Below are 47613 nucleotides of genomic sequence, written 5' to 3'. Positions count from 1 at the left end.
ACCATGACGGGCACGTCCAGCGCCTGCGGCCGATACAGCCGGTCCAGCGCCTCGGCGCTGGGGCCGGTTTGTGCGCTGCCGGTGGCGTCGCTGCTGGCCGGCCGCCGTGACCCGGCCAGCGGGTCGAGATCGGTCAGCACCACCGGGGTCTGTTCCACCGGCGCCATGCGCACCTGCTGCACCTCTTTCAGCACCGACCAGGCGCCGTAGCCGATGCCGCCGATCAGCGCCAGCAGCACGAAGGTCGAGCCGATGGCGCGCGGTTCGATCCGGCTGAACAGGCCGTCCGTTCCGGGGGAAAACGGCGTGTGCGGGGTGATGAACGGATCCCGCGCCGCGGCGGGCAGGCTCGGCATGTCGTGCAGGCCGGGCTTTTTCACCACCGAGGCTTCGGCCGACATGCCATGGGCGACGGCAAAGCCGCTTTCCTCGCAAAAGGCGGTGAAGGCGACATCGGGATCCATACCCAGGTAGCGGGCATAAGAGCGCACGTAACCGGCGATGAAACCCGGCGTGTCGAAGGCGGAGGGATCGGAATTTTCGATGGCGGCGATATAAGAGGCCTTGATCCGCAATTCGCGCTGGACGTCCAGCAGCGATTTGCCCATCGTGGCGCGTTCTCCCCGCATGGTATCGCCGAGGCGAAGTTCGAAATCGTCAAAGCCCTTGAGCTTGACGGAGTCGTCACCTTGTTCGGATACGCGCGGAAGTTTGCGCCCAATCATGCCTGCCGCCCCGTTTCGCCTGCAATGTCCCAACTGCAGCGTATTGGAATCGCCCCAACGATTCGTCCACGCTTTTCGTTAGGACAATCCTAACACAGCAGGGAGAATTTGCACACTCTGAGCAGTATTTACCCGGCAAGCTCGGCACGATTGAGCGCACAATGCGACCAAAGTGCGTCCATCGCCCGGATCAGCGCATCGATCTCGTCGGGGCCATGCACCGGCGACGGGGTAAAGCGCAGCCGCTCGGTGCCGCGCGGCACGGTGGGGAAATTGATCGGCTGGACGTAGATGCCGTAGCTGTCCAGCAGCATGTCGCTGAGGATCTTGGTGTGCACCGGATTGCCCACCATCACCGGCACGATATGGCTGCCGTGATCGATGATCGGCAGGCCCATGCCCTTGAGCCGGGTTTTCAGGATCTTCGCCTGGGTCTGGTGTTGCTCGCGCAGCTCGGGCGCGCGCTTGAGATAGGCCACCGAGGCGGCGGCGCCGGCGGCCACGCTGGGCGGCAGCGAGCTGGTGAAGATGAATCCCGGCGCATAAGACCTTATTGCATCGCACATTTTCGCGCTGGCGGCGATATAGCCGCCAAGCACGCCAAAGGCCTTGGCCAGGGTGCCATTGATGATGTCGAGCCGGTGCATCAGCCGGTCGCGTTCGGCCACGCCGCCGCCGCGCGGGCCGTACATGCCCACCGCATGCACCTCGTCGCAATAGGTCAGCGCGCCGAATTCGTCGGCGAGGTCGCAGAGCGCCTCGATCGGGCCGAAATCGCCATCCATCGAATAGATCGATTCAAAGGCGATCAGCTTGGGCGCCGCCGGATCGTCGGCTTCGAGCAATTCGCGCAGATGGTCCAGATCGTTATGGCGGAAGATCCGCTTGGCGCCGCCATTGCGGCGCACGCCCTCGATCATCGAGGCGTGGTTCAGCGCGTCGGAATAAATGATCAGGCCGGGGAACAGTTTGGGCAGCGTGCTTAACGTGGCGTCATTGGCGATATAGGCCGAGGTGAACAGCAGTGCCGCTTCCTTGCCATGCAAGTCGGCCAGTTCCGCCTCCAGCCGCTTGTGATAGACGGTGGTGCCAGAAATGTTGCGGGTGCCACCCGAGCCGGCGCCGGTGGCGTCCAGCGCCTCGTGCATTGCCTCCAGGACCACCGGGTGTTGGCCCATTCCCAGATAATCGTTGCTGCACCAGACGGTGATGTCGCGTTCGCTGCCATCCGGGGCGGTCCAGACCGCGTGCGGGAACATGCCCTTGCGCCGCTCGATATCGATAAACGTGCGATAGCGTCCTTCGTCATGCAGGCGTTGGAGGGCTTCGTCGAGTTTCGCGGTGTAGTCCACCGTCCATCTCCTTCACTTTATTGCCTGCACGGGCCAATCTGCACGGGCTTACCGGTACACGGGCCTTGCCGGCACGTCGAATGCGCTGGCAGAACCCCGTTTTTGCGTTTTGGAACGATTATAGATTCCGTTCGCCTCGATCAACTCCATATGGCAGGGCGTCATGTCGCAGCCTTGATCTAGATCAAGAATTTCGGGACCGGTCAAAGCTGTACCCCCTGCCTTCCGTCGGGTCAGGAATACCTGACTTGCCGCAAACCCCGCCTCGCGGCACCCTGATGTCACACGGCCTGCGAGAGTCCAGCTTACCAGTTATCGCCCTTCCGGCAAAGCGGTTGACGATTTCGTGTCAAGGACTTGCCCGCGCTTTTTCAGGACGCGCCCGCGCCTGTCCCCCGCGCCTTGCGGGCCATCCGCCGGCAACGGTCTGCCCGTCACGGCCGGCCCAGCCGAAGACCGTTGCCGGCGCCCGCAGACACCGTCTTTTTCCACCTCTGGACAAGGCGGGCGCGGCTGCTACGGTCGCGGCACCCCAAGCTGAAGGAGCCGCCCGCCCATGTCCCTTGACGCCATCCTCTCCCGTATCGACGCCGATCTGCCGCAGGCCACCGAGCGGCTGCTGGATCTGCTGCGCATCCCGTCGATCTCGACCGATCCGGCCTACAAAGCCGAATGCGAACGCGCCGCCGACTGGCTGGTGGCGGATCTGCGGGCGCTGGGCGTGGCGGCCGAGAAACGCGCCACGCCGGGCCACCCGATGGTGGTTGGCCATGTCGACGGCGATGGGCCGCACCTGTTGTTATACGGTCATTACGACGTGCAACCGGTTGATCCAATTGAGCTTTGGGATCGCGACCCCTTCGATCCCGAGGTGCAGGACACCGCCAAGGGCACGGTGATCCGCGGCCGCGGCGCCGCCGATGACAAGGGCCAGCTGATGACCTTTGTCGAGGCCTGCCGCGCCTGGAAGGCCGAGACCGGCCGCCTGCCCTGCAAGCTGACCTTTTTCCTGGAGGGGGAAGAGGAATCCGGCTCGCCCTCGCTGGTGCCGTTCATGACGGAGAATGCCGACGAGCTGAAGGCCGACCTGGCGCTGATCTGCGACACCGGCCTGTTCGACAGCCGGGTGCCGGCGATCACCACCATGTTGCGCGGGCTGCTGGGCGAGGAACTGACGATCACCGCGCCGTCGCGCGACCTGCATTCCGGCATGTATGGCGGCATCGCGATGAACCCGGTCCGGGTGCTGTCGAAAATCATCGCCAGCCTGCATGACGAGACCGGCCGCGTCACCGTGCCGGGATTCTATGACGGCGTGCCCGAGCTGCCCGACGAGCTGCGCCAGCAATGGCAGGGCCTAGCCTTCGACCATGCCCGCTTTCTCGGCGATGTCGGGCTCAGCACCCCGGCCGGCGAACAGGACCGCACGCCGCTGGAAATGATCTGGGCGCGCCCCACCTGCGAGGTGAACGGCATCTGGGGCGGCTATACCGGCGCCGGGTTCAAGACGGTGCTGCCGTCGCAGGCCCATGCCAAGATCAGCTTCCGCCTGGTCGGCAGCCAGGATCCGCTGGCGATCCGCGAAAGCTTCCGCAAGATGGTGACCGAGATGCTGCCGCCCGATTGCGAGGTGGAGTTCAAGGGCCACGGCGCCTCGACCGCCGGCGCCTTCGACACCTCCGATCCGGCCTTCGAGGCGGCACGCCAGGCGCTGTCGCAGGAATGGCCGGACCCGGCCGCCTATATCGGCTGCGGCGGCTCGATCCCGATTGCCGGGCATTTTGCCAGGATCACCGAGACCACGCCGATGCTGATCGGCTTTGGCAAGGATGACGACCAGCTCCATTCGCCGAACGAGAAATACGACATGGAAAGCTTCCACAAGGGCATCCGCAGCTGGGCGCGGGTGCTGGACGCGCTGACCCGGGCGGCCTGAGCCGATGAGCGGCGCGATTCCCGGTTTCGAGGACGGTCTGGCCGAGGTCAACGGCCAGACCATCGCCTATTCCATCGCCGGATCCGGTCCGCCGCTGTTGTTGCTGCACGGCTTTCCGCAGACCCGTGCCATGTGGCACGGGATCGCGCCGCAGCTGACCGACCGCTTCACCGTGATCGCCGCCGACCTGCGCGGCTATGGCCAGAGTTCCAAACCCGAGGGGGTTGCCAATTACGCCTTTCGCGAAATGGCCGCCGATCAGCGGGCGCTGATGGCGCATCTGGGCCATGACCGGTTCCACCTGGTCGGACACGATCGCGGCGCGCGCACCGCGCATCGGCTGGCGCTGGACGCGCCCGAGGCGGTGGCCAGCCTGACGCTGATGGATATCGTGCCCACCCATCTGCTGGTGAGCGAGCTCAAATCCTCGGTGGCGCGGGCCTATTACCACTGGTTCTTCCTGGCCCAGCCGGCGCCGTTTCCTGAAACCATGATCGGCCAGGACCCGGATTATTTCTTCGAAACCTGCCTCACCGGATGGGGTGGCGCCGAGATCGAAGATTTCGACGCCGAGGCGCTGTTCGCCTACCGGCAAAGCTGGCGCTGGCCCGATTGCATCCAAGCCATGTGCAACGATTACCGCGCCGCGCTCGACCTCGACGTGATGCATGACGGCATCGACCTGGGTCGCCAACTCACCTGCCCCGCCCTGGTGCTCTATGGCAGCGATGGCGTCATGGCCCGGCTTTACGATGTGCCCGCCACCTGGGCCGACCGGCTGGCCGACATGCGCGCCCTGCCGATCCCCGGCGGCCATTTCTTCCCCGATCTCAACCCCGGCGATACCACCCGCGCGCTGAAGGGATTCCTTGCCGGCCTGACGTCCTGAACGTCTTCGCCTTTGCACCTATTCCGGGGGTTGGGGCAAAGCGCCCTCACCCGCAGGCAGCGCCAGAAAGACCGCGCCGGCAAGGCATGCAATTGACCCGCAGAGTCATACCAGCCCGCTGAACCGCTCGGGCAACAGGTACTGGCTGTCGTAATCGCTGCGGTCGAATTCCCAATAGCCGGTGTCGCCGCGCGCCTGCCAGCTGCGATGCATGCGGCGGCGCAGCGGGCCGGGTTCGAAGGCCGGCTGCAGTTTCAGCGCGGCGAACCCCTCGAACAGGGCGCGGTCCTCGCCGCGCGCCTCGGCGAACCAGTGCCGGCCGATGCCAACCTCGCGGATGTCGCCGCCGATCTCGGCGCTGACCGCGTTGCGGCGGTTCATCGCCGCGCTATAGGCGGCAAAATCGCAGAATTTCAGGTGCAGCAGGTACAGGTGTTCGGGCGTGTGCAGCTTGGGATATTGGGTGAAATGCCCACCGCGGGCGATCTTGGTGCCGGTCGAGACGATGCAGGGCTTGGAATAATGCGGCGCCGGGCGCACGTGGCGGCGCGGGCCAAGAATGGTGTCGCCGATTTCCTCGGTCTCGAGGTCGATGCGGTGGATCACCTCCAGCCCCAGCGGCGTCAGCACGCGGTTCGGCGGCATGTCGTCCAGGAAAGTTTTCAGGTCGCCGCCCGCCTCCGGGTCCAGCACCACCAGTTCGTCGACATCTCCGACGATGACATGCTGGTAATAACAGCGCAGCCCCATGACGAAATTGTTCAGCATACGCCAGCGTTTCTGGTCGAATTTCTGATGCGCGTCGCCGGGGATACCGATCACGTTGCAGCCGGTCGCCAGCGCCGCCACCTCGGCGCCACGGCCGTGATTGATCACGTAACAGTTTTCCCGTCCCAGCAGCCCGCCATAGTGGCGCAACCAGGCCTTCAGGAAAAAGGCATCATCCCGCACCATGGTAAGCGCACACGCCGTCTGCATCGCCGCCTCGTCCTTTGCCGGCGGCCTTCCGCCGCCTTTGGTGACAGCCTACAGTCTTGCAGGCAGGATGAGAATCGAAAAGGAGCAGGCATGCCGGCAGAGGTTTACGGCATTCCGCCGTCGTTCCGCGACAGCGGGCGGCACGCGGTGCGGGCGGGAGCGACGGTGCCGAATATGATGCAGGTGCTGGGCGAACGCGGCTCGGGCACCAACGTGGTGCGCAAGCTGATCGAAACCAATACCGACCTGTTCCGCACCGAGGGGCTGGGCTGGAAACATGCGCTGCCGCATATGGTGGCGATTCCCGACACCCTGCTGACCCTTTGCGTGATCCGCGATGCCCGCGCCTGGAGCCTGTCGATGCATGACCGGCCCTGGCATTGCGACCCGGCGTTGCAATCGCTGGACTATGCCCGGTTCATCCGCAGCCCCTGGCGCGGCATCGTCGACCGCACCTCCGATTTCGAGGAGATCCACCCCGAGATGCAGGTGCAGGGCTGCGAGTTGCAATATGACCGCCACCCGCTGACCGGGCTGCCCTTTGCCGACCTGTTCGAGCTGCGGCGGGTCAAGCTTGAGGGCTTGTTGTCGATGCTCAATCGCGGCGGCCATGTGGCGCTGCTGCGGATGGAAAGTTTCCTGGCCGATCCCGAGGGCAGCCTGGCCTGGCTGGCCGAGCAATTCGGTCTCGCCGCGCCCAGGAGTCCGCTGAAGACGGTGCGCCGCCGCCTGGGCACGCGCCACAGCTATTCGGTCAGCGACCATCCGGCGACGCCGAAAACCTTGTCGGACAGCGATCTAGCCTTCCTGCGCAGTCGGCTCGACCTCGAGTTGGAGGCGCAGCTGGGCTACGATTACGGTTCGGATTAGCGCCGTCCCGGAGCCCGCTCCGGCACCTCCCGGCAGCGCGCCCGACCCTCTGGGTCGGCGCGTCGCTTTGCATCGAAATGCCACTTCGGGAAGAAAGTGGCGCGGTTGACGGGGCTCGAACCCGCGACCCCCGGCGTGACAGGCCGGTACTCTAACCAACTGAGCTACAACCGCGCGTGGAGCCGTGGAATAGGCCAAGCCCCGCCCCCCGTCAATGGCAAAAGTGGCGATTTTTTACTCCGGCGAGCGGCTTTTTTTGCCACCGCCAAATTGCACCCACGGAACCGGCCCGCGCCCCCGCCACAGCGGCGCTCAGCGCTCGGGCAATGGGATGAAGTCCCGGTCATCCCCCACCGGCAGGCGAAAGCGGCCGTGGTCCCAATCGCCGGCGCGCCAGGCCTCCTTGGCGGCCTCGATCTTCTCGCGCGAGGAGGCGACGAAGTTCCACCAGATATAACGCGAGCCGCCCAGCGTATCGCCGCCCAGCAGCAGCAGCCGCGCCCCCTGCGCCCCGGCCCGCAGCGACACCCGGTCGCCGGGGCGGAACACCATCATGCGGCCGCCCTCGAAGCTCTGACCGGCGACTGTGACCGAGCCATCGAGCACGTAGACGCCGCGATCCTCGTGATCGTCGGGCAACGGCAACGCCGCCCCCGGATCGAGCCGGGCATCGGCATAGAACATCTGCGACGGCACGGACACCGGCGCGCGGTCGCCCCAGGCCTGGCCCAGGATCAGGCGCACGGTCTTGCCCTCGCCCTCCAGCATCGGCAGCTTTTCCCGCGCCACATGTTCGAACCCGGCGGCGCCGTCCTCCTGTGCCTCGGGCAGCGCCAGCCAGGTCTGGATGCCCAGCATCTTCATCGGCTGCTCGCGCGCCGCGCCATCGGTGCGTTCGGAATGGGTGATGCCGTGCCCGGCCACCATCAGATTCACCGCGCCGGGTTCGATCCACTGGTCGGTGCCCAGCGAGTCGCGATGGTGCAGCCGCCCGTCATAAAGATAAGTGACCGTGGCCAGCCCGATATGGGGATGCGGGCGCACGTCGATGCCCTGCCCGGTCAGGAACTCGACCGGCCCCATCTGGTCGAAGAAGATGAACGGGCCGACCATCTGCCGCCGGGCGGCCGGCAGGGCGCGGCGCACCTCGAACCCGCCCAGGTCGCGGGCGCGCGGCACGATAACGGTTTCGATGGCATCCACCGCATCGCCGGTTGGGCAATCGGGGTCCAGTGCCGGGTTCCAGCTCATGTTGCCGCTCCTCCATGTTTGGCCTGGACCACAACATAGCAGTGCCGCACCCCCGGCCAACTGCCGACACGCGCACAGGCGCGGTTCGGCGGCTCACATTGCGGGATGGCGCGCGCAGGGCTTGACTCTGCCCCGCCCAGCCTGACCCTTCCGCCATTCATTGAAGGAGCGCCGATGCCACGCCAATTCGACCGCGATCTTGAAGACCGCCTTGTCCGTTATACCGCGATCGACAGCCAGAGCGACGCGGACTCGCCCACCACGCCCAGCACCGCGATCCAGCTGGACCTGCTGCGCCTGCTGCAATCTGAACTGGAGGAAATCGGCGCGCAAGAGGTGCAGCTGACCGATTACGGCACCGTGCTGGCGACGATTCCCGGCACCGCCCCCGGCCCCACCATCGGCCTGCTGGCCCATGTCGACACCGCACCGCAGTTTGCCGCCCAGGGGGTGAAACCACGGGTGGTGCGCGGCTATAATGGCGGCGACATCACCTTTCCCGACGATCCGGCATTGGTCTTGTCGCCGGCCGAGTCGCCCTATCTGGCCGAGAAACAGGGCCATGACATCATCACCGCCTCGGGCACCACGCTGCTGGGCGCCGATGACAAGGCGGGGGTGGCGATTATCATGACCGCCGCGCGGCATCTGCTGGCGCATCCCGAGATCGCGCATGGGCCGATCCGCATCGCCTTTACCCCGGATGAAGAGATTGGCCGCGGCGTGGCCGAAGCGTTGCCCCGGGATCTGGCTGCCGATTTCGCCTATACTTTCGACGGCGGCCGGGTCGGCGAGATCGAATACGAGACTTTCTCGGCCGACGGGGCCGAGGTGACGGTGACCGGCGTGTCGATCCATCCCGGCTTTGCCAAAGGCAAGATGGTCAACGCCATCCACCTGGCCAGCAAGATCATCCAGACCCTGCCGCAGGCGACGATGACCCCGGAGGTGACCGACGGGGTCGAGGGGTTCATCCACGCCACCGATATGGTGGGCGGATCCTCGGAGATGAAGATCAAGCTGATCATCCGCGATTTCGAGCGCGAGGGGCTGGCCGAAAAGGGCGCCTTGCTGCGCCAGGTCTGCGCCGCGGTGGCGGCGACCGAACCGCGCGCGCGCATCACCTGCGAGATCAAGCCGCAATACCGCAACATGCGCTATTGGCTGGAACAGGACATGACCCCGGTCGACCTGGCCCGCGCCGCCTGCCGCAAGCTGGGGATCGAGCCCGTCTCGGTGCCGATCCGCGGCGGCACCGACGGGTCACGCCTGACCGAGATGGGGGTGCCGACGCCGAACCTGTTCACCGGCATGCAGAACATTCACGGGCCGAAGGAATGGATCTCGGTGCAGGACATGGCGCTGGCGACCGAGCTGTGCCTGGCGCTGGTGGCCGAGGCGGCGGCGGGCGACGCCGAGTGAAAGGGGCCGGCACGTTGCCGCCAGCCCCTTTTATGCGCGGTTCGGCGGACGCTTAGGCCGCCGCCGCCTCGCGGCTTGCGAGCCGGTCATAGATCGAGTCGGGCACGGCGAAACGCGCGCCATAGCTCGCGGCCAGTTGCCGGGCGCGGGCGGCGAAGGCCTCGACCCCCTCGCCCCGGATGAACTGGATCGCGCCGCCGGTATGGGCCGGGAAGCCGATGGCAAAGATGCCGCCCAAATTGGCCTCGATCTCGGTGTTCAGCACGCCCTCGTCGAGACAGCGCAGGGTCTCGATGGCCTGTCGGTACAGGATGCGGTCAATCGCGTCCTGGATCGGGATATCGGCAGTGCCGCGGGCGAACTGTTCCAGCCCGGACCACAGCACCCGCGTGCCCTGGGCGTCATAGTCGTAGAAGCCGCCGCCATATTGCCGCCCGCCCCGACCCATCGCGATCATCGGGTCGGTAACCTCGACGGTGGCGGTGTTGTGTTGGCCAAAGCCGCTGTCGACGCCCAGCCGCTGGTCCAGCGCCCGATGGGTATGGCGCACCTTCTGACCCAGGATCAGCGACACCTCGTCGAACACCTGCAAGGGGCCGACCGGCATTCCGGCCAGCCAGGCCGCGCGTTCGATGGCGGCGGGCGCCATGCCGTCGACCAGCAGCTGACAGCCTTCGTCCATGAAGGTGCCGAAGACCCGCGAGGTGAAAAAGCCGCGCGCGTCGTTGACGACAATCGGCATATAGCCGATCTGCTGCACGTAATCGTAGGCCTTGCGCAAAGTCTCCTGGCTGGTCTGTTCGCCCATGATGATCTCGACCACCTTCATCTTGTCGACCGGGCTGAAGAAATGCAGGCCGATGAAGCGGGACGGATCCGGGCAGGCCTGGGCCAGGATCGAGATCGGCAGCGTCGAGGTGTTGGAGCCGTAGATGCCCTCGGGCGACAGCATCGGCCAGGTCTCGGCGATCACCTTCTCTTTCAGCTCGATATCCTCGAACACCGCCTCGATCACGATATCGGTGCTGCCGGCGGCGGCATTGCCGGTGGCGGGGGTGATATGGGACAGCAGCGCGTCTTTGCCGGCGGCCTCCATGCGCCCGCGCGCAACCGCCTTGTCGCACAGCGCCTCGGAATAGGCCCGGCCCTGTTCGGCCCTTGCCAGTTCGGTGTCGTTCAGCCGGGTTGCCAGCCTGGCCTTGGCATGGGCATAGGCGATGCCGGACCCCATCATGCCCGCGCCCAGCACCGCCGCCGAGCCGGCCTGCCAGCGCGCACCTTCGGGGCGCAGCTTGCCCGATTTGATCGCCTGGGTGCCGAAGAAGAAGGTCGAGATTGCCGCCTTGGCCTCCTTGCTGGCCATCAGGCCGATAAAGCGGCGGGTTTCCACGCGCAGCGCGGCGTCGAAATTCATCCGCATCGAGTTCACCGCCACGTCGAGGATCTTTTCCGGCGCCGGCAGCAGCCCGCGGGTTTTCTTGAACAGCATCGCCGAGGAGACCTGAATCACCTGCCGCACCCGTGGATGCAGCGCATCGCCGCCGGGATAGCGAAAGCCTTTCTGGTCCCAGGGCTGGGTATGGGCGTCGGGATTGGCCCGGATCCAGGCCTTGGCGGCGGGGATCAAAGCCTCCGGCTCATCGACGATGGCATCGACCAGGCCGTCGGCCAGCGCCGCGTCCGGGCGGGCCTGCTTGCCTTCCAGAAGGTAGGTCAGCGCCTTTTCCAGCCCGAGCCGGGCGGTCAGGCGCACCACGCCGCCAGCGCCCGGCAGCAGGCCCAGCGTGACCTCGGGCAGGCCGACCACCGCCTTGGGTGAGTTCAGCACGATGCGATGGTTGCAGGCCAGGCACAGTTCGTACCCGCCCCCCAACGCGGCGCCGTTGATGGCGGCGACCACCGGGACCGGCAGCTTTTCCAACCGCCGGTAGACCGCCTTGTTGGCCTCGATAAAGGCGAAACTGGCGGCGTCGGCGGTTTCGGTTGCCAGGATGTCATGCAGGTCGCCACCGGCAAAAAACGTCGGTTTGGCCGAGGCGAAGACCACGCCGGTCAGGCCCGGTTCGGCCTCCAGTCGGTCGCAGACCGCGCGCATCCCCGGTTCGAACCGCTTGTTCATGGTATTGGCGTTCTGCCCGGCCATATCCATGGTCACGGTGACAATACCGTCGCTGTCCTTGTCATAGATGAAATCTTGCATCCGCCCCTCCCTCAGACGCGTTCGATGATCGAGGCGATGCCCATGCCGCCGCCGACGCACATGCAGATCAGCGCGCGTTTCAGCTGCCGCCGCTCCAGCTCGTCCAGCATGGTGGACACCAGGCAGCCGCCGGTCGCGCCCAGCGGATGGCCCATGGCGATGGCGCCGCCGACCACGTTCAGCTTTTCATCTGGAACATCAAGGTCGCGCTGCAAGCGCAGGGCGACGCTCGCAAACGCCTCGTTGATTTCGACAAGGTCGATATCGTCGATGGTCAGCCCCGCCTTGGCCAGCGCCTTTTTCGAGGCCGGGCCCGGCCCGGTCAGCATGATGGTCGGGTCGGTCGCGGTCAGCGCGATGGCCAGCACCCGACCACGCGGGTCCAGACCGATGTCGCGCCCGGCCTGTTCGTTGCCGACCATGATCAGCGAGGCGCCGTCGACGATGCCCGAGGAATTGCCCGGCGTGTGGACGTGGTTGATCCGTTCGACCTGCGGATATTTCGCCAGCGCCACCGCGTCGAAGCCCATATCGCCCGGCGCGGCAAAGCTGGGCCTGAGCGCGCCCAGCTTCTGCATGTCGGTGTCGGGCTTGATGAAATCGTCCTTGGCCAGCACCACGAAGCCATTCTCGTCGCGCACCGGCACCACCGAGCGATCGAACCAGCCCGAGTCGCGGGCATGGGCGGCGCGTTGCTGGCTGGCCAGCGCGAAGGCGTCGACATCGTCCCGCGACCAGCCCTCGATGGTGGCGATCAGGTCGGCGCCGATGCCCTGAGGCACGAACCCGGTGGCGATGGCGGTTTCCGGATCCTCGGCGAATGGCCCGCCATCGGCACCCATCGGCACCCGCGACATCGATTCGAAGCCGCCGGCGCAAACCAGGTCTTCCCAGCCCGAGGCGACCTTGGCCGCGGCGGTGTTGAAGGTGTCGAGACCCGAGGCGCAAAAGCGGTTGACCTGGGCGCCCGGCACGCTTTGATCCCAGCCGGCCTTTTGCAGCGCAATCTTGGGCAGCACCGCGCCCTGTTCCATCACCGGGGCGACGCAGCCCAGCATCACGTCATCGACCCGCGCGGTGTCGAGGTCGTGGCGCTGCTGCATCTCGGTCAGCAGGGTGGTGACAAGATGGATCGGCTTTACCTCGTGCAAGGTGCCGTCGGCCTTGCCCTTGGAACGGGGCGTGCGGATCGCGTCGTAGATATAGGCAGGCTCTGCCATTGTGGTCCTCCTCCTGATCGCCGACCGGTCAGGCCGGGTCGCAGAGCTCGATCCGTGGCAGCGGTTCGAGCTCTCTCTGGCTGATCTCGCGGGCCTCCTCCCGGGATATCCCGATGCCGCGCAAGACGAATTCCGCCGTGTCGCTGGCCGCCTGCCGCCAGGTGCGGCGCCCGTCCAGCACCAGCGAGACCGCCCCGAAGGTGGCGCCGCCGGCGGTGGCGGTGACCGAGGCGACCTGATCGCGGTGAAAGTGGAACCGCCCCGAGGCCAGGCCCCGGCGCAGTTCTTCGGCCGGCATCTGGCTCCAGAAATCGCCCAGCCGCGATTCGATCATCGCGTAGCGGGCGATGAAACGGCCCCAATGCGGTTCGTCATGCACCCGGCGGATGCTGAGCTGCATCGCCGCCGAGATCTTTTCGGCCGGATCGGCCATGTCGGCGCAGGCGCGCAGCATCGAACTGTGAAATTCGGCGGCGATGGTGTCGCAGACGGACGAGAACAGGTCCGACGGGTTGTCGAGATTGTTGTAGATGGTCCCGCGGGACAGCCCGGCTTCGCGCGCCAGATCGCTGATGGCGATGGTGGTGCCACCCTCGTCTGCAAAGATCCGCATTGCGGATTGATGAATGCGACACGTCGCCGTGTTCATGGGGGGTTCGTGGCTGGTTGAAAAATGAGTGTTGACTGAAATTGAACACCACTGTTTAAATTCAGTCAACCACGTTCATCGCCGAAGGGAGGAGCGGCATGAATAGCGTATCCGGCTGTCGGACTCTGTCTGGCCGGCAATGATGGAATTGCTTCAGCTTGTGATTGGCGGCCTGGCCAATGGCTGCATCTACGGCCTGGTCGCGCTGGGCTTTGTGCTGATCTACAAGGCCAGCGAAGGCGTGAACTTTGCCCAGGGCGACATGATGATGCTGGGCGCCTTCATCGCGCTGGGCTTTGGCAATGCCGAACAGATGGGCCTGGCCTTTGTTCCGGCGGTGCTGCTGGCGATGGTGGTGATGTTCGGCGTCGGCTGGGGGGTGGAACGGGTGGTGGTGCGCCGCCTGTTCGGCCAGCCGCAATATGCGCTGGTGATCCTGACCATCGCGCTGGGCTTTGTGTTCCGCTTTGTCGCCGGGTCGATCTGGGGCTATACGCCCCTGGTGCTGGAAACGCCCTTTGCCGGGCTAAACCTGCGCACCGGTGGCATCGTCATCAGCCTGGCCGATCTGGTGACCATCGCGGTTACCCTGCTGCTGACGCTGGCGCTGTGGGCGTTTTTCGCCTTCACCCGCATCGGGCTGGCGGCGCAGGCCTCCAGCCAGAACCAGATGGCGGCCTATATCGTCGGCGTGCCGGTGATGCGGATCAACTCGCTGATCTGGGGGCTGTCGGGCGCGGTGGCGACGGTGGCGGGCGTGCTTTATGCCACCCGCGGCGCCATCGACCCGAATATCGGGCTGCTGGGCATCAAGGCCTTTGCCGCCGCGGTGATCGGCGGACTGGGGTCGTTGCCCGGCGCGCTGCTGGGCGGCTTGCTGATTGGCGTGGTCGAGCCGGTGGCCGGCCGGTATGCGCCGGGCGAACTGGCCAAGATGTCGCCCTATATCATCATGCTGATCGTGCTGGTCACCCGCCCCGGCGGCCTGTTCAGCCAGATCCAGATGAAGAAGGTCTGACCCGATGCGCGTGGTGTTCAAGACCAGCTATGACCGCGATATAGACCTGCACGAACACGGGCGCAGCCGGGCAAAGATTGCCGTGCTGCTGGCGGTGATGGCCGCCCTGCCCTTCCTGGTCGGCGACTATTACCTGGCCGAGGCCGCCAACACGCTGATCTGGGCGCTGGCGGGCATGGGGCTGATGGTGGCGGTGGGCCATACCGGGCAGGTCAGCCTGGGCCACGCCGCGTTCCTTGCGGTGGGCGCCTATGCCGACACGGCGCTGATGAACCTGGGCCTGCCATTTCTGCTGAGCTTTCCGCTGGCCGGGCTGATTGCCGGGCTGTTCGGCGCGCTGCTGGCGGTGCCGGCGGTGCGGATGTCGGGCATCTATCTGGCGATTGCCACGCTGGCGATGTTCGTCATCGTCGAGGAACTGGTGATCCTGCTGGAACCGATCACCGGCGGGGTCGGCGGGCTGATGGCGCCGTCGATCGGCATTTTCGGGATCAGTTTCGACCGCTATGCCGCCTTGCCGAATTTCTACTGGCTGTGCCTGGCGGTCACCGCGCTGGTGACCTGGGGCTATGCCAACCTGATGCGCAGCCCGACCGGGCGGTCGTTCCTGGCGGTGCGCGACAGCGAGATCTCGGCGCGCGCGCTGGGCATCAATGTCACCCGCACCCGGTCGCTGGCCTTCGGCCTGTCCTCGGGGGTGACCGGGCTGGCCGGGGCGCTGATGGGCCATTACATCGGGTTCTTCAACTACGAGCTGTTTTCGATCTTCATCTCGATCAACCTGCTGCTGGTGGTCACCATCGGCGGGCTGGGCTTTATCCAGGGCGCGTTTTTGGGCGCCATCCTGATCACCGCGATGCCGCAGTTCATCGCCATCCTGCGCGACAATGTGAACGCCGCCACCGGCATCGACCTGTGGGGGATTCCGGGGCTGGACACGCTGGTTTTCTCGCTGATCCTGATCGGCTTTATCATCTACGAGCCCGCCGGCCTGTATGGCCGCTGGCTGAAGATGCGGTTCTGGCTGGAGGTGTTTCCGCTGGCCCGGCGCGACATGTTCCGCCGGCAGAAAACCTATCTGAAGACGGAGCGGATGCGATGAGCCTGTTGCAGGTCGAGGATCTGGCCATCCAGTTCGGCGGCGTCCGGGCGGTCGACGGCGTATCCTTCGCGGTCGAGCCGGGCGAGGTGTTTGCCATCATCGGCCCCAACGGCGCCGGCAAGTCGACCATCTTCAACCTGATCTCGCGGATCTACCAGCCCAGCCAGGGGCGCATCCGCTTTGACGGGCGCGACATCACCGGCCTGCGCGCGCATGAGATTGCCGGGCTGGGCATCGCCCGGACCTTCCAGAATATCGAGCTGTTCGACCATTCCACCGTACTGGACAACCTGCTGATGGGGCGACACAGCCACCGCAGCACCAATTTTGTCGAGGACATCCTGTTCCTGCCCAAGGTGCGCCGCGCCGAGCGGGCGCATCGCGAGCGGGTGGAACAGGTGATCGAATTCCTGGAGCTGGAAGCCTATCGCAACAAGATGATCGCCGGCCTGCCCTATGGCGTGCGCAAGGTGGTCGAGATCGGCCGCGCGCTGGCCATCGGGCCGCGGCTGATCCTGCTGGACGAACCGGCCTCGGGCCTGTCGGTCGAGGAGACCCGCGAGGTGGCGTTCTGGATCGAGGACATGCGCCGCGACATGGGGCTGACGGTGGTGATGGTGGAACATGACATGTCGCTGGTGACCCGCGTCTGCGACCGGGTGCTGGCCGTGGCCAATGGCCGGCCGCTGGCACTGGGCAGCCCGGCCGAGGTGCAGGCGAACCGCGACGTGAAAGCGGCCTATCTGGGCACGGAGACCGCCGCATGAGGGGCAAAGGGGCAGCGGCGCGCGGCGCGCCCCGGTTGGCCAAGGCGGCACCCGGGCCTGCGGCGGGAGGTCAGACATGAGCGTTCTGTCCGTCCGCAACCTCGAAACCTTCTACGGCGCGATCATGGCGCTGCGTGGCGTCTCGATCGACGTGGAGGAAGGCGAAATCGTCACCATCCTGGGTGCCAATGGCGCCGGCAAGACCACGTTGATGAAGACCATCGCCGGCCTGATGGATCCGGAAAAGGGCGTGATCAGCTTTCATGGCGAAAACACCGCCCATCTGGAACCGGATCGCATTGTCGCCAAGGGGATTTCGCTGGTGCCCGAGGGGCGCGAGGTGTTTCCCTATCTGACCATCGAGGAGAACCTGCGCCTGGGCGCCTTCACCCGCCGGGGCAGCGCCGCCGCCGACCTGGACCTGGTGTTCCAGTATTTCCCGATCCTGAAGGAACGCCGGCGCCAGCCCGCCGGCTTTCTGTCGGGGGGAGAACAGCAGATGTTGGCCATCGGGCGCGGCCTGATGGCCAGGCCCAAGCTGATGATGCTGGACGAGCCCAGCCTGGGCCTGTCGCCGCGGCTGACACAGGAGATATTCGCCATCATCGCCCGGCTCAATTCCGAGCAGGGCGTCACCATGCTGCTGGTCGAGCAGAACGCCCATATCGCGCTGGAGACCGCGCATAAGGGCTATGTGCTGGAAATGGGCCGGATCGTGATGGCCGGGCCGACCGAACGGCTGAAAGCCTCGGACGACATCCAGGAATTCTACCTCGGCCGCAGCCAGGAAAGCGAACGCGGGCAGAAACGATGGAAACGGCGCAAGACATGGAGATGACGCGCGTGCAGGCTGGCGAGGTCATCGCCTTCGAAGGGCACGACACCATCGTGTCGCTCTGGGCGGATCGCTGCGCCAGGTATGGCGACCGGGTCTGCCACCGCGAGAAAGAGCTGGGCATCTGGCAGGCCTATTCCTGGCGTGACTATTATCAGGCCGCCCGCCATATCGGCCTGGCGCTGATGGAGCTGGGCGTGCGCAAGGGCGAGCCGGTTCTGATCCTGTCCGAGGACCGGCGCGAATGGCTGTATTGCGACCTGGCCGCCGCCGCCATCGGGGCGATTCCGGCCGGGGTCTATACCACCGACAGCGCGGCGCAGCTGGCCTATCTGGCGCAGGACAGCGGCGCGCGGGTGCTGTTCGTGGAAAACGACGAGCAGCTGGACAAGTGGATCGAGGCGCGCGACTCGATGCCGGGGATCGACCATGTTGTGGTGTTCGACCGTGACGGGCTGGCCGATTTCGCCCATCCCAAGGTGCGGTTCCTGGACGAGATCGTCGCGCTGGGTGCTGCGGCCGCCGATCCCGACCGGTTCGAACGCGCGCTGGCCGAGGTGCGCCCGGAACATCCGCGCATGCTGATCTATACCTCGGGCACCACCGGCCCGCCAAAAGGCGCGATCCTGACCCATCGCAACATGATCTTTCAGCTGGTTGCCGGAACCCAGGTGCTGGACTTTCGCGACAGCGACAACCTGTTGTGTTTCCTGCCGCTGTGCCACGTGCTGGAGCGGCTGGTCTCGGTCGACGGGGCGCTGGCCAATGGCTGCACGGTGAATTTCGCCGAAAGCCCGGAAACCGTGTTCGAGAACTTGCAGGAAGTGTCGCCGGACAGTTTTGCCGGGGTGCCGCGGATCTGGGAAAAGATCTATTCGCGGATGATGATCCTGCGCTCCGAGGCCGGGCCGCTGGGCGGTCGGGCCTTTGACTGGGCGCTGCGGGTGGGCGGCGCCTATGCCCGCAGCGATCGGCCCTCGCCGGCCCTGCGCCTGCAGCACTGGCTGGCCGAGATCACCGTGCTGGCCAACCTGCGGCGAATGCTGGGCTTTGCCAATGCGCGCCGCGTCACCTCGGGCGCGGCGCCGATCTCGCCCGAGCTGATCGACTGGTTCGCCGCCATCGGTGTGCCGCTGGTCGAAGGTTTCGGGATGACCGAAACCGCCGGCGTCGCCACCGTCAACATGGTTGGCGACAACCATGTCGGCACCGTCGGCCCGCCGCTGCCGGGGATCGAGCTGAAGATCGACAGCAGCGGCGAATTGCTGGTCGGCGGGCCCTGCGTCTTTGCCGGCTATTGGCGCAAGCCGGACAAGACCGCCGAGACGATCACCCCGGAGGGCTGGCTGCGTACCGGCGACCTGGGCCGCATCGACAATCACGGCTGCCTGACCATCAGCGGCCGGATGAAAGACGTGATCATCACCGCCGGCGGCAAGAACATCACCCCGGCCGAGATCGAATCGCGGCTGAAATTCTCGCCCTATATCTCGGATGCGGTGGTGATCGGCGACCGGCGCAAATACCTGACTTGCCTGGTGATGATCGACCAGGAGAATGTCGAGAAATTCGCCCAGGACCGCCAGATCCCGTTTTCCGACTTTGCCTCGCTGACCCGCGCGCCCGAGGTGCGCGACCTGATCGGCGCGGTGGTGGCCGAGACCAACAAGCAATTCGCCAATGTCGAACAGATCAAGGATTTCCGCCTGATCGACATCCTGCTGACGGCGGAAGACGAGGAACTGACCCCGACGATGAAACTGAAACGCAATTTCGTGAACCAGCGCCACGCCGCGCTGATCGACGAGATGTACTGAACATGTCCGATCTCAATCAGGGAGGAAGAGATGAAGACACTGACCGCACTGGCCGCAGCCGCGACGCTGCTGGCCGCGCCGCTGGCCGCCCAGACGCCGGGGGTGAGCGACGATGAGATCAAGCTGGGCGGGGCGCATGACCTTTCCGGCATCTTCGCGCCTTTCTCGGTGCCCGCCGTAGCGGCAGCGCAGGCCTATTTCGCCGAGGTGAACGCCAAGGGCGGCGTGCATGGCCGCAAGATCACCTATATCGTCGAGGATCACGGCTATCAGGTGCCCAAGGCGGCGCAGGCGGCCAACAAGCTGATCAACCGCGATCAGGTGTTTGCGATGCTGCTGAGCCTGGGCACGCCACATAACCTGGCAATGTTCCAGCTGATGGAGCCGCAGGGCGTGCCCAACGTGTCGCCGATCACCGCGGCACGGCAGATGATCGAACCGCCGGCGCCGTGGAAATTTGCCGGCACCTCGTCCTATTACGACGCGATCAAGGCGACCACCGAATTCATGATCGCCGAAGAGGGCACCAAGAAGGTCTGCCTGATGATCCTGCCGACCGATTTCGGCAAGGAGATCGAGGCCGCGGTGCATGAGCTGGCCGAGGCGGGCGAGATCGAACTGGGCGCCGAGGTCGGCCACAAGCCGGACGAGACCGATTTCACCGGCGCGCTGGGCAAGGTCAAGGATTCCGGTTGCGACACGGTGGCGATGGCGCTGGGGGTCAGCCAGATGATCAACGCCATCGCCACCGCGCGCAAGCTGGGCATGGATGATCTGAAGATCATGCTGTCGGGCGCCGGGTTTCACACCGTCGTTGCCAAGGGCCTGGCGCAGCAGGGGGTGATGGACGGCGTCTATGCCGGCGCCGGCTGGCAGGACCTGGAGGCGCGGCTGGGCGAGCCCGAGGTGGCGGCATGGGTGGCCAGCTATAAGGAAGCCACAGGCGAGGACTACCCCGGCACCGGCGCGCTGCTGGGCCGGTCCGGTGCGGCGATCATGGTGGCGGGGCTTGAGGCGGCAGGCCGAGACCTGACGCGCGAGGGCTTTATCGCGGCGATGGAAACGCTGGATTTCCATGACCCGATTGCCGGCAACCATGTCGATTTCTCGCCCGAGGATCACGCCGGCGCCGACGAGGTCTTCGTCAGCCGGATCGAGAACGGTTCGTGGGTGCTGGTACAGACCCTGGAATAACGCTGCCCGGCAGGGCGGTGGCACCGCCCTGCCCCGTTCCCCAGTCGATTCCCCCTGTCAGCCGGAGGCCCCGATGCTGAAGCGCACCCTCTATGACGAAGAACACGAGATCTTCCGCAAAACCGTGCGGGCCTGGGCCGAGCGCAACGTCTATCCGCATGCCGACAGCTGGCGCGAGGCCGGCTGTGTCAGCCGCGAGGTCTGGAAAAGCGCCGGTGCCGAGGGGTTCCTGTGCATGTTCGCCGATGAGAAATACGGCGGTCTGGGGCTGCAGGATTTCCGCTATGACATGGTGCTGGCCGAAGAGATCGGGCCGCGTGAACCGGGATTCTTCCTGGGGCTGCACAACCGCATTGTCGGACCCTATCTGCAACATGCCGCCTCGGAGGCGCAGCGCGACAGGTACATGCCCGGCGTGGTCTCGGGTGATACCATCCTGGCCATCGCCATGACCGAACCGGGCACCGGGTCGGACCTGGCCGGGATCGCCACACGCGCGGTCGAGATGGAGGATCACTGGGTGCTGAACGGTTCCAAGACCTATATCTCGAACGGGTTCCTGGCCGGGCTGGTATTGGTGGCCGCGCGCACCAATCCCGCGGCCAGCCACGAGATCGGGCTGTTCCTGGTCGAGGACGGCATGGAGGGCTTTGCCCGCGGCCGCAACCTGAAGAAGCTGGGACTGGAAAGCCAGGACACCGCCGAGTTGTTCTTCGACAACGTCAAGGTGCCCAAGGACAACGTGCTGGGCGATCCGCGCGGCGGCTTTCGCATCATGATGATGAACCTGGCCGAAGAGCGGCTGATCGGCGCGGTTGGCTTCGCGGCGAGGGCCGAACGCGCCTTTGACGTCACCATGGAATATATCCAGGAGCGGCGCGCCTTTGGCCGGCCAATCGGCACCTTTCAGAATTCACGGTTCAAGATGGCCTCGCTGCGCACCGAACTGGACGCGGCCTGGGCGCTGACCGACCATTGCGCGCGCGAACACCTGGCCGGGCGGCTGTCGGCGGAGATGGCCGCCGAGGCCAAGCTGTTCACCTCCGAGGTTGAGGGCCGCGTGGTCGACGAATGCCTGCAGCTGCATGGCGGCGCCGGCTATATGGACGAATACGAGATCAGCCGCCTGTACCGCGACGCCCGGATCAGCCGCATCTATGCCGGCACCAGCGAGATCATGCGCGAGATCATCGGCCGCGGCCTGGGCCTGGACGAGCGCAACCTGAACTGAGATGCGCCGCCCCGGCCCGGCGCTGCCTAGACCCGTTCGATGGCGATGGCGATGCCCTGCCCGACGCCGATGCACATGGTCGACAGCGCCCGCTTGCCATCCTTGACCATCAGTTCCAGCGCCGCGGTCCCGGTGATCCGCGCCCCCGACATGCCCAGCGGATGGCCCAGCGCAATGGCGCCGCCATTGGGGTTCACGCGGGGATCGTCATCGGCGATGCCCAGATCGCGCAGCGTCGCCAGCCCCTGCGAGGCAAAGGCTTCGTTTAATTCGATCACGTCGAAATCGGACGCCGTCAGCCCCAGCCGCTGCATCAGCTTTTTCGACGCGGGCGCCGGGCCGAAACCCATGATGCGCGGCGCCACCCCCACGGTCGCGCCGCCCAGGATACGGGCGATCGGGGTCAGGCCATTGGCCTTGGCCGCCGCTTCGGAGGCGATGATCAGCGCCGCGGCGCCGTCATTGACGCCCGAGGCGTTGCCGGCGGTGACGGTGCCACCGGCGCGGAAGGGCGCGGGCAGCTTGGCCAGTTTTTCCAAGGCGGTTTCGCGCGGATGTTCATCCCGCTCGACAATGATCGGGTCACCCTTGCGCTGCGGGATGGTGACCGGTGTGATCTCGCTGGCCAGGCGACCGCTGGCCTGGGCGGCGGCGGCCTTCTGCTGCGACCGCAGCGCGAAGGCGTCCTGGTCTTCGCGGCTGATGTTGAAATCCTCGGCCACGTTCTCGGCGGTCTCCGGCATCGAATCGACGCCGTATTGCGCCTTCATCAGCGGATTGACAAAGCGCCAGCCGATGGTGGTGTCGAACACCTCGTTGCTGCGGGAAAACGCGCTGGTGGCCTTCGGCATCACGAAGGGCGCGCGCGACATGCTTTCGACGCCGCCGGCGATGATCATCTGCGCCTCGCCGGCGCGGATCGCGCGGGCGGCGGTGATCACCGCATCCATCCCCGACCCGCACAGCCGGTTCATGGTGGTGCCCGGCACGCTGTCGGGCAGCCCGGCCAGCAGCACCGCCATACGCGCGACGTTGCGGTTGTCGTCGCCCGCCTGATTGGCGCAGCCCAGGATCACCTCGTCGATCTGCGCCGGGTCCAGCTCTGGATTGGCGGCCAGCAGCGCCCGCAGCGGGATCGCCGCCAGATCGTCGGCGCGCACCGAGGACAGGGCGCCGCCATAGCGGCCGATGGGGGTGCGGGTATAGCCGCAGATAAAGGCGTCGGTCATGTCAGAACTCCGTCACGTTATGCCTGGCCGCAGGGCCGTCTGTATTCAAGGGCTTGGCTTGGATATCGGCCCCCGCGGGCGAGGTATAGCCCCGCCTTGCATCGCCGGATGCGACCATCACCCTGGCCGAGCGGGGCAACCGATTTTCCATCGCGGTCGCCCCTGCAATCGTCGCCGCAGCCTAGCGCCGGACAGCGCGGTGAACAGCGCAATCGCGCACATATTGACTTTTGTTCAATAGACGCCACTAGTTGCGCGCATGGTGAACAAGACCGACCATATCGCCTCGCTTGCCAAGGGGTTGCGCGTGATCGAAGCCTTCGGCGCCGAGACCCCGCGCCTGTCGATCACCGCGGTGGCGACGGCAACCGGACTCGACCGCGCCACCGCGCGGCGCTGTCTGCTGACCCTGCATCACGAGGGCTATGCCGATTTCGACGGAAAATTCTTCACCCTGACACCGCGGATCCTGCGACTGGGCATCGGCGCGCTGGCGGCGCTGCCGCTGGCACAGGTGGTGCAGCCCTGGCTGGACCAGGCTTCGGAGAAGATCGGACAATCCACCTCGGTCAGTCTGCTGGACGAGACCGAGATCGTCTATATCGCCCGCGCGGCGCAGCGCCGGGTGATGTCGATCGGCCTGATGCCGGGCTCGCGCCTGCCGGCACATTGCACCTCGATGGGCCGGGTGCTGCTGGCGGCGCTGCCCGAGGCCGAGGCGCGCGCCCTGCTGGACCGATCGGATCTAAGCCCGCGCACCGCCTACAGCCTGACCAGCCCGGACGAAGTCATGGCCGAACTGGCGCGCATCCGCAGCCAGGGCTATGCGCTGATCGATCAGGAAGTGGAAATCGGCCTGCGCGCCATCGCGGTGCCGCTGATCTCGGTACGGGGACGGGTGGTGGCGGCACTGAACACCGGCGTCGCGGCGGTCCAGGCCGAGGCGTCGGACCTAACCGAGACTTTCCTGCCCGCCCTGCTGAAAGTGCAAGAAGGGCTGCGGCGGGTATTGACCTGAGCCACGCCAGCGGAAGCTGACCCCGACGCCCCATGGCAACGCGGAGCGACACTTGTGGTAAGCTGGCTTGCGGATGGGGGTCAAAGATGGTCAAACGCGACAACCCGGAGAAGCGGCGCCACGAGACCTGGCGCAAGTGCATTCTGGCCCGCGCCGAGGCGGCGCTTGCCGGGTACAGCCCGCAATACAAGGCGCAGATGCTGGCCCATTACCGGCGCAGCTTCGATCCGGGGCCAGAATATTTCCCCTACGGGCATTACCTCTACATCGCTACGCCGGTCAGGATACTGGCGGTGCGGAGCACTGGACTGAAAGCCGGCGCACAGATTTTCGACCCGGCCACCCAGTCGTTGAAATTCGCCAACAGCTACCTGTCGAAGATCGAATGGGATCGGGATTGCGAGACCGAGGAGATCACCGAAGCCGATTTCCTGGTGCTCTGCCTCGCCGCTGCCGCCAGAATGCGAGAACAACGGATCCGAAAGGCCACCAAGGCGTGAGGTACCGGGGTGCAATGGCGCACCCCGTTTGGACCCTGCGATCATTTCTTTGGCGGTGCACTTTTCGCCTCTCACGCGTGATCCAAGAAACGCCGAAAATCGAGGCATGACAGAAGCTTATGCATTTTCAGGGGCGCGCGCCGGGGCAAGACGCGGCGCCTGGCGCCATCATCGTTGCGGGGCCAGGCAGCGCGCGCCATGAATTGCGGGCAAGACGCAGAAAAGACCTATTTCACAAAGGATTGTACGTTGAAAAATACCAAGAAGACCCTTGCCGCGATCTGCCTGGCGGCAATTTCCGCGGAGCCCCTTTCGGCCCAGCACACCAATCTGGGACAGATCGATCCGGCCACGATGCTGGAGACCTATCCCGAGTTTGGCCAGAGCCTCCAGCGGGCGGTGGTCGGCGTGCCTGCTGCGCTGATCGAAGGTGACGCGGATTTCTTTGGCTATTACGAAGACCTCGCCAACCTTACCTTTGTCGAGGGCGCCACTGCGCCGGTCGTGGTCTACATGCACGGGTCCAGCTCTGCCTTCGAAGAGGTCGATGGCGTGCCGGGCCTGAAGTGGGACTATGCCTATGCCGACTGGCTGACCGAGGCGGGGTATGTCTTCGTCGCGCCCGATGCCCATGCCATCGGGGAGCGGCCGACCTATAGTTCGCCTGTGCCCAAGGACGTGTATGAAACCATCAGCGCCATCCGCCAGGCCGAAATCGCCCAGGCTGCCGCCGCGCTGTCACAGGCGGCGTTCCTCGCACCGGGCGAGATGTATCTGCTGGGCGTGTCCGAGGGCGGTCATGCCGCCGCGCGCTACAGTGGGCGCGAGTTCAAGGGCCGGATGATCCTGAGTTGGTCCTGCGAGCCCGGCTACATGACCGATTTCGCCAAAGTCGGGGCACGGTCCGGCGACCCGGTGCTGAATATCGTGGGCTACCGCGATTTCTATTACGGCAGGAACGCGCCGTTCAGCACCGGATATAACAATACCGGGAACTGTGCCAATTACCTGTCGGCCGGCAATTATGGCCATTCCAAAGTGGTCATCTACCCCACCGCCGACCACGGAATCTCTTATGACCAGTATATCGAAGGCGACCTGCTTGGGTTCATGACCTACTGGGTCGGTCGCACCCCCGAATGACGGGGCAAGCCGTCGATCCGCTGCTTTCGGCGGCGGTGTGAGGCGCCCCTAGCATGGCTTTCGCACCGGCGAAGGCCATGCAAAGCCCAGCGTTCGCGCGCATCGCCAACAGTCATCTTGGTGACACCGCGGACGCGCTCCCGGCGCTTGGCAGGGCAACGCACGCCTTCGTCCGTAAGGACATGATCGGCAAAGTGCGGCCCTTCAATTCCGCCGCACACAAACAGGCGCGCCGCCTGGCGTTGCCGCGACGCACAGTGATTTCGGTGCACCGTCAGCAATTCGATCCGGATGGGAGCAATGCGGATACCACCGGAAGACATCCGATTGTCCAGTGATTCCAGATTCTTAAACCGAGGTATTGGCGCACCCGAGAGGATTCGAACCTCTGGCCTCTGCCTTCGGAGGGCAGCGCTCTATCCAGCTGAGCTACGGGTGCCAGTGCGGGGCGTATAGGGCAAAGCCGGGCGCGCCGCAATGCAAAAACCGCCCGGTGCGGTGGCCGTTGCCGGACAGCGACGCCCGGCTTGGGTGGCGCTGTCCGGGCCCAGGCTTCAACCTGCCTTGCGGCCTTCGGCGAGCATGGTCATCTCGGGAATCATCGGGCCGACCTTGACCTGTTCGAAGCCGGCGGCGCCCAGGGCCTGGCCGAGCCAGGCATCGTCGAGCGAGCGGGCTTCGGGGGTGAAGGCGGTATGCTGCAACTGCCACAGCGCGGCCAGCTTGGGACCGGTGCGGTCGGCATCGACCACGAAATCGTGGATCAGCACCCGGCCGCCGGGATTGAGCACCTCATACGCCTGACGGATCAGGCGCTCGTGTTCCTCGCCCGGCACGCCGGAGAACAGGTAGGACATCAGCACCAGATCCTGTCCCTTGGGCCAGTCGGCTTCGAGCGCGTTGCCCTCCTGGTACTGGATGCGGTCGCCAAGGCCCGCCTTTTCGACATAGCTGCGCCCCAGCGCGGCGACATTGGGGAATTCCAGAATCGTCGCCGCCAGGTCCGGCTGCGCCTTGCAGAAGGTGATGGCAAAGGCACCGGTACCGCCGCCCACATCCAGCATCTTGCGGGCGCCGGAGAGATCCAGCGCGCGGGTCAGTTGCCGTGCCGGGCCCAGCGAGCCGGCGTGCTGGCTTTCGGAATAGAGTTTCGCCTCGGCCGGGTCCGAGAACCAGTCGGCATAGCTGGTGGTGGCGTCCTCGCCCAGATCCTCGGTCAGCACGTCCTCGATCTGGTCCAGCAGACCATACATCTGCTTGCCCACCTGCAGCCGCAGGTAATCGCCGAAATCGTATTTCGCCCCTTTCACCAAAAAGGCCGAGGCGGCGGGCGAGTTGGCGAACTTGCCGTCGCTGACCGTCACCAGCCCCAGCCCCGCCAGCGCCGTCAGCAGCGTGGTCATGCGATCGACATGCAGCCCCAGCTTTTGTGCCAGGGTGGCGGCATCGGCGGGCGCGCCTTCCAGCGCGGTGAAAACGCCCGATTGCAGCGCCGCGAACAGCGCTTTCGATCCCATGAACCCAAAGGCAATTTCGGATATCTGGTCGGCTTCGGTCAGGGCGTTCATACAGCTCTCCGGTCTCTGTGGCAGATGCCGCCGGGCATAACAGGTCCGGCCCGGAATGGACAGAAAGCGACACGGGCTTTGTCGTTTTCCGGCAAGTTTGCCCGGTGCCCGGTCAATCCTTGGGCAGTGCCGCCCTGCCCGGCCTAGGCAAACAGCTCGTGCGCCAGTTCCAGGGCCTCGACCAGACGGTCGACCTCGGCCTCGGTGTTGTAGAGCCCGAAGGACGCCCGGCAGGTCGCGGTCAGGCCCAGATGGTCCATCAGCGGCCCGGCGCAATGATGCCCGGCACGCACCGCAACGCCCTTCTTGTCGAGAATGGTCGAGATGTCATGGGCATGCGCGGCGCCTTCCAGCGTGAACGAGAAGATCGCCCCCTTGTCCGGCGTGGTGCCCTGCAGCTGCAGCCAGTTCAGCCCCGACAGCTTGGTCACCGCGTAATCGCGCAGCCGGTTCTCATGCGCGGCGATGTCCTGCATCCCCAGGCCCATCATATATTCCAGCGCGGCGCCAAGGCCGATGGTCTGGACGATTCCGGGGGTGCCGGCCTCGAACTTCATCGGCGGGTCGGCATAGGTCACATTGTCCTTGCTGACCTCCTTGATCATGTCGCCGCCGCCCATGAAGGGGCGCATCTCGGCCAGGCGTTCAGAGCGGATATAGATCGCGCCCGAGGCGGACGGCCCATACAGCTTGTGCCCGGTGATGGCGTAGAAATCGCAGCCGATCTCCTGCACGTCGACCGGCATGTGCACCGCGCCCTGGCTGCCATCGACCAGCACCGGCACGCCCTTGGCATGGGCGGCCTCGGTGATCGCCTTCACGTCGACACGGGTGCCCAGCACGTTGGACAGATGGGTGACGGCGACCAGCTTGGTGCGCGGGCCGATGGCGTCGATCACCGCCTGCGGATCCAGCGCGCCGGTGGCATCGACATCGACCCATTTCAGCACCACGCCCTGGCGTTCGCGCAGGAAATGCCAGGGCACGATATTGGCGTGATGTTCCATCACGCTGAGCACGATTTCATCGCCGGCGGTCATCCGTGGCATCGCCCAGCCATAGGCGACGGTATTGATGCCCTCGGTAGTGCCGGTGTTCATCACGATCTGGTCGGGATCGCCGGCGTTCAGGAACCGTGCGACGGTGCCGCGCACGGCTTCGTATTTCTCGGTCGCCAGATTAGACAGGAAGTGCAGCCCCCTGTGAACATTGGCATATTCCTCGGCATAGGCGGTGTTTACCGCGTCGATCACCGCGCGCGGTTTCTGCGCCGAGGCACCATTGTCGAGATAGGTCAGCGGCTTGCCGTTGACCTGGCGCGACAGAATCGGGAAATCCTTGCGGATGGTTTCGACGTCATACATATCCGGCATTTCCCATCGCGGGTACGCCCAGCAGGGCAAGAAGCAGTGACAGGCCGAACAGCAGCCCGACAAGCGCCACAGCCAGAACACCGACGGCGCGGGCAATCGAGTCGAGCCGGTGCGCCTGATTGATGAAGTGCAATAGAATATAGATCCCCAGCACGCTGGCCGCCAGCAGCAGCAGCACCGCCAGCAGCGGAATCACCATCGACAGCAGCAGCCCGGCCAGTTGCACCGCGACGCGCAGCGCCTGCAACCAGACCACCAGCGCCATCACGTCTTCCAGCGCGCCGCTGCCGCGCAGCGCCCGCCCGGCCCAGAAGATGGCATAGACGGTCAGCACCAGCATCAGCGCCGAAACGATCATGAAGCGGATCGGCGAGCCGAACAGCGCCGGGAACGGCGTCGGCCCCGGCGTCATCAGGTCGGACAGGGCGAAGATCAGCGATTGCAGCACCGCCATCAGCAGCAGCGCCAGCCACAGCGCCTGCCGCGGCAGGTTCAGGTCGAGGATCTGGCGCGCGGCCTCGGCCGGGTCGCGCAGGGTCAGCACCGCCAGCCGAGACGGATCGGGCAGCATCACGCGGCCCCCCGCTCGGCCCGGATCAGACCGGCGATCCAGAACCAGGCGAACACACCCAGCCACAGCGCACCAACCAGGCTGAGCGCCGGGCTGTTGCCAATGAAGCCGGCGACCAGCCCGTGCAGCAGGATCAGTGGCGACGACGCCAGCAGCGCCCAGAACAGCGCCAGCCGTGCTCCGTACCAACTGCCCCTGGCGCCAAACAGCCGCGCCACCAGATGCGACAGCGCCGCCAGCAGGTACAGCGCCAGCGGCGCGATGAAGATCCAGCCCATCAGCGCGCCGCCCAGCAGCATGTTCAGATCACCGCCGCCCAGATGCGCCTCGCGCGCCAGGCGCGGCATTTGCGCGACGAACATCAGCACGCAGAAGGCCATCAGGATGACCAGCGCGCGATCCTCGCGCTGACCGGCCGCCAGCAGGCGGTCGATCACCCGGCCCGGCCCCCGGTAGGTGGCCGTGATGTCCGCGGTCACCGGCATTATCGCCGCCGTGCCAGCCAGTTTCTGAGCCGCGAGACCATATCTTCAGCCAGGTCCTTGTTCTCGATCTCGTCCACCGCCTCGGCCAGGAACGCCAGGGTCAGCAGGTCGGTGGCATCGGCCTTGGGCACCCCGCGCGACCGCAGGTAGAACAGCGCGTCCTCGTCGATGGCACCGCTGGTCGAGCCATGCGAACAGGCGACATCGTCGGCATAGATCTCCAGCTCGGGCTTGGCCAGGAACTGGCTGTCGCCATCCAGCAGCAGCGACTGGCTGATCTGGTAACCGTCGGTTTTCTGCGCGCCGTTCTTCACCAGGATCTTGCCCTGGAACACCCCGGTGGCGCCGTTGCGCAGCACCTTCTTGAACACCTGCCGGCTTTCGCAGCCGACCGCGTCATGGGTGATGAAAACGGTATCGTCATGGTGGAAATCGCCATCGCCGACGCAGGCGCCGGCGATATGGGCGATGCCGTTGTCACCGGTCAGTTCAACCACGCATTCATTGCGCGTCAGCACGCCATTGGCGGTCAGGGTAAAGGTTTTCAGCACCGATTCCGCGCCGAGACGGGCAAAGATATGGGTCACCGCGCGCCGTTCATGGTCGCGGCCCTGGCTGCGCACCACATGCAGTGCGCCGCCATCGGCGATGTCGACCTCGGTGCAATTGTTGAACCGCGCCGCCGCCGGGCCGCTTTCCAGGATGGTTGCCTCGGCGCCGGATTCGACCCGGATCACATTGTGCAGCATCGCGTCCGACGTGGTCGAGCGATGGGCGTAGACCAGGTTGATCGGCTTGCTGGGCTTGCCGGTGACATGGATCAGCACGCCATCGGTGGCAAAGGCGGTGTTCAGCGCGGCAAAGGGGCGCTGGACCGGGTTTTGACCGCGTTCCTCCAGCGTGCCGTACAGGTCGCGCGCCCAGTGGATATCGGCAGTGCCGACCTCGGCCAGGCGTTCGATCTTGACCCCTTCCAGCGCCAGGTCGTCCGAGGCCTCGGGGTCGAACACGCCGTCGACAAAGACGATGCACAGACGGTCGAGACCGCCAAAGACCGGACCCTCGTCGCTGTCGAACAGCTGCGCCGTGGGCGCTTCGGGCTGCACCAGCGTGTCGGGGCGGGTGAACTTCCAGTATTCGTCGCGCCGCTCGGGCAGGCCCATGGCGCGCAGCCGCGCCAGCGCAGCCTTGCGCGCCTCGCCGGTCCAGCCGGATTCGGGCAGGTGCAGCGGCGCCAGCCGGGCCTCGGTGGCCGTCAGTCTGCGTTCCGCCAGGGCCATCACGCCACCTCGTTCAGGATGTCGGCATAGCCGTTGGTCTCGACCTCGATCGCCAGTTCCGGGCCACCGGACTTCACGATGCGGCCATCCGCCATGATATGTACGACGTCGGGTTTGATGTGGTCCAGAAGCCGTTGATAATGCGTGATAACCAGGAAGCCGCGCCCCGAGTCGCGCAGCGCGTTCACGCCGTCGGAGACCAGTTTCATCGCATCGACATCCAGGCCGCTGTCGGTTTCGTCGAGGATGCACATCTTCGGCGCCAGCATCGCCATCTGCAGGATCTCGTTGCGTTTTTTCTCGCCGCCGGAAAAGCCCACATTGACCGGGCGTTTCAGCATCTCGGCGTCGATCTTCAGATCCTTGGCCCTGGCGCGGACGGCTTTCAGGAAATCCGTCGCGCTCATCTCTTCTTCGCCGCGCGCCTTTCGCTGGGCGTTCACCGCGGTGCGCAGGAAGGTCATGTTGCCGACACCGGGAATCTCCACCGGGTATTGAAAGGCCAGGAACAGGCCGGCGGCGGCGCGTTCTTCCGGCTCCAGCTCCAGCAGGTCGACCCCTTCCAGCGCGGCGCTGCCCTCGGTCACCTCGTAACCGTCACGGCCTGACAGCACGTAGGACAGGGTCGACTTGCCCGAACCGTTGGGCCCCATGATGGCATGCACGCTGCCGGCCTCGACCGAGAGGTCGACGCCTTTCAGGATTTGCTTGTCCTCTTCCTCAAGTTTTACGTGCAGGTTCTTGATTTCCAGCATTATTCTCTCTTTCAAACAGATCGTCCCCGCGGGCCGGATCGCCAACGGGGCACATAGGTGGATGTCATTTGCGACGCCGCGGATGCGGCGGTGGTCAGAGCGGGACGACCGGCGGGGCGCGCAGCCCGGCCTGGATCAGCATGGTGTCGACGTGATCGGCCGAATACATCTGCACCCAGAGCTCCGGCGCCAGCCAGGCCAGGTAGGGTTCGCCGAAATACATCAGCGGCAGCCCCAGGGCCAGACCGATGACATGCGGCTTGTCGCGCATCCCCAGCCCGATCATCAGCACGAACAACATGGCGCCCGCGATCGGCAGCGGCCCGGCACTGGCCAGGGCGCGGGCGAAAAACCCGGTCGGCGCGTTGCCAGCCTGAAAGGCGGTGACATTGGCCCCCAGCAATATAGCCAGCCCGAGCACCAGCGCGAGGGTTCCGCCCAGCGGGATCCTGCGGCGCGGCTTCATCGCGGCCTTGGGCGCGGCGGGCATATGGGTCAGCCGGGTTGCCGGGCGCTGCTTGCCGGACTGCTCTTCCAGCAACCGGGTCTGGATGCGCTGAACCCGCGCCTGGAATTCCTGTTTCTGACGGTCCGAATCCAACATCGCGATCCTGCCCTGGCTGCCAAATCCGGCGCGAGGTTTGCGCGCGAACGTGGCCCCAATGCGGCAGAACCGGGGTAATCAGAGTACGGGCCGTGGCCCCTTTGACATGGCAAGGCGTCAACGCCATGAACCCCTGCTCCTGCGCTAGCCGATCACCACGGCGGTGCCCGAAGCCGATACCATCAGCATCGACTGGCCGACCACCTCGTAATCGAGATCGACCCCGACCACCGCATTGGCGCCCATTTCGCCGGCGCGCTGTTCCAGCTCGCGCAGCGCGGTGTCGCGGGCATCCTGCAGCTTGCTTTCATAGGCGCCCGAGCGGCCGCCGACGATATCGGTGATCTGCGCGAAGACATCGCGCACCACATTGGCACCCATGATCGCCTCGCCCACGACGATGCCCTTGTATTCGGCAATCTGATAGCCTTCGACCGAAGGCGTTGTGGTGATGATCATCCGTCATCCCCTTTGCGCGTGGAATGAGCAGATGCCTTTATCGCGTTGATCAAACGTATCAAAATCACTGTCAGCGCCGACCAGCACAGGATCAGGACAAGGCCGATGGCCAGTTCCGCGCTTTCCCGCGTATTTTCCCGGATCAACCCCGCCTCGGCCAGTTCGACTGCCAGCTCGTCCTGAAACAAAAGACCCAGCATGATCGCGAAATAGGCCACGAAGATCGAAGCGAATTCCACCGCGCCACGTTCCATCCGGCCCGGATGGCCGAGCACGGGGCGCGCACGGCGCCGGGGTCTGTCCGGTGCCGCCGACATTAGCCCACCGACCCCTCCAGCGAGATCGCCACCAGCTGCTGCGCCTCCATGGCGAATTCCATCGGCAGCGCCTGCAGCACGTCCTTGCAGAAACCGTTGACCACCAGGGCCACGGCCTCTTCCTCGTCCATGCCGCGCGAGCGGCAATAGAACAGCTGGTCGTCATCCACTTTCGAAGTGGTTGCCTCGTGTTCGACGCGGGCGGTGTTGTTCTTGACCTCGATGTAAGGCACCGTATGCGCGCCGCATTTGTCGCCGATCAGCAGGCTGTCGCACTGCGTGTAGTTGCGCGCGTTTTTCGCCTTGGGATGCATCGAGACCAGCCCGCGATAGGTGTTCTGCGCGTGGCCCGCGCTGATCCCCTTCGAGACGATCCGGCTTTTGGTGTTCTTGCCCAGGTGGATCATCTTGGTGCCGGTATCGGCCTGCTGCCAGTTGTTGGTGATGGCGATCGAATAGAATTCGCCCTGGCTGTCATTGCCGCGCAGGATGCAGGAAGGGTATTTCCAGGTCACGGCGCTGCCGGTTTCGACCTGTGTCCACATCACCTTGGAGCGGTCGCCTCGGCAATCGGCGCGCTTGGTGACAAAGTTGTAGATGCCACCCTTGCCGTTCTCGTCACCGGGGTACCAGTTCTGGACGGTGGAATATTTCACCTCGGCATCTTCCTCGGCGATGATTTCCACCACCGCGGCGTGCAGCTGAGAGGTGTCGCGCTGCGGTGCGGTGCAGCCTTCGAGGTAGGAGACGTAAGAGCCCTTGTCGGCGATGATCAGCGTGCGTTCAAATTGGCCGGTGTTTTCGGCATTGATGCGGAAATAGGTGCTCAGTTCCATCGGGCAGCGCACGCCGGGCGGCACATAGACAAACGAGCCGTCCGAGAACACGGCGCTGTTCAGCGTGGCATAGAAATTGTCCGACACCGGCACGACGCTGCCGAGGTATTTCTTGACCAGCTCGGGATGTTCGCGGATCGCCTCGGAGATCGAACAGAAGATCACCCCGGCCTTCTTCAGCTCCTTCTGGAAGGTGGTGCCGACCGAGACCGAATCGAACACCGCGTCCACCGCCACCTTGCGGCCTTCGCTGGGCGCATCCTCGGCGCCCTCGACGCCGGCCAGGATCATCTGTTCCTTCAGCGGGATACCCAGTTTTTCATAGGTGGCCAGCAGCTTGGGGTCGACCTCGTCCAGCGACTTCGGCTTGACCTCCATCGATTTCGGACGGGCATAGTAATACTGGTCCTGGAAATCGATCTGCGGATAGTCGACCATCGCCCAGTCGGGTTCTTCCTTGGTCAGCCAGCGATCATAGGCGGCCAGCCGCCATTCGGTCATCCATTCGGGTTCTTCGTTCTTCTCGGAAATCAGGCGGACGATATCCGGGGTCAGGCCCTTGGGGGCGAACTCCATCTCGATATCGGTATCCCAGCCGTATTTATAGGCGCCGCCGACCTCGCGCACCGCATCGACGGTCTCCTGGTCGACGCCTTCCTTAACTTCCGTGCGATCCAATGCAGGCATATCGCTCTCCTGAACTCACGCGGCGCGCGCGTGATGCTTTCTTTCTTTTTCCAGCCACGTTTCCGCGAAACGCAGCACATCCTCTTCCGTCGTCTGCGGACCCAGCGACACGCGGACCGCGCTTGCTGCCGCCGTCTCATCAAAGCCCATCGCCCGCAACACGCGCGACGCACGCACTTTACCGCTGGAACAGGCGGACCCGGCGCTGATTGCGAACCCGGACAGGTCCATCTGCATGACTTGCGTCTCCCCCTTCCAGCCCGGCACCACGAAGCACGAGGTGTTGGGCAAACGGGGTGAGTCTTTCCCGACGAAAATAATCTTCTTTGACCCAGCCTCAAGACATGATTCTAGAATATTTCTAAATTTCTCCACCCGGGTCCAGATTCCGGCGGCCAAATCGCGGGATGCCGCCTCGGCTGCGGCGCCGAAACCGGCGATGCCGATCACGTTCTCGGTGCCCGACCGGCGGCCCATCTCTTGCCCGCCGCCGCGGATCTGTGCCGCCAGGTCGGTGCCGCGCCGGATCACCAGCGCGCCGATTCCCTTGGGGCCTCCCAGCTTGTGCGCCGAGATCAGCGCCATGTCCGCGCCGCACCAGTTAAAGGCAACCGGCAGCTTGCCCAGGGCCTGGGTGGCATCAGTCACCGCCAACCCCTGCGGCAACTCCTGCAGCAGGCCGGTTTCCGAATTGGCCATTTGCAGCACCGAATGCGCCGGATCCGCTACGCCGACCCGGCCCGAAGGCTCGACCGGCAGGTCGGTCTCGACCCAGGCACGCACCGCGTCATGTTCGACCTCGGCGCCGTGCAGCCCGCGCCCGGCACAGGCCAGCGCCGCCGCCTCGGTTGCGCCGGAGGTGAAAATCACGTCGGCACCATCGGCGCCGAAGGCCGCCGCCACCTGCGCGCGTGCGCGCTCGATCAGCGCCTTGGCCGCCCGCCCCTCGGCATGGACCGAAGACGGGTTGCCGGCGACATCCATCGCCGCCGCCATCGCCGCCCGCGCCTCGGGGCGCAGCGGGGTGGTGGCGTTGTGATCCAGGTAAACCCGGTTCATTCATCTACCACGGCGAACAAGCCGGGCACGGCGGGGCATGGCGCCAGCGTGTTGCCGACCACATCCGCCAGGCTGGTCTGGTGCAGGAAGACGTAGACATGGGCGCTGAGTGATTCCCACAGCCGGTTGGTCAGCGATTGCGCCTTGCTGCCGGAAGAGCCGCCGGACGCGCCTGCCCCCTTGTGCATGGCGTCGACCTTTTCATCCACCGCGGCGAGGATATCGGCGATCCGAATCTCTGACGCCGGGCGCGACAGGCTATAGCCGCCGCCCGGCCCGCGCACCGATTTCACCAGATCGCCCCGGCGCAATTTTACAAACAACTGTTCGAGATAGGGCAAGGAAATCCGCTGACGCTGGGCGATATCGCCGAGTGTCACCAGGGAGTCTGCCGGCTGCAAGGCGATATCGGCCAGCGCAACCATCGCGTAGCGGCCTTTTGTCGAAAGCTTCATTTTTTGCCCTCCGCACCCGCCATCTTGGCGAGATCATTGACGTTTCCGCCGCCAATGCGTATCTGCACCAGACGAACGGCGATCGACGCCGTACAGTTTAGAACAGTTCTAAGGTGGCTGGGGAGAACCGTCAAGATTTTCGGTCTCTTCCTGGCCTTGCAGCGACAGGACCCAACGCAACATGCCCGAGGTCATTTTTCCCGGACCCGAAGGCCGCCTCGAGGGCCGCTACCACCCCCAAAAAGAAAAAGACGCCCCAATCGCCATCGTCCTGCATCCACATCCGCAGTTCGGCGGCACCATGAACAACAAGGTCGTCTATAACCTGCACTATGCCTTTTACAATATGGGCTTTACGGTTTTGCGGTTCAACTTCCGCGGAGTCGGGCGCAGCCAGGGGGAATACGATCAGGGCATCGGCGAATTGTCCGATGCCGCCTCGGCGCTCGACTATTTGCAGTCGATGAACAACAATTCCAAGCATTGCTGGGTTGCCGGGTTTTCCTTTGGCGCCTGGATCGGCATGCAGCTGCTGATGCGGCGGCCGGAGATCACCGGGTTCATCAGCGTGTCGCCGCCGGCGAACATGTATGATTTCTCGTTCCTGGCCCCCTGCCCGTCTTCGGGGCTGATCATCAATGGCAGCGCCGACCGCGTCGCGCCGCCCGCCGATACCACCGCGCTGGTCGGCAAACTGCATGATCAGCGGGGAATCACCATCACCCATCAGGAAGTTCCGGGCGCCGATCACTTCTTTCAGGACCAGCACATGACCACCCTGATCGACAATGTGACCGAATATGTGAAACGCCGACTGACGGAAAACACACGCTGATATGGGCACCATCGAGACATTGGCCGCCAAACTGGCCGAAGACACGATGAAGGCGATGGATGAAACCGGCAATGACCGGCTGTATGTCGAGGTGGGCAATGTGCTGGGCGCCTCGTCGCAGACGCTGGAAGAGGCGTTCCTGACCGAGATGCGCGTGCGGCTGTCCGAGGCCACCGCGCGGCGGTTCCTGAACGCCAAGCTGGCCGAGGCGCGCGGCGGCCCCAAGGCCGTGTCGCCCGCGGAGGAATGACCCAGCGGCTGGAGGCGCAGCTGGCCTTTCTGGCCGAGGCCGACCGGCTGAAATCGGTGCTGCGCGCGTCAAAGCTGATCGACAATTCCCGCCACGAGAATTCCGCCGAGCACAGCTGGCACATTATGCTGTATGCGCTGTTCCTGGCCGACCAGGCCGGACCGGAGGTCGATATCGGCCGAGTGCTGCGGATGCTGCTGATCCATGACATCGTCGAGATCGATGCCGGCGACGCGCCGATCCACGGCCAGGTTGACCATGCCGCCATGGCCGCGAAAGAGGCGGCGGCGGCTGACCGGCTGTTCGGATTGCTACCGCTGGACCAGGCCCGCGAGTTTCGCGCGCTGTGGGACGAGTTCGAAGCCGCCGAAACCGCGGATGCGCAATTTGCCAAGGCGATCGACCGGGTGCAGACGCCGCTGGCCAACCTGGCCAATGGCGGCGGCACCTGGCGCGAATATGGCGTGACACTGGATCAGCTGGAGGCGCGCGTGGGAAGCCCGATCCGGCGCGCCGCACCGGGGATCTGGGCGCATATCCGCCCGCGCATTGCCGCTTGGTTCAGCGCCAACAGCACGGACTAGCCGAACCGGGGTGGAAATACGGTATACCATGGCATACCCTCTTCCCTCGCGCGCCCCGTTGCGGTAGAGACGCGGCAAGTCGCAAGGCCGGATCGAAAGGGCGCAAAATGGCAGAAAACACCACTCCCGACATCATCTACACCAAGGTCGACGAAGCGCCGGAACTGGCCAGCGCCTCGCTTTTGCCGATCATCCAGCGCTTTGCCGCCGCGGCAGACGTGACGGTGGGCACCAAGGACATCTCGCTGGCGGGCCGCATCCTGGCCACCTTCCCCGAGGCGCTGACCGAGGCACAGCGGATCTCGGACGACCTGGCCGAACTGGGCGAGCTGGTGAAGACGCCCGAGGCCAATGTCATCAAGCTGCCCAATATCTCGGCCTCGGAACCGCAGCTGGTGGCGGCGGTGAAAGAGCTGCAGGCGCAGGGCTATGCCCTGCCCGATTATCCCTATGAACCGACGACCGATGCGGAAAAGGCGGTGCGCGCCAAGTATGACAGCATCAAGGGGTCGGCGGTGAACCCGGTGCTGCGCGAGGGCAACTCGGACCGCCGCGCCGCCGTCGCGGTGAAGAAATTCGCCCAGGCCAACCCGCATCGCATGGGCGACTGGACCGGCGACAGCAAGACCGTGGTGTCCTCGATGTCCGGCGGCGATTTCTTCTCGAACGAGAAATCGGCAACGCTGGGTTCTGCCGCCACCGCCAAGATCGTGCTGGAAACCGCCGATGGCGAAACCGTACTGAAAGACGGCATCAAATATCCCGCCGGCACCGTGGTCGATGCCACGTTCATGTCGGCGGCGGCTCTGGATGCCTTCCTGGCCGAACAGATCGAGGCGACCAAGGCGGAAGGCACGCTGTTCTCGCTGCACATGAAGGCAACGATGATGAAGGTCTCGGACCCGATCATCTTCGGCCACGCGGTCAAGGCCTGGCTGGCGCCGGTCTTCGAGGCCCATGGCAACAAGATGAGGGAACTTGGGGTGAATCCCAATGGCGGGCTCGGCGCGCTGCTGGAACGGGTCAAGGACGATGCCGAGATCATGGCCGCAATCGAGGCCTGCATGGCCGAACGCCCGCCGATGTACATGGTGAATTCCGATCGCGGCATCACCAACCTGCATGTGCCTTCCGACGTGATCATCGACGCCTCGATGCCGGCGCTGATCCGCGCCGGCGGCAAGGGCTGGGGCCCGGACGGCAAGGAACACGACACCAACTGCGTGATCCCCGACAATTCCTATGCGCCGGTCTATGACGCCACCATCAAGTTCTTCAAGCAACATGGCAAGCTGAACCCGGCCACCGCCGGCACGGTGCAGAACCTGGGCCTGATGGCGCAGAAGGCCGAGGAATACGGCAGCCACCCCACCACCTTCGAGATCCCGGCGGCGGGCACGGTCAAGATGATCCTGGACGATGGCACCGTCCTGCATGAACACGCGGTCGATGCCGGCGATATCTGGCGGTCGGCCTCGACCCGCAAGGCGCCGATCGAGGACTGGGTCAACCTGGCCATCGACCGCCAGCGGCTGACCGGCTATCGCGCGATCTTCTGGCTGGACGCGAACCGCGCCCATGATGCCGAGTTGATCAACTACGTGAAGCCGATCCTGCAAGCCAAGGGTGTGGAAGACAAATTCGAGATCATGGCGCCCCGAGAGGCGACCATTGCCTCACTGGAAACCATCACCAAGGGCGAGAACACCATCGCCATCACCGGCAACGTGCTGCGCGACTATCTGACCGACCTGTTCCCGATCCTGGAACTGGCAACCAGCGCCAAGATGCTGTCCATCGTCAAGCTGATGAATGGCGGCGGGCTGTTCGAAACCGGCGCCGGCGGCTCGGCCCCCAAACATGTGCAGCAGCTGCAGGAGGAAAACCACCTGCGCTGGGACAGCCTGGGCGAATTCTGCGCCCTGGGCGAAAGCTTCAAGTTCCTGGCCGAGGCCAAGGGCAACAAGAAGGCGCAGGTGCTGGGCGACGCGGTGGATGCGGCGACCCAGGGCATCCTGGACCATGACCGCAGCCCCAGCCGCAAGGTGGGCGAGCCCGACAACCGCGACAGCCATTACTGGTTTGCACGCTATTGGGCCGAGGCGCTGGCCGCGCAGAGCGACGATGCCGAGCTGGCCGCCGAATTCGCCCCGATCGCCAAGGCGCTGGCCGAGAACGAGGCGAAGATCACCGGCGAACTGGCCGCGGTGCAGGGTGCCCCGGCCGATACCGGCGGCTATTACCACGCCGATCCGGCCAAGATGGCCGCGGTGATGCGCCCCAGCGCCACGCTGAACGGCATCATCGGCTGATCGACAGACCGGGCGGTGCGGGCGACCTGCGCCCGCGCCGCCCCCAACTGGAAGAATGGAACCGGCAGATTGCCGGGCACGTCACGGAGTTGAAACCAAAACGGGCCATGCGCCCCCGCCAAGGAGAGCCGGGATGAGCAGAATCAAGGTGGACAACCCCGTCGTCGAACTCGACGGTGACGAGATGACCCGGATCATCTGGGATTTCATCAAACAAAAGCTGATCCTGCCCTACCTGGACATCGATCTGCTCTATTACGACCTGGGCATCGAGGAGCGCGACCGCACCGAGGACCAGATCACCATCGACGCAGCCGAGAAGATCAAGGAGGTCGGCGTCGGCATCAAATGCGCCACCATCACCCCCGACGAGGCAAGGGTCGAGGAATTCGGCCTCAAGAAGATGTGGCGTTCGCCCAATGGCACCATCCGCAACATCCTGGGCGGCGTTGTCTTCCGCCAGCCGATCATCTGCAAGAACGTGCCGCGCCTGGTGCCGGGTTGGACCAAGCCGATCGTGATCGGCCGCCACGCCTTTGGCGATCAGTACAAGGCAACCGATCTCAAGTTTCCCGGCGCCGGCACGCTGTCGATGAAATTTGTCGGCGAGGACGGCACGGTGATCGAGGAAGAGGTGTACAAGGCGCCTTCGGCCGGCGTGTACATGGGGATGTACAATCTCGACCAGTCGATCCTGGATTTTGCCCGCGCCTCGATGAATTACGCGCTGGAGCTGGGCTGGCCTTTGTACCTGTCGACCAAGAACACCATTCTGAAACAGTATGACGGGCAATTCATGCTGCTGTTCCAGAAGGTGTTCGACGAGGAATTCGCCGACCGGTTCAAGGAAAAGGGCATCTGGTACGAACACCGGCTGATCGACGACATGGTCGCCTGCTGCATGAAATGGAATGGCGGCTTTGTCTGGGCCTGCAAGAACTATGACGGCGACGTGCAATCCGACACCGTCGCGCAGGGGTTCGGCTCGCTCGGGCTGATGACCTCGCAGCTGATGACGCCGGATGGCAAGATCGTCGAGGCTGAGGCGGCGCATGGTACCGTCACCCGCCATTACCGCCAGCATCAGAAGGGCGAGGCGACCTCGACCAATTCCATCGCCTCGATCTATGCCTGGACCGGCGGGCTGAAACACCGCGCCAAGCTGGATGGCAACGCACCGCTGAAACATTTTGCCGAGACGCTGGAACAGGTGGTGGTGCAGACCGTCGAAAGCGGTTTCATGACCAAGGACCTGGCGCTGCTGGTCGGCCCTGACCAGGGCTGGCTGACCACGATGGGCTTCCTGGAGAAGATCGACGAGAACCTGAACAAGGCGCTGGCCGGTTAGGCGGCGCGCGGGTTGCGCAGCGTTTGATCGCAACAAAAAAACGGGGGCTCGCGCCCCCGTTTTTGGTTTCAGCGGTTCAGCATTTCAGCTGAACAGGAAATCGATATCGGCCTTGGCCAGGGTCACATCCTGCAGCGTCACCGAGGCCGAACCGAAGCTGACCACCGTGTCGCCGCCCGAGGCTTCGACCTCCACCTGCGCGGCCTTTCCGCCGCGCAGATTGATCGACAGGATGTCCTCGGCGGCGTCGAAATCCTGTACCGTGTCGGTGCCGGACCGGCCCCGCACGAAATGGAAAGTGTCGCTGCCGCCGCCGCCTTTCATCAGGTCATTGCCGGCGCCGCCCTTCAGCCAATCGTCGCCGGCGCCGCCGATCAGCCGGTCATTGCCGGCGCCGCCGCCCAGGATGTCGCGCCCGGCGCCGCCTTCCAGCCGGTCGCGCCCGGCGCCGCCGCCCAGCCCGTCATGACCGGAGCCGCCCAGCAGGGTGTCATTGCCCCCGCCCCCGCGCAGCGCATCCTTGCCATTGCCGCCCAGCAGCTGGTCATTGCCATCCTCGCCGAACAAACGGTCATTGCCATTGCGGCCGCGGATGGTGTCGTCGCCGTCACCGCCAAGAATGCGGTCGTTTCCACCCACCCCGGCCAGCACGTCGTCGCCAGCGGTGCCGAACAGCTTGGCGGTGCCGCCGGTCACCTCGAAGAAAGACAGGCGCAGCGGCGTCGCGGCACCGGCGGTGCCGGTGTCGGACAGGTCGGTATAGGCCAGCGCGATGCGGCCATCCGCCAATTCGGTCAGCGCCGGGTTGGCCTGGTCGCCTGCATCGCTGGTGCTGGCCATCAACGTTGTCTTCAGCTCGCCATTGGCATCAAACAGCAGAATATCGACCCCGGTGCCGGTGGCGCCGGTATCCGGCCGCGACACCGCCATGGCCAGACCGCCGCCCGACAGGCCGATCATGTCGAATTCGGCCTTTTCGCTGTCGAAGGAATAATCACGCGTTAGCTCCGGGCGGTCGGATTGTTTCAGCGCCTCGTCGCTCAGGATTGCCAACCGGATGGTGGATTTGTCGTCATCCACCTGTTCGACATAGGCCAGCGCGAAGCCGCCGCCGCCAAGCGCGGCCAGTTCCAGGTTGTCCGCCGCCTTCAACGTGTCGCGGGTGCCGTTGATATAGAATTTCAGCGAGGAATAGACCCCGTCGATATCGTCGGGTGCGCGGAACCGGTCGCTGAACATCTCCAGGCGGATCCGGTCGTAATTTGCCGCCGCGTTTTCCACCCCGGCGACCACGATATTGCCATTGGCCAGCTGGGCGACATCGTCGATCGAGCCGGACAGGCCAAAGGTGACGGTGGCACCGGAATCAAAGATATAGGCCGAAGCGCCCTCGCTGTCGGCCTGTGAGCGTACCATCGCAAAACGATCTTCGCTGAGCGGCACGATCTCTTGCACCACGTCGGTCACCAGATCGGTGCCGGGAGAATCCTCCTGCACATCGAGAAACAGGTTCTCGATCTCACTGCCATCGGCGAAGAAGAACTTCATGAAGATGTCGGAATCGGCGGGATCGTCGCCATAGGTGGCGGTGTTGGTCCAGCTGATGCCGAACCCGCCGCCGGCAATGGCCACAACCTGCGGGCCGTGCTGGTCATGCGGCGTGTAATCGTTGATCTGAATGATTTCGCTGATCGCGGTGCCGTCGCTGTCCAGGACCTGCGCGAAGACCGCGCCGTCGGTATCGTCGAACAGATCCGTGGGCTGCGACAAATATTCCGTCCACGAGACCAGGATATTGCCGTTGGTCAGGGTGGTGATGTCGGGGTCGGCCACGCCCCCGTCGATCCCCGCGGCCTCGATCACGGCCCGGCTGCCGACAAGCTCCAGTTTCATCGCTCTGCCTCGCTTTTTACGTTCTGCGCTCGATTGCCGGTATAGGGCCTTTCGCGCCTAAACTCGTCAATTGAAACGGCCGCACCCGGTTCCAGAACACCGGGTGTCGCTGCAATTTCCACACACCGCCGCACCATCGCGGCTGTAAAACCAAACCCGCAGAATGCGGCGACAACCGGGGCAAATCACGACGTTTCAAAGACCGGCGGCATCGGCTTTATCCGCACCAATGGCACCGCTGGACAGGGTGCGCCCCGGCTGCGGCCGCCAATTCTCCACGTCAGCAACAGGATTTCCCCCATGCCCCCGCAATACCTGTACCTTGTTCTTGCGCTGGTGGCCTAAACCGTTGGCACCTTGGCGCTGGAGGCCAGCCAGCATCGCGGTTGCAGACGGGGGCGCTTGGCCCCCGATTTTTTTGACGGAAAAGCGCCGCAATGTAGCGACGGAATGTCAAATCGGCCGCGTTTAAGGCGGGTACGACAGCAACGCGAGAGCAGTATGAGTATAAAAAAACGACACGGCGGCCCCCTCGCCCGGGCGGGAGTTCGACCGTCATGAAGCTCGAACGCCGGTTCATGCCCGTCTGGCATGTCGCCTCTTATCCGCGCAGCGGCAATCACTTGGTCAGGGCGCTGCTGGAATATGCCACGCAAAGGCCAACCATGGGCTGCCCCGGGGCCAGCCGAGACACCCCCATTCACAGCCGCAACCCGAATCAGCAGGCGCGGCTGATCGTGATCAGCGAAGCGGAACCAATCGCTTACAAGTCGCACTTCACCAATCAGATCCAGCAGCACGAGCACGATCACCGGATCGACCGATTCCTGCTGATCACCCGCGATCCGGTGGAAGCCATTGCCTCGCATCTGGCGAGGGATTTCGGCAAACGGCTGATCGTGACCGAACGGCATATCCGCATCGCGGTCGAGCGCGAACTGAATGCCTATCTGTCACTGCTTTACGCCTATCGCGCCTATCCAGACGAGCGCCGGTATCACATCCGGTTTGAGGATCTGACCGGTGCAGACGACAGGTCGCTGGAGGCGGCCAACAGCCTGCTGCGCGCCGCGCGCGTTCCGCTCATGCAACTCGATGAGGCGGAATGGCAGCGGGTGCGCGCCATCGCCAAGAACAGCCAGTCCTCGCTGTCGCCCAGCAAGCAGGTCGTTCGCGACCGCATCCGCGCCGCCGTGGCCGAGCGGATCAGCCTGGCGGAGGCAGCGCATTTCCTGACAACCGGGCTGTGGCCCGCCGAATAGCGGCGGACCCCGGTCAGCGGAGGGGCGCATCAGTCTCCATTCCGGCCGGTCCGGGCTTGCTGCGGCACGGATCGACCGACACGAGATCGCGCCCCGGTGCAAGGGCCGGGGCGCGGCAGAGATACGAAACGCGGCGAAACGCAGCAATTCGAAGACAGCGTGCGGCGCCGCTTTACCTTGCCGAGGGGCGTCAGTAGACAGGACGTGGCCTGCGACCGCCGGACAGCAGGCAGTCCCGCAATTTCCGAGGCCCTGTCCATGCCGCTTCATTTTGTCTATCTTCTGCTTGCGGTCGTGGCCGAGACGGTCGGCACGACCGCACTGCAGGCCAGCCAGCAATTCACCCGTCTGTGGCCCTCGATTGTGGTGGTGCTGGCCTATGGCGTGGCCTTCTACCTGCTGTCGCTGGCGCTGAAATTCATCCCGGTCGGCGTGCTGTATGCCGTCTGGTCGGGGGTTGGGATCGTCTGCATCGCGCTGATCGGCTGGGTGGTGTTCCGCCAGGCGCTGGACCTGCCGGCGGTGCTGGGCATCGCGCTGATCATTGCCGGCATCGCGGTGATCCAGCTGTTTTCGGGCACCGCCACCCACTAGGCCTGCGGGCGGCCGCCCGCGCATTCCGGCCGGATTGCACCGCCGCGATCCCGCTGGTCGGGCCGGTTCCGGCCCATGCGCTCTGGCCTTCTGCATCGCAGCAGGATAAGTCCGGCGCGGAATCACCAAAGGCACCGGAAATGGATCTGCGAAACATCGCCATCATCGCCCATGTCGACCATGGCAAAACCACCCTGGTTGACGAGCTTCTGAAACAGTCGGGCGCCTTCCGCGCCAACCAGGCCGTGGCCGAGCGGGCAATGGATTCCAACGACCTGGAACGCGAACGCGGCATCACCATCCTGGCCAAGGCCACCTCGGTCGAGTGGAAGGGGACGCGGATCAACATCGTCGACACCCCCGGCCACGCCGATTTCGGTGGCGAGGTCGAGCGCATCCTGTCGATGGTCGATGGCGTCGTGCTGCTGGTCGATGCCGCCGAAGGGCCGATGCCGCAGACCAAATTCGTCACCGCCAAGGCGCTGGCGCTAGGGCTGCGCCCGATCGTGGTGCTGAACAAGGTCGACAAGCCCGATGCCGAGCCGGACCGGGCGCTGGATGAATGTTTCGACCTGTTCGCCAATCTCGGCGCCGATGACGACCAGCTGGATTTCCCGCATCTTTATGCCTCGGGCCGTTCGGGCTGGGCCGATGCCGAGCTGGACGGGGCGCGCAAGGATCTGTCGGCGCTGTTCAACCTGGTGGTCAATCACGTGCCGAAACCGCGGCAGATCGCCCATCAGGACGAAGATTTCCGCATGTTGGCCACCACCCTGGGTTCGGACCCGTTTGTCGGGCGCATCCTGACCGGCCGGGTTGAATCCGGTCGGCTGAAGGTGGGCCAGACGGTGCAGGCCCTGTCGCGTATCGGCCAGAAGATCGAACAGTTCCGCGTCACCCGCATCCAGGCCTTCCGCGGGTTGCAGCAGCAGGACATCGACGAGGCGGTGGCCGGCGATATCGTGTCGCTGGCCGGGATGGCCAAGGCCACCGTGGCCGACACCATCTGCGCGCTGGCGGTGGAAACGCCGCTGCCCGCCCAGCCGATCGACCCGCCGACCATCTCGGTCACCTTCGGCATCAACGATTCACCGCTGGCCGGCCGCGACGGCAAGAAGGTGCAGTCGCGGGTGATCCGCGAGCGGCTGATGAAAGAGGCCGAATCCAACGTCGCTATCCGCATCACCGACACGCCGGGCGGCGAAGCCTTCGACGTGGCCGGGCGCGGCGAATTGCAGATGGGCGTTCTGATCGAGAACATGCGCCGCGAGGGGTTCGAACTGTCGATCTCGCGGCCGCGCGTGCTGTTCCGCGAGGAAGATGGCCAGACGCTGGAGCCGGTCGAGGAAGTCACCATCGATGTCGATGATGAATATTCCGGCGCGGTGATCGAGAAGATCACCGGCGCCCGCAAGGGCGAGATGACCGAGATGAAACCCTCGGGCACCGGCAAGACCCGGATCGTCGCCCTGGTGCCGTCGCGCGGGCTGATCGGCTATCACGGCGAATTCCTGACCGATACCCGCGGCACCGGTGTGCTGAACCGGGTGTTCCATTCCTGGGCGCCGCATAAGGGGCCGATTCCCGGCCGCCGCGCCGGCGTGCTGATCTCGATGGAAAACGGCCAGTCGGTGGCATATGCGCTGTGGAACCTGGAAGAACGCGGGCGGCTGTTCATCGGTGCGCAGGCCGATGTCTATCAGGGCATGATCATCGGCGAACACAGCCGCGACAACGACCTGGAAGTGAACCCGCTTAAAGGCAAGAAACTGACCAATGTCCGTGCCTCGGGTTCGGACGAGGCGGTGCGGCTGACCACGCCGATCACCTTGTCGCTGGAAGAAGCCATCGCCTATATCGACGATGACGAACTGGTCGAGGTGACGCCGAACGCGATCCGCCTGCGCAAGCGCTATCTCGATCCGCACGAGCGCAAGCGGATGGCCAAATCGGCGTAATCTGCCTGCTGGCGGAGCTGACTGCGCGGGCGGCCCAGTGCCGCCCGCCCGACCCGGCCACCAGGCCCCGGCCAATTCCCTAGACCACCTTGCACCACCCGCGTGCCCGGTGCCCTTGTCAGGGCCGGGCGTTATTCTGTCAGGGCCGGGCGTTACTCGCTGGTCTCGACGATCATCAGCTCGCGTTCCGACGCGTCGCGGGCATGGCTCAGCGCGCGCTGGTAGACCTCGGAATTGTAGCAGGCTTCTGCCGCCTCAACCGAAGGGAAACGCGCCACCACGTTGCGCGGCCGCGCCTGGCCTTCCAGTTGTACAAAACGGCCGCCGCGGGCGATGAAGGTTCCGCCATGGGCGGCAATCGCCTCGGTCGCCAGCGCGGCGTATTTGCCATAGGCCTCTTCGTCAGTCACCGTCACATGGGCGATCCAGAGTGCAGGCATGTCCTATCCTCCCAACACCGCCTCGGCGGCTCCGATTGCATCCTGCGCGCGGGCGATATCCGCGCCACCGCCCTGCGCCATGTCGGGGCGGCCACCGCCGCCCTTGCCGCCCAGCTGCGCCACCGCGGCGCGGACAAGATCGACCGCCGACAGCTTTTCGGTCAAGTCGGCGGTCACGCCCGCCGCCACCGCCGCCTTGCCGCCGGTATCGGCGATCAGCAGCACCGCGCCCGACCCCAGCCGCGCCTTGTGTTCGTCGATCAGCGTCGGCAAATCCTTGCCCGACACGCCCGACAGCACCTGCGCCAGGAACTTGGTGCCGGCGATCTCGCGCGCCTCGGC

46 protein-coding genes and 2 tRNA genes are annotated in these 47613 nt (G+C 65.1%); 23 read left to right on the top strand and 25 right to left on the bottom strand.

Annotated features, from left to right (window positions below; translation table 11 throughout):
• Both CVM52_RS08170 and hemA read right to left on the bottom strand, forming a co-directional pair.
• A partial coding sequence (locus CVM52_RS08170) for a helix-turn-helix domain-containing protein (protein WP_100162015.1) occupies positions 1-725 on the bottom strand: 725 nt, incomplete at its 3' end.
• A gap of 128 nt (positions 726-853) precedes the next feature.
• The gene (gene hemA / locus CVM52_RS08165; RefSeq protein ID WP_100162014.1) at positions 854-2077 is read right to left on the bottom strand and encodes a 5-aminolevulinate synthase; all 1224 of its coding nucleotides are present in this window, start codon (positions 2075-2077) and stop codon (positions 854-856) included.
• Positions 2078-2633: 556 nt separating this feature from the next.
• Here hemA and CVM52_RS08160 point away from each other — a divergent pair.
• Both CVM52_RS08160 and CVM52_RS08155 read left to right on the top strand, forming a co-directional pair.
• On the top strand, positions 2634-4013 hold the full coding sequence (locus CVM52_RS08160; protein WP_100162013.1) for a M20/M25/M40 family metallo-hydrolase: 1380 nt from the start codon (positions 2634-2636) through the stop codon (positions 4011-4013).
• A gap of 4 nt (positions 4014-4017) precedes the next feature.
• Positions 4018-4902 (top strand): alpha/beta fold hydrolase, encoded by an 885-nt coding sequence (locus tag CVM52_RS08155; protein WP_100162012.1) that lies wholly within the window; start codon positions 4018-4020, stop codon positions 4900-4902.
• Positions 4903-5007: 105 nt separating this feature from the next.
• Here CVM52_RS08155 and CVM52_RS08150 read toward each other — a convergent pair whose 3' ends face one another.
• On the bottom strand, positions 5008-5880 hold the full coding sequence (locus CVM52_RS08150; RefSeq protein ID WP_100162011.1) for a glycosyltransferase family protein: 873 nt from the start codon (positions 5878-5880) through the stop codon (positions 5008-5010).
• Positions 5881-5970: 90 nt separating this feature from the next.
• On the opposite strand from CVM52_RS08150, the gene CVM52_RS08145 reads away from it, so the two are divergent.
• Positions 5971-6750, top strand: a complete 780-nt coding sequence (locus CVM52_RS08145) for a hypothetical protein (RefSeq protein ID WP_240620902.1) — start codon at positions 5971-5973, stop codon at positions 6748-6750.
• 97 nt (positions 6751-6847) lie between these two features.
• Here the strand turns inward: CVM52_RS08145 and CVM52_RS08140 are convergent.
• Positions 6848-6924 (bottom strand) — tRNA-Asp (locus CVM52_RS08140).
• Between the two features lie 138 nt (positions 6925-7062).
• Positions 7063-8001, bottom strand: a complete 939-nt coding sequence (locus CVM52_RS08135; protein ID WP_100162010.1) for a pirin family protein — start codon at positions 7999-8001, stop codon at positions 7063-7065.
• 174 nt (positions 8002-8175) lie between these two features.
• Here CVM52_RS08135 and pepT point away from each other — a divergent pair, with 174 nt between their 5' ends.
• Entirely contained in the window at positions 8176-9423 is a 1248-nt protein-coding gene (gene pepT / locus CVM52_RS08130; RefSeq protein ID WP_100162009.1) for a peptidase T, read from the top strand.
• A 52-nt stretch (positions 9424-9475) separates the two neighbouring features.
• Here the strand turns inward: pepT and CVM52_RS08125 are convergent, their stop codons facing one another.
• The 3 genes from CVM52_RS08125 to CVM52_RS08115 are packed head-to-tail and all read right to left on the bottom strand — an operon-like array spanning position 9476 to position 13456.
• A complete protein-coding gene (locus tag CVM52_RS08125; RefSeq protein ID WP_100162008.1) occupies positions 9476-11623 on the bottom strand; it encodes a 3-hydroxyacyl-CoA dehydrogenase NAD-binding domain-containing protein in 2148 nt (715 codons plus the stop codon).
• An 11-nt stretch (positions 11624-11634) separates the two neighbouring features.
• The gene (locus CVM52_RS08120; RefSeq protein ID WP_100162007.1) at positions 11635-12843 is read right to left on the bottom strand and encodes an acetyl-CoA C-acetyltransferase; all 1209 of its coding nucleotides are present in this window, start codon (positions 12841-12843) and stop codon (positions 11635-11637) included.
• Between the two features lie 28 nt (positions 12844-12871).
• Positions 12872-13456: a TetR/AcrR family transcriptional regulator gene (locus tag CVM52_RS08115; RefSeq protein WP_240620901.1), complete on the bottom strand. Its 585-nt coding sequence runs from the start codon at positions 13454-13456 to the stop codon at positions 12872-12874.
• Between the two features lie 178 nt (positions 13457-13634).
• Here CVM52_RS08115 and CVM52_RS08110 point away from each other — a divergent pair, with 178 nt between their 5' ends.
• The 7 genes from CVM52_RS08110 (at position 13635) to CVM52_RS08080 (ending at position 21456) form a co-directional block, all read left to right on the top strand.
• Positions 13635-14510 carry a branched-chain amino acid ABC transporter permease gene (locus CVM52_RS08110; protein WP_100162019.1) on the top strand — a complete coding sequence of 292 codons (876 nt, stop codon included), beginning with the start codon at positions 13635-13637 and terminating at the stop codon, positions 14508-14510.
• A gap of 4 nt (positions 14511-14514) precedes the next feature.
• Positions 14515-15612, top strand: a complete 1098-nt coding sequence (locus CVM52_RS08105) for a branched-chain amino acid ABC transporter permease (RefSeq protein WP_100162005.1) — start codon at positions 14515-14517, stop codon at positions 15610-15612.
• The gene (locus CVM52_RS08100) at positions 15609-16379 is read left to right on the top strand and encodes an ABC transporter ATP-binding protein (protein ID WP_100162004.1); all 771 of its coding nucleotides are present in this window, start codon (positions 15609-15611) and stop codon (positions 16377-16379) included. Before CVM52_RS08105 ends, CVM52_RS08100 begins: the two co-directional genes overlap by 4 nt.
• A gap of 76 nt (positions 16380-16455) precedes the next feature.
• On the top strand, positions 16456-17217 hold the full coding sequence (locus CVM52_RS08095) for an ABC transporter ATP-binding protein (protein WP_100162003.1): 762 nt from the start codon (positions 16456-16458) through the stop codon (positions 17215-17217).
• Complete coding sequence (locus tag CVM52_RS08090) at positions 17208-19031, top strand: AMP-dependent synthetase/ligase (protein WP_240620900.1); 1824 nt, start codon at positions 17208-17210, stop codon at positions 19029-19031. The genes CVM52_RS08095 and CVM52_RS08090 overlap by 10 nt, the downstream gene beginning before the upstream one ends.
• Before the next feature lie 30 nt (positions 19032-19061).
• On the top strand, positions 19062-20225 hold the full coding sequence (locus CVM52_RS08085; RefSeq protein ID WP_100162002.1) for an ABC transporter substrate-binding protein: 1164 nt from the start codon (positions 19062-19064) through the stop codon (positions 20223-20225).
• 73 nt (positions 20226-20298) lie between these two features.
• Positions 20299-21456, top strand: coding sequence for an acyl-CoA dehydrogenase family protein (locus CVM52_RS08080; protein ID WP_205964910.1), 1158 nt, complete (start codon positions 20299-20301; stop codon positions 21454-21456).
• A 26-nt stretch (positions 21457-21482) separates the two neighbouring features.
• Here CVM52_RS08080 and pcaF read toward each other — a convergent pair whose 3' ends face one another.
• On the bottom strand, positions 21483-22685 hold the full coding sequence (pcaF, locus tag CVM52_RS08075; protein ID WP_100162001.1) for a 3-oxoadipyl-CoA thiolase: 1203 nt from the start codon (positions 22683-22685) through the stop codon (positions 21483-21485).
• A 259-nt stretch (positions 22686-22944) separates the two neighbouring features.
• Between pcaF and CVM52_RS08070 the strand changes: the two genes are divergently transcribed.
• The 4 genes from CVM52_RS08070 (at position 22945) to CVM52_RS08055 (ending at position 25684) form a co-directional block, all read left to right on the top strand.
• Positions 22945-23703, top strand: coding sequence for an IclR family transcriptional regulator domain-containing protein (locus CVM52_RS08070; protein ID WP_100162000.1), 759 nt, complete (start codon positions 22945-22947; stop codon positions 23701-23703).
• A gap of 86 nt (positions 23704-23789) precedes the next feature.
• Positions 23790-24203, top strand: a complete 414-nt coding sequence (locus CVM52_RS08065) for a hypothetical protein (RefSeq protein ID WP_100161999.1) — start codon at positions 23790-23792, stop codon at positions 24201-24203.
• Between the two features lie 249 nt (positions 24204-24452).
• Positions 24453-25346 carry an alpha/beta fold hydrolase gene (locus tag CVM52_RS08060; protein WP_133119811.1) on the top strand — a complete coding sequence of 298 codons (894 nt, stop codon included), beginning with the start codon at positions 24453-24455 and terminating at the stop codon, positions 25344-25346.
• A 53-nt stretch (positions 25347-25399) separates the two neighbouring features.
• A complete protein-coding gene (locus CVM52_RS08055) occupies positions 25400-25684 on the top strand; it encodes a hypothetical protein (RefSeq protein ID WP_100161997.1) in 285 nt (94 codons plus the stop codon).
• A gap of 24 nt (positions 25685-25708) precedes the next feature.
• Here CVM52_RS08055 and CVM52_RS08050 read toward each other — a convergent pair.
• The 13 genes from CVM52_RS08050 to iscR all read right to left on the bottom strand — a co-directional run bounded on the left by CVM52_RS08050 (position 25709) and on the right by iscR (position 35795).
• Positions 25709-25785: transfer RNA gene (locus tag CVM52_RS08050), tRNA-Arg, on the bottom strand.
• A 115-nt stretch (positions 25786-25900) separates the two neighbouring features.
• Positions 25901-26914, bottom strand: a complete 1014-nt coding sequence (locus tag CVM52_RS08045) for a methyltransferase (RefSeq protein WP_100161996.1) — start codon at positions 26912-26914, stop codon at positions 25901-25903.
• 143 nt (positions 26915-27057) lie between these two features.
• Positions 27058-28278 carry a cysteine desulfurase gene (locus tag CVM52_RS08040; RefSeq protein ID WP_100161995.1) on the bottom strand — a complete coding sequence of 407 codons (1221 nt, stop codon included), beginning with the start codon at positions 28276-28278 and terminating at the stop codon, positions 27058-27060.
• Positions 28271-28858: a YIP1 family protein gene (locus CVM52_RS08035; protein WP_100161994.1), complete on the bottom strand. Its 588-nt coding sequence runs from the start codon at positions 28856-28858 to the stop codon at positions 28271-28273. Before CVM52_RS08035 ends, CVM52_RS08040 begins: the two co-directional genes overlap by 8 nt.
• Entirely contained in the window at positions 28858-29343 is a 486-nt protein-coding gene (locus CVM52_RS08030) for a YIP1 family protein (RefSeq protein WP_100161993.1), read from the bottom strand. The genes CVM52_RS08035 and CVM52_RS08030 overlap by 1 nt, the downstream gene beginning before the upstream one ends.
• On the bottom strand, positions 29343-30623 hold the full coding sequence (locus CVM52_RS08025) for a SufB/SufD family protein (RefSeq protein ID WP_100161992.1): 1281 nt from the start codon (positions 30621-30623) through the stop codon (positions 29343-29345). Before CVM52_RS08025 ends, CVM52_RS08030 begins: the two co-directional genes overlap by 1 nt.
• Positions 30623-31378: a Fe-S cluster assembly ATPase SufC gene (gene sufC / locus CVM52_RS08020; RefSeq protein WP_100161991.1), complete on the bottom strand. Its 756-nt coding sequence runs from the start codon at positions 31376-31378 to the stop codon at positions 30623-30625. The genes CVM52_RS08025 and sufC overlap by 1 nt, the downstream gene beginning before the upstream one ends.
• A 94-nt stretch (positions 31379-31472) precedes the next feature.
• Positions 31473-31982: a hypothetical protein gene (locus CVM52_RS08015; protein ID WP_100161990.1), complete on the bottom strand. Its 510-nt coding sequence runs from the start codon at positions 31980-31982 to the stop codon at positions 31473-31475.
• A 144-nt stretch (positions 31983-32126) separates the two neighbouring features.
• Complete coding sequence (locus CVM52_RS08010) at positions 32127-32441, bottom strand: heavy metal-binding domain-containing protein (RefSeq protein ID WP_100161989.1); 315 nt, start codon at positions 32439-32441, stop codon at positions 32127-32129.
• A complete protein-coding gene (locus CVM52_RS08005; RefSeq protein WP_133119810.1) occupies positions 32438-32758 on the bottom strand; it encodes a hypothetical protein in 321 nt (106 codons plus the stop codon). The genes CVM52_RS08010 and CVM52_RS08005 overlap by 4 nt, the downstream gene beginning before the upstream one ends.
• The gene (sufB, locus tag CVM52_RS08000) at positions 32758-34281 is read right to left on the bottom strand and encodes a Fe-S cluster assembly protein SufB (protein ID WP_100161987.1); all 1524 of its coding nucleotides are present in this window, start codon (positions 34279-34281) and stop codon (positions 32758-32760) included. The genes CVM52_RS08005 and sufB overlap by 1 nt, the downstream gene beginning before the upstream one ends.
• Positions 34282-34296: 15 nt before the next feature.
• Positions 34297-35340 (bottom strand): cysteine desulfurase family protein, encoded by a 1044-nt coding sequence (locus tag CVM52_RS07995; RefSeq protein ID WP_100161986.1) that lies wholly within the window; start codon positions 35338-35340, stop codon positions 34297-34299.
• Positions 35337-35795 (bottom strand): Fe-S cluster assembly transcriptional regulator IscR, encoded by a 459-nt coding sequence (gene iscR, locus CVM52_RS07990; RefSeq protein ID WP_100161985.1) that lies wholly within the window; start codon positions 35793-35795, stop codon positions 35337-35339. The genes CVM52_RS07995 and iscR overlap by 4 nt, the downstream gene beginning before the upstream one ends.
• Before the next feature lie 181 nt (positions 35796-35976).
• On the opposite strand from iscR, the gene CVM52_RS07985 reads away from it, so the two are divergent.
• The 5 genes from CVM52_RS07985 to CVM52_RS07965 all read left to right on the top strand — a co-directional run bounded on the left by CVM52_RS07985 (position 35977) and on the right by CVM52_RS07965 (position 41124).
• Entirely contained in the window at positions 35977-36630 is a 654-nt protein-coding gene (locus CVM52_RS07985) for an alpha/beta hydrolase (RefSeq protein ID WP_100161984.1), read from the top strand.
• A 1-nt stretch (position 36631) separates the two neighbouring features.
• Positions 36632-36880, top strand: coding sequence for a hypothetical protein (locus CVM52_RS07980; RefSeq protein WP_100161983.1), 249 nt, complete (start codon positions 36632-36634; stop codon positions 36878-36880).
• Positions 36877-37464, top strand: coding sequence for an HD domain-containing protein (locus CVM52_RS07975; protein ID WP_100161982.1), 588 nt, complete (start codon positions 36877-36879; stop codon positions 37462-37464). Before CVM52_RS07980 ends, CVM52_RS07975 begins: the two co-directional genes overlap by 4 nt.
• Before the next feature lie 107 nt (positions 37465-37571).
• A complete protein-coding gene (locus CVM52_RS07970; protein ID WP_100161981.1) occupies positions 37572-39776 on the top strand; it encodes an NADP-dependent isocitrate dehydrogenase in 2205 nt (734 codons plus the stop codon).
• Positions 39777-39909: 133 nt separating this feature from the next.
• A complete protein-coding gene (locus CVM52_RS07965; protein ID WP_100161980.1) occupies positions 39910-41124 on the top strand; it encodes an NADP-dependent isocitrate dehydrogenase in 1215 nt (404 codons plus the stop codon).
• A gap of 84 nt (positions 41125-41208) precedes the next feature.
• Here CVM52_RS07965 and CVM52_RS27440 read toward each other — a convergent pair whose 3' ends face one another.
• On the bottom strand, positions 41209-43017 hold the full coding sequence (locus CVM52_RS27440) for a calcium-binding protein (protein ID WP_205964909.1): 1809 nt from the start codon (positions 43015-43017) through the stop codon (positions 41209-41211).
• A gap of 557 nt (positions 43018-43574) precedes the next feature.
• Here CVM52_RS27440 and CVM52_RS07955 point away from each other — a divergent pair.
• The 3 genes from CVM52_RS07955 (at position 43575) to typA (ending at position 46831) form a co-directional block, all read left to right on the top strand.
• Positions 43575-44279: a sulfotransferase family protein gene (locus CVM52_RS07955; protein WP_100161979.1), complete on the top strand. Its 705-nt coding sequence runs from the start codon at positions 43575-43577 to the stop codon at positions 44277-44279.
• A 258-nt stretch (positions 44280-44537) separates the two neighbouring features.
• A complete protein-coding gene (locus CVM52_RS07950) occupies positions 44538-44873 on the top strand; it encodes a DMT family transporter (protein WP_100161978.1) in 336 nt (111 codons plus the stop codon).
• Positions 44874-45013: 140 nt separating this feature from the next.
• Positions 45014-46831: a translational GTPase TypA gene (gene typA, locus CVM52_RS07945; RefSeq protein ID WP_100161977.1), complete on the top strand. Its 1818-nt coding sequence runs from the start codon at positions 45014-45016 to the stop codon at positions 46829-46831.
• Positions 46832-46983: 152 nt separating this feature from the next.
• Here typA and CVM52_RS07940 read toward each other — a convergent pair whose 3' ends face one another.
• A complete protein-coding gene (locus tag CVM52_RS07940) occupies positions 46984-47271 on the bottom strand; it encodes a DUF1330 domain-containing protein (protein WP_100161976.1) in 288 nt (95 codons plus the stop codon).
• 3 nt (positions 47272-47274) lie between these two features.
• Positions 47275-47613 (bottom strand): DHHA1 domain-containing protein (locus CVM52_RS07935; protein WP_240620899.1); only part of this gene is annotated, 339 nt, incomplete at its 5' end.

Origin of the sequence: Pseudooceanicola lipolyticus, from assembly GCF_002786325.1 — a bacterium.
Classification (GTDB): domain Bacteria; phylum Pseudomonadota; class Alphaproteobacteria; order Rhodobacterales; family Rhodobacteraceae; genus Pseudooceanicola_C; species Pseudooceanicola_C lipolyticus.
Note: the sequence above shows the minus strand (reverse complement) of the source record. Positions and strands in the feature narration are given on the sequence as shown.

Coding starts and splice junctions, on each gene's coding strand:
- CVM52_RS08160 (WP_100162013.1), top strand. CDS start 2,634: ATGTCCCTTGACGCCATCCTCTCCCGTATCGACGCCGATCTGCCGCAG.
- CVM52_RS08155 (WP_100162012.1), top strand. CDS start 4,018: ATGAGCGGCGCGATTCCCGGTTTCGAGGACGGTCTGGCCGAGGTCAAC.
- CVM52_RS08150 (WP_100162011.1), bottom strand. CDS start 5,880: ATGCAGACGGCGTGTGCGCTTACCATGGTGCGGGATGATGCCTTTTTC.
- CVM52_RS08145 (WP_240620902.1), top strand. CDS start 5,971: ATGCCGGCAGAGGTTTACGGCATTCCGCCGTCGTTCCGCGACAGCGGG.
- CVM52_RS08135 (WP_100162010.1), bottom strand. CDS start 8,001: ATGAGCTGGAACCCGGCACTGGACCCCGATTGCCCAACCGGCGATGCG.
- pepT (WP_100162009.1), top strand. CDS start 8,176: ATGCCACGCCAATTCGACCGCGATCTTGAAGACCGCCTTGTCCGTTAT.
- CVM52_RS08125 (WP_100162008.1), bottom strand. CDS start 11,623: ATGCAAGATTTCATCTATGACAAGGACAGCGACGGTATTGTCACCGTG.
- CVM52_RS08120 (WP_100162007.1), bottom strand. CDS start 12,843: ATGGCAGAGCCTGCCTATATCTACGACGCGATCCGCACGCCCCGTTCC.
- CVM52_RS08115 (WP_240620901.1), bottom strand. CDS start 13,456: ATGCGGATCTTTGCAGACGAGGGTGGCACCACCATCGCCATCAGCGAT.
- CVM52_RS08110 (WP_100162019.1), top strand. CDS start 13,635: ATGGAATTGCTTCAGCTTGTGATTGGCGGCCTGGCCAATGGCTGCATC.
- CVM52_RS08105 (WP_100162005.1), top strand. CDS start 14,515: ATGCGCGTGGTGTTCAAGACCAGCTATGACCGCGATATAGACCTGCAC.
- CVM52_RS08100 (WP_100162004.1), top strand. CDS start 15,609: ATGAGCCTGTTGCAGGTCGAGGATCTGGCCATCCAGTTCGGCGGCGTC.
- CVM52_RS08095 (WP_100162003.1), top strand. CDS start 16,456: ATGAGCGTTCTGTCCGTCCGCAACCTCGAAACCTTCTACGGCGCGATC.
- CVM52_RS08090 (WP_240620900.1), top strand. CDS start 17,208: ATGGAGATGACGCGCGTGCAGGCTGGCGAGGTCATCGCCTTCGAAGGG.
- CVM52_RS08085 (WP_100162002.1), top strand. CDS start 19,062: ATGAAGACACTGACCGCACTGGCCGCAGCCGCGACGCTGCTGGCCGCG.
- CVM52_RS08080 (WP_205964910.1), top strand. CDS start 20,299: ATGCTGAAGCGCACCCTCTATGACGAAGAACACGAGATCTTCCGCAAA.
- pcaF (WP_100162001.1), bottom strand. CDS start 22,685: ATGACCGACGCCTTTATCTGCGGCTATACCCGCACCCCCATCGGCCGC.
- CVM52_RS08070 (WP_100162000.1), top strand. CDS start 22,945: ATGGTGAACAAGACCGACCATATCGCCTCGCTTGCCAAGGGGTTGCGC.
- CVM52_RS08065 (WP_100161999.1), top strand. CDS start 23,790: ATGGTCAAACGCGACAACCCGGAGAAGCGGCGCCACGAGACCTGGCGC.
- CVM52_RS08055 (WP_100161997.1), top strand. CDS start 25,400: ATGGCTTTCGCACCGGCGAAGGCCATGCAAAGCCCAGCGTTCGCGCGC.
- CVM52_RS08045 (WP_100161996.1), bottom strand. CDS start 26,914: ATGAACGCCCTGACCGAAGCCGACCAGATATCCGAAATTGCCTTTGGG.
- CVM52_RS08040 (WP_100161995.1), bottom strand. CDS start 28,278: ATGTATGACGTCGAAACCATCCGCAAGGATTTCCCGATTCTGTCGCGC.
- CVM52_RS08035 (WP_100161994.1), bottom strand. CDS start 28,858: ATGCTGCCCGATCCGTCTCGGCTGGCGGTGCTGACCCTGCGCGACCCG.
- CVM52_RS08030 (WP_100161993.1), bottom strand. CDS start 29,343: ATGCCGGTGACCGCGGACATCACGGCCACCTACCGGGGGCCGGGCCGG.
- CVM52_RS08025 (WP_100161992.1), bottom strand. CDS start 30,623: ATGGCCCTGGCGGAACGCAGACTGACGGCCACCGAGGCCCGGCTGGCG.
- sufC (WP_100161991.1), bottom strand. CDS start 31,378: ATGCTGGAAATCAAGAACCTGCACGTAAAACTTGAGGAAGAGGACAAG.
- CVM52_RS08015 (WP_100161990.1), bottom strand. CDS start 31,982: ATGTTGGATTCGGACCGTCAGAAACAGGAATTCCAGGCGCGGGTTCAG.
- CVM52_RS08010 (WP_100161989.1), bottom strand. CDS start 32,441: ATGATCATCACCACAACGCCTTCGGTCGAAGGCTATCAGATTGCCGAA.
- CVM52_RS08005 (WP_133119810.1), bottom strand. CDS start 32,758: ATGTCGGCGGCACCGGACAGACCCCGGCGCCGTGCGCGCCCCGTGCTC.
- sufB (WP_100161987.1), bottom strand. CDS start 34,281: ATGCCTGCATTGGATCGCACGGAAGTTAAGGAAGGCGTCGACCAGGAG.
- CVM52_RS07995 (WP_100161986.1), bottom strand. CDS start 35,340: ATGAACCGGGTTTACCTGGATCACAACGCCACCACCCCGCTGCGCCCC.
- iscR (WP_100161985.1), bottom strand. CDS start 35,795: ATGAAGCTTTCGACAAAAGGCCGCTACGCGATGGTTGCGCTGGCCGAT.
- CVM52_RS07985 (WP_100161984.1), top strand. CDS start 35,977: ATGCCCGAGGTCATTTTTCCCGGACCCGAAGGCCGCCTCGAGGGCCGC.
- CVM52_RS07980 (WP_100161983.1), top strand. CDS start 36,632: ATGGGCACCATCGAGACATTGGCCGCCAAACTGGCCGAAGACACGATG.
- CVM52_RS07975 (WP_100161982.1), top strand. CDS start 36,877: ATGACCCAGCGGCTGGAGGCGCAGCTGGCCTTTCTGGCCGAGGCCGAC.
- CVM52_RS07970 (WP_100161981.1), top strand. CDS start 37,572: ATGGCAGAAAACACCACTCCCGACATCATCTACACCAAGGTCGACGAA.
- CVM52_RS07965 (WP_100161980.1), top strand. CDS start 39,910: ATGAGCAGAATCAAGGTGGACAACCCCGTCGTCGAACTCGACGGTGAC.
- CVM52_RS27440 (WP_205964909.1), bottom strand. CDS start 43,017: ATGAAACTGGAGCTTGTCGGCAGCCGGGCCGTGATCGAGGCCGCGGGG.
- CVM52_RS07955 (WP_100161979.1), top strand. CDS start 43,575: ATGAAGCTCGAACGCCGGTTCATGCCCGTCTGGCATGTCGCCTCTTAT.
- CVM52_RS07950 (WP_100161978.1), top strand. CDS start 44,538: ATGCCGCTTCATTTTGTCTATCTTCTGCTTGCGGTCGTGGCCGAGACG.
- typA (WP_100161977.1), top strand. CDS start 45,014: ATGGATCTGCGAAACATCGCCATCATCGCCCATGTCGACCATGGCAAA.
- CVM52_RS07940 (WP_100161976.1), bottom strand. CDS start 47,271: ATGCCTGCACTCTGGATCGCCCATGTGACGGTGACTGACGAAGAGGCC.